The 53965-nt window shown below is 66.1% G+C and carries 55 protein-coding genes and 2 riboswitches (1 of these 57 running past the window's edge); of the genes, 32 read left to right on the top strand and 23 right to left on the bottom strand.

What is annotated here, in order from left to right:
- The first annotated feature begins 34 nt into the window (after positions 1 to 34).
- Both AC6LKD_RS03425 and AC6LKD_RS03420 read left to right on the top strand, forming a co-directional pair.
- The gene (locus AC6LKD_RS03425) at positions 35 to 1117 is read left to right on the top strand and encodes an extracellular catalytic domain type 1 short-chain-length polyhydroxyalkanoate depolymerase (RefSeq protein WP_498115086.1); all 1083 of its coding nucleotides are present in this window, start codon (positions 35 to 37) and stop codon (positions 1115 to 1117) included.
- 138 nt (positions 1118 to 1255) lie between these two features.
- Entirely contained in the window at positions 1256 to 1777 is a 522-nt protein-coding gene (locus AC6LKD_RS03420; RefSeq protein WP_498115085.1) for a DUF1993 domain-containing protein, read from the top strand.
- Here AC6LKD_RS03420 and AC6LKD_RS03415 read toward each other — a convergent pair.
- Together AC6LKD_RS03415 and AC6LKD_RS03410 are read right to left on the bottom strand one after the other, a co-directional pair.
- Complete coding sequence (locus tag AC6LKD_RS03415; protein ID WP_498115084.1) at positions 1774 to 2277, bottom strand: VOC family protein; 504 nt, start codon at positions 2275 to 2277, stop codon at positions 1774 to 1776. The genes AC6LKD_RS03420 and AC6LKD_RS03415 overlap by 4 nt on opposite strands.
- Before the next feature lie 54 nt (positions 2278 to 2331).
- On the bottom strand, positions 2332 to 2688 hold the full coding sequence (locus AC6LKD_RS03410) for a DUF1428 domain-containing protein (protein WP_013394962.1): 357 nt from the start codon (positions 2686 to 2688) through the stop codon (positions 2332 to 2334).
- Positions 2689 to 2857: 169 nt separating this feature from the next.
- On the opposite strand from AC6LKD_RS03410, the gene AC6LKD_RS03405 reads away from it, so the two are divergent.
- Positions 2858 to 3838: a GlxA family transcriptional regulator gene (locus tag AC6LKD_RS03405; RefSeq protein ID WP_041654061.1), complete on the top strand. Its 981-nt coding sequence runs from the start codon at positions 2858 to 2860 to the stop codon at positions 3836 to 3838.
- A 60-nt stretch (positions 3839 to 3898) separates the two neighbouring features.
- Here AC6LKD_RS03405 and AC6LKD_RS03400 read toward each other — a convergent pair whose 3' ends face one another.
- Positions 3899 to 4453, bottom strand: a complete 555-nt coding sequence (locus AC6LKD_RS03400) for a hypothetical protein (RefSeq protein ID WP_498115083.1) — start codon at positions 4451 to 4453, stop codon at positions 3899 to 3901.
- 350 nt (positions 4454 to 4803) lie between these two features.
- Between AC6LKD_RS03400 and AC6LKD_RS03395 the strand changes: the two genes are divergently transcribed.
- Entirely contained in the window at positions 4804 to 5283 is a 480-nt protein-coding gene (locus tag AC6LKD_RS03395; protein WP_041654058.1) for a thioesterase family protein, read from the top strand.
- Between the two features lie 15 nt (positions 5284 to 5298).
- Here AC6LKD_RS03395 and AC6LKD_RS03390 read toward each other — a convergent pair whose 3' ends face one another.
- Together AC6LKD_RS03390 and AC6LKD_RS03385 are read right to left on the bottom strand one after the other, a co-directional pair.
- On the bottom strand, positions 5299 to 6174 hold the full coding sequence (locus AC6LKD_RS03390; protein WP_498115082.1) for a TauD/TfdA dioxygenase family protein: 876 nt from the start codon (positions 6172 to 6174) through the stop codon (positions 5299 to 5301).
- Positions 6175 to 6188: 14 nt separating this feature from the next.
- Positions 6189 to 7157: a Bug family tripartite tricarboxylate transporter substrate binding protein gene (locus tag AC6LKD_RS03385; protein ID WP_013394957.1), complete on the bottom strand. Its 969-nt coding sequence runs from the start codon at positions 7155 to 7157 to the stop codon at positions 6189 to 6191.
- Positions 7158 to 7251: 94 nt separating this feature from the next.
- Between AC6LKD_RS03385 and AC6LKD_RS03380 the strand changes: the two genes are divergently transcribed.
- Positions 7252 to 7899, top strand: coding sequence for an IclR family transcriptional regulator (locus AC6LKD_RS03380; RefSeq protein ID WP_041654055.1), 648 nt, complete (start codon positions 7252 to 7254; stop codon positions 7897 to 7899).
- 84 nt (positions 7900 to 7983) lie between these two features.
- On the opposite strand, the gene AC6LKD_RS03375 is transcribed toward AC6LKD_RS03380, so the two are convergent.
- Positions 7984 to 9699, bottom strand: coding sequence for an N-acyl-D-amino-acid deacylase family protein (locus tag AC6LKD_RS03375; protein ID WP_207469292.1), 1716 nt, complete (start codon positions 9697 to 9699; stop codon positions 7984 to 7986).
- 27 nt (positions 9700 to 9726) lie between these two features.
- On the bottom strand, positions 9727 to 10737 hold the full coding sequence (locus AC6LKD_RS03370) for a Bug family tripartite tricarboxylate transporter substrate binding protein (protein WP_207469293.1): 1011 nt from the start codon (positions 10735 to 10737) through the stop codon (positions 9727 to 9729).
- A 162-nt stretch (positions 10738 to 10899) separates the two neighbouring features.
- Between AC6LKD_RS03370 and AC6LKD_RS03365 the strand changes: the two genes are divergently transcribed.
- The gene (locus AC6LKD_RS03365; protein WP_492276224.1) at positions 10900 to 11856 is read left to right on the top strand and encodes a LysR family transcriptional regulator; all 957 of its coding nucleotides are present in this window, start codon (positions 10900 to 10902) and stop codon (positions 11854 to 11856) included.
- Between the two features lie 51 nt (positions 11857 to 11907).
- On the opposite strand, the gene AC6LKD_RS03360 is transcribed toward AC6LKD_RS03365, so the two are convergent.
- Positions 11908 to 12363, bottom strand: coding sequence for a DUF1801 domain-containing protein (locus AC6LKD_RS03360; protein ID WP_498115081.1), 456 nt, complete (start codon positions 12361 to 12363; stop codon positions 11908 to 11910).
- Positions 12364 to 12537: 174 nt separating this feature from the next.
- Here AC6LKD_RS03360 and AC6LKD_RS03355 point away from each other — a divergent pair, with 174 nt between their 5' ends.
- Entirely contained in the window at positions 12538 to 13122 is a 585-nt protein-coding gene (locus tag AC6LKD_RS03355; RefSeq protein WP_013394951.1) for an SAM-dependent methyltransferase, read from the top strand.
- Positions 13123 to 13155: 33 nt separating this feature from the next.
- Here AC6LKD_RS03355 and AC6LKD_RS03350 read toward each other — a convergent pair whose 3' ends face one another.
- From AC6LKD_RS03350 to ppk2 (AC6LKD_RS03340), 3 genes are all read right to left on the bottom strand, one after another.
- The gene (locus AC6LKD_RS03350; protein WP_013394950.1) at positions 13156 to 13602 is read right to left on the bottom strand and encodes an SRPBCC family protein; all 447 of its coding nucleotides are present in this window, start codon (positions 13600 to 13602) and stop codon (positions 13156 to 13158) included.
- 135 nt (positions 13603 to 13737) lie between these two features.
- On the bottom strand, positions 13738 to 13992 hold the full coding sequence (locus tag AC6LKD_RS03345; protein ID WP_013394949.1) for a hypothetical protein: 255 nt from the start codon (positions 13990 to 13992) through the stop codon (positions 13738 to 13740).
- Between the two features lie 47 nt (positions 13993 to 14039).
- Complete coding sequence (ppk2, locus tag AC6LKD_RS03340) at positions 14040 to 14861, bottom strand: polyphosphate kinase 2 (RefSeq protein ID WP_498115080.1); 822 nt, start codon at positions 14859 to 14861, stop codon at positions 14040 to 14042.
- Positions 14862 to 15107: 246 nt separating this feature from the next.
- Between ppk2 (AC6LKD_RS03340) and AC6LKD_RS03335 the strand changes: the two genes are divergently transcribed.
- From AC6LKD_RS03335 to AC6LKD_RS03300, 8 genes are all read left to right on the top strand, one after another.
- Positions 15108 to 16655 (top strand): efflux transporter outer membrane subunit, encoded by a 1548-nt coding sequence (locus AC6LKD_RS03335; protein ID WP_498115079.1) that lies wholly within the window; start codon positions 15108 to 15110, stop codon positions 16653 to 16655.
- Positions 16648 to 17757 (top strand): HlyD family secretion protein, encoded by a 1110-nt coding sequence (locus tag AC6LKD_RS03330; protein WP_498115077.1) that lies wholly within the window; start codon positions 16648 to 16650, stop codon positions 17755 to 17757. The genes AC6LKD_RS03335 and AC6LKD_RS03330 overlap by 8 nt, the downstream gene beginning before the upstream one ends.
- On the top strand, positions 17747 to 18811 hold the full coding sequence (locus tag AC6LKD_RS03325) for a DUF2955 domain-containing protein (RefSeq protein WP_013394945.1): 1065 nt from the start codon (positions 17747 to 17749) through the stop codon (positions 18809 to 18811). The genes AC6LKD_RS03330 and AC6LKD_RS03325 overlap by 11 nt, the downstream gene beginning before the upstream one ends.
- Positions 18812 to 18825: 14 nt before the next feature.
- Positions 18826 to 19323 carry a transporter suffix domain-containing protein gene (locus tag AC6LKD_RS03320; protein ID WP_207469305.1) on the top strand — a complete coding sequence of 166 codons (498 nt, stop codon included), beginning with the start codon at positions 18826 to 18828 and terminating at the stop codon, positions 19321 to 19323.
- Positions 19324 to 19416: 93 nt separating this feature from the next.
- Complete coding sequence (locus tag AC6LKD_RS03315; protein ID WP_498115076.1) at positions 19417 to 20205, top strand: PhzF family phenazine biosynthesis protein; 789 nt, start codon at positions 19417 to 19419, stop codon at positions 20203 to 20205.
- A 146-nt stretch (positions 20206 to 20351) separates the two neighbouring features.
- Positions 20352 to 21491 (top strand): quinolinate synthase NadA, encoded by a 1140-nt coding sequence (nadA, locus tag AC6LKD_RS03310; RefSeq protein WP_498115075.1) that lies wholly within the window; start codon positions 20352 to 20354, stop codon positions 21489 to 21491.
- Positions 21492 to 21511: 20 nt separating this feature from the next.
- The gene (nadB, locus tag AC6LKD_RS03305; protein WP_498115074.1) at positions 21512 to 23068 is read left to right on the top strand and encodes an L-aspartate oxidase; all 1557 of its coding nucleotides are present in this window, start codon (positions 21512 to 21514) and stop codon (positions 23066 to 23068) included.
- Positions 23069 to 23177: 109 nt separating this feature from the next.
- Positions 23178 to 23975: an IclR family transcriptional regulator gene (locus AC6LKD_RS03300; protein ID WP_498115073.1), complete on the top strand. Its 798-nt coding sequence runs from the start codon at positions 23178 to 23180 to the stop codon at positions 23973 to 23975.
- 54 nt (positions 23976 to 24029) lie between these two features.
- Here the strand turns inward: AC6LKD_RS03300 and AC6LKD_RS03295 are convergent, their stop codons facing one another.
- A complete protein-coding gene (locus AC6LKD_RS03295; protein WP_498115071.1) occupies positions 24030 to 25457 on the bottom strand; it encodes an FAD-binding oxidoreductase in 1428 nt (475 codons plus the stop codon).
- Between the two features lie 261 nt (positions 25458 to 25718).
- Here AC6LKD_RS03295 and AC6LKD_RS03290 point away from each other — a divergent pair, with 261 nt between their 5' ends.
- From AC6LKD_RS03290 to dmpG, 5 genes are all read left to right on the top strand, one after another.
- Positions 25719 to 26741: a TRAP transporter substrate-binding protein gene (locus AC6LKD_RS03290; RefSeq protein ID WP_498115070.1), complete on the top strand. Its 1023-nt coding sequence runs from the start codon at positions 25719 to 25721 to the stop codon at positions 26739 to 26741.
- 143 nt (positions 26742 to 26884) lie between these two features.
- On the top strand, positions 26885 to 27367 hold the full coding sequence (locus AC6LKD_RS03285; protein WP_013394937.1) for a TRAP transporter small permease: 483 nt from the start codon (positions 26885 to 26887) through the stop codon (positions 27365 to 27367).
- The gene (locus AC6LKD_RS03280; protein WP_498115069.1) at positions 27364 to 28647 is read left to right on the top strand and encodes a TRAP transporter large permease; all 1284 of its coding nucleotides are present in this window, start codon (positions 27364 to 27366) and stop codon (positions 28645 to 28647) included. The genes AC6LKD_RS03285 and AC6LKD_RS03280 overlap by 4 nt, the downstream gene beginning before the upstream one ends.
- Before the next feature lie 41 nt (positions 28648 to 28688).
- Entirely contained in the window at positions 28689 to 29594 is a 906-nt protein-coding gene (locus tag AC6LKD_RS03275; RefSeq protein ID WP_013394935.1) for an acetaldehyde dehydrogenase (acetylating), read from the top strand.
- A gap of 12 nt (positions 29595 to 29606) precedes the next feature.
- On the top strand, positions 29607 to 30650 hold the full coding sequence (gene dmpG, locus AC6LKD_RS03270) for a 4-hydroxy-2-oxovalerate aldolase (protein ID WP_498115068.1): 1044 nt from the start codon (positions 29607 to 29609) through the stop codon (positions 30648 to 30650).
- A 78-nt stretch (positions 30651 to 30728) separates the two neighbouring features.
- Here the strand turns inward: dmpG and AC6LKD_RS03265 are convergent, their stop codons facing one another.
- From AC6LKD_RS03265 to AC6LKD_RS03255, 3 genes are all read right to left on the bottom strand, one after another.
- Complete coding sequence (locus AC6LKD_RS03265; protein ID WP_013394933.1) at positions 30729 to 31055, bottom strand: type II toxin-antitoxin system RelE/ParE family toxin; 327 nt, start codon at positions 31053 to 31055, stop codon at positions 30729 to 30731.
- Positions 31052 to 31333 (bottom strand): type II toxin-antitoxin system Phd/YefM family antitoxin, encoded by a 282-nt coding sequence (locus AC6LKD_RS03260; RefSeq protein WP_013394932.1) that lies wholly within the window; start codon positions 31331 to 31333, stop codon positions 31052 to 31054. The genes AC6LKD_RS03265 and AC6LKD_RS03260 overlap by 4 nt, the downstream gene beginning before the upstream one ends.
- A 71-nt stretch (positions 31334 to 31404) precedes the next feature.
- Positions 31405 to 32634 carry a D-amino acid dehydrogenase gene (locus AC6LKD_RS03255; protein WP_498115067.1) on the bottom strand — a complete coding sequence of 410 codons (1230 nt, stop codon included), beginning with the start codon at positions 32632 to 32634 and terminating at the stop codon, positions 31405 to 31407.
- 44 nt (positions 32635 to 32678) lie between these two features.
- Positions 32679 to 32767: riboswitch (glycine riboswitch) on the bottom strand.
- Position 32768: 1 nt separating this feature from the next.
- Positions 32769 to 32861, bottom strand: a riboswitch (glycine riboswitch).
- Between the two features lie 156 nt (positions 32862 to 33017).
- On the opposite strand from AC6LKD_RS03255, the gene ampC reads away from it, so the two are divergent.
- The gene (ampC, locus tag AC6LKD_RS03250) at positions 33018 to 34154 is read left to right on the top strand and encodes a class C beta-lactamase (protein ID WP_498115108.1); all 1137 of its coding nucleotides are present in this window, start codon (positions 33018 to 33020) and stop codon (positions 34152 to 34154) included.
- Positions 34155 to 34171: 17 nt separating this feature from the next.
- Here ampC and AC6LKD_RS03245 read toward each other — a convergent pair whose 3' ends face one another.
- From AC6LKD_RS03245 to AC6LKD_RS03235, 3 genes are all read right to left on the bottom strand, one after another.
- Positions 34172 to 35167, bottom strand: coding sequence for a 3-hydroxybutyryl-CoA dehydrogenase (locus tag AC6LKD_RS03245; RefSeq protein WP_498115066.1), 996 nt, complete (start codon positions 35165 to 35167; stop codon positions 34172 to 34174).
- 16 nt (positions 35168 to 35183) lie between these two features.
- Positions 35184 to 36281, bottom strand: coding sequence for an NAD/NADP octopine/nopaline dehydrogenase family protein (locus tag AC6LKD_RS03240; protein ID WP_498115065.1), 1098 nt, complete (start codon positions 36279 to 36281; stop codon positions 35184 to 35186).
- A gap of 116 nt (positions 36282 to 36397) precedes the next feature.
- Entirely contained in the window at positions 36398 to 37408 is a 1011-nt protein-coding gene (locus tag AC6LKD_RS03235; protein WP_498115064.1) for an AraC-like ligand-binding domain-containing protein, read from the bottom strand.
- Between the two features lie 124 nt (positions 37409 to 37532).
- Between AC6LKD_RS03235 and AC6LKD_RS03230 the strand changes: the two genes are divergently transcribed.
- The 7 genes from AC6LKD_RS03230 to AC6LKD_RS03200 all read left to right on the top strand — a co-directional run bounded on the left by AC6LKD_RS03230 (position 37533) and on the right by AC6LKD_RS03200 (position 44482).
- Positions 37533 to 38909, top strand: a complete 1377-nt coding sequence (locus AC6LKD_RS03230; protein WP_498115063.1) for a spinster family MFS transporter — start codon at positions 37533 to 37535, stop codon at positions 38907 to 38909.
- A gap of 212 nt (positions 38910 to 39121) precedes the next feature.
- The gene (locus AC6LKD_RS03225; RefSeq protein ID WP_498115061.1) at positions 39122 to 39988 is read left to right on the top strand and encodes a DUF2242 domain-containing protein; all 867 of its coding nucleotides are present in this window, start codon (positions 39122 to 39124) and stop codon (positions 39986 to 39988) included.
- A gap of 93 nt (positions 39989 to 40081) precedes the next feature.
- Entirely contained in the window at positions 40082 to 40507 is a 426-nt protein-coding gene (locus tag AC6LKD_RS03220) for a CopD family protein (protein ID WP_237709922.1), read from the top strand.
- Between the two features lie 155 nt (positions 40508 to 40662).
- Positions 40663 to 41478, top strand: coding sequence for a MetQ/NlpA family ABC transporter substrate-binding protein (locus AC6LKD_RS03215; protein WP_498115060.1), 816 nt, complete (start codon positions 40663 to 40665; stop codon positions 41476 to 41478).
- A gap of 15 nt (positions 41479 to 41493) precedes the next feature.
- The gene (locus AC6LKD_RS03210) at positions 41494 to 42600 is read left to right on the top strand and encodes a methionine ABC transporter ATP-binding protein (RefSeq protein WP_013394922.1); all 1107 of its coding nucleotides are present in this window, start codon (positions 41494 to 41496) and stop codon (positions 42598 to 42600) included.
- Positions 42581 to 43237 carry a methionine ABC transporter permease gene (locus tag AC6LKD_RS03205; RefSeq protein ID WP_498115058.1) on the top strand — a complete coding sequence of 219 codons (657 nt, stop codon included), beginning with the start codon at positions 42581 to 42583 and terminating at the stop codon, positions 43235 to 43237. The genes AC6LKD_RS03210 and AC6LKD_RS03205 overlap by 20 nt, the downstream gene beginning before the upstream one ends.
- 54 nt (positions 43238 to 43291) lie before the next feature.
- Positions 43292 to 44482, top strand: coding sequence for a trans-sulfuration enzyme family protein (locus tag AC6LKD_RS03200; protein WP_498115056.1), 1191 nt, complete (start codon positions 43292 to 43294; stop codon positions 44480 to 44482).
- Here AC6LKD_RS03200 and AC6LKD_RS03195 read toward each other — a convergent pair.
- Complete coding sequence (locus AC6LKD_RS03195) at positions 44457 to 44936, bottom strand: hypothetical protein (protein WP_498115055.1); 480 nt, start codon at positions 44934 to 44936, stop codon at positions 44457 to 44459. The two genes, AC6LKD_RS03200 and AC6LKD_RS03195, sit on opposite strands and share 26 nt — an antisense overlap.
- A gap of 188 nt (positions 44937 to 45124) precedes the next feature.
- On the opposite strand from AC6LKD_RS03195, the gene ppk2 (AC6LKD_RS03190) reads away from it, so the two are divergent.
- Positions 45125 to 46345 carry a polyphosphate kinase 2 gene (gene ppk2 / locus AC6LKD_RS03190; protein WP_498115054.1) on the top strand — a complete coding sequence of 407 codons (1221 nt, stop codon included), beginning with the start codon at positions 45125 to 45127 and terminating at the stop codon, positions 46343 to 46345.
- Between the two features lie 4 nt (positions 46346 to 46349).
- Here the strand turns inward: ppk2 (AC6LKD_RS03190) and AC6LKD_RS03185 are convergent, their stop codons facing one another.
- From AC6LKD_RS03185 to AC6LKD_RS03175, 3 genes are read right to left on the bottom strand one after another with little or no spacing between them, the layout of a single operon-like run.
- Positions 46350 to 46703: a DOPA 4,5-dioxygenase family protein gene (locus AC6LKD_RS03185; RefSeq protein WP_013394917.1), complete on the bottom strand. Its 354-nt coding sequence runs from the start codon at positions 46701 to 46703 to the stop codon at positions 46350 to 46352.
- 19 nt (positions 46704 to 46722) lie between these two features.
- Complete coding sequence (locus AC6LKD_RS03180; protein WP_498115052.1) at positions 46723 to 47085, bottom strand: translation initiation factor Sui1; 363 nt, start codon at positions 47083 to 47085, stop codon at positions 46723 to 46725.
- 55 nt (positions 47086 to 47140) lie between these two features.
- Complete coding sequence (locus AC6LKD_RS03175) at positions 47141 to 49837, bottom strand: winged helix-turn-helix domain-containing protein (RefSeq protein WP_498115050.1); 2697 nt, start codon at positions 49835 to 49837, stop codon at positions 47141 to 47143.
- A 180-nt stretch (positions 49838 to 50017) separates the two neighbouring features.
- Between AC6LKD_RS03175 and AC6LKD_RS03170 the strand changes: the two genes are divergently transcribed.
- From AC6LKD_RS03170 to AC6LKD_RS03160, 3 genes are read left to right on the top strand one after another with little or no spacing between them, the layout of a single operon-like run.
- Positions 50018 to 51241 carry an ABC transporter substrate-binding protein gene (locus tag AC6LKD_RS03170; protein WP_498115049.1) on the top strand — a complete coding sequence of 408 codons (1224 nt, stop codon included), beginning with the start codon at positions 50018 to 50020 and terminating at the stop codon, positions 51239 to 51241.
- Positions 51238 to 52314 carry an alcohol dehydrogenase gene (locus AC6LKD_RS03165; RefSeq protein WP_498115048.1) on the top strand — a complete coding sequence of 359 codons (1077 nt, stop codon included), beginning with the start codon at positions 51238 to 51240 and terminating at the stop codon, positions 52312 to 52314. Before AC6LKD_RS03170 ends, AC6LKD_RS03165 begins: the two co-directional genes overlap by 4 nt.
- Positions 52315 to 52319: 5 nt before the next feature.
- Positions 52320 to 53753, top strand: coding sequence for an aldehyde dehydrogenase family protein (locus AC6LKD_RS03160; protein WP_498115047.1), 1434 nt, complete (start codon positions 52320 to 52322; stop codon positions 53751 to 53753).
- Between the two features lie 66 nt (positions 53754 to 53819).
- Here the strand turns inward: AC6LKD_RS03160 and AC6LKD_RS03155 are convergent, their stop codons facing one another.
- Positions 53820 to 53965 carry the 3' end of an RNA-binding S4 domain-containing protein gene (locus tag AC6LKD_RS03155; protein ID WP_013394915.1) on the bottom strand. Its footprint extends 235 nt past the window's final position, so only the last 146 of its 381 coding nucleotides appear in the window; the start codon falls outside the window, past its right edge; it ends in the stop codon at positions 53820 to 53822.

Below are 53965 nucleotides of genomic sequence, written 5' to 3'. Positions count from 1 at the left end.
AAGCAAACGCAGGTTTACTGGCCGAGGCCTCGCAATGGCGCGCAGTTTTACCAATCTGTTTTTCAAGGCCGCGAAGAAGATCGGCAAATTGCAGCGCGCCGCCATGCGCATGGCCGTTCCCAAGACCGCCAAGAAGCGCGGCGCGCCCAAGCGCAAGGCGGCCAAGCCGGCGGCGGCCTCTGCCTCGCGCAGCGCCGCCGCGCCTTCGTTGGGGGCGGGCCGCTGGGAAGCCTCCCGGCAATTCTCGGACGGGCAAGGCCGCCGTCTCACCTTCGCGCGCTACACGCCCGCTGCCGCGCCGCGCGCCGGCATGCCGCTGGTGGTGATGCTGCACGGCTGCAGGCAGACCTCGCTCTCGTTCGCCCGCGGCTCGCGCATGAATCAATGGGCCGACGCGGGTGGCTTCATGGTGCTGTATCCGCAGCAGTCCATGGCTCGTCAGGTGCAGCGCTGCTGGCGCTGGTTCCAGCCGGACGACGCGCACGGCGGGGCGGAAGCCGATCTGATCGCCGCGCTGATCCGCGCGGAGTGCGCCAAGTATGCCTTGGACCCCGAACGCATCTACATCGCAGGCCTGTCGGCGGGCGCAGGCATGGCCGCGCTGGTAGCCTTGCGGCATCCGCGCCTGATCGCTGCGGTGGCCATGCATTCCGGGCCGGTGGCCGGCGACGCCCACAGCGCCACCGGCGGCATCGGCACCATGCGGCGCGGCGCGCTCAAGCCGCTGTTGCCCTTGCTGGAAAAGGTCGCGGATCCGGCCGTGTTCCGGCTTGGCATGCCCGCCATGATTCTGCAAGGACAACTGGACCCGACGGTGGCGCCGCGCAACGCCAGGCAACTGTTTGAACAGTTCCGTGCCGTGAACGACCTGCCGCCGGAAAGCGTGCCGGTCGAGCGCGTGCTGGGCCTGGGTACCGACAAATCCTACCGCCGCGTGGACATGCTGCGCGGCAGCCGGACAGTGCTTCGGCTATGCGAAATCACGCTGGTGGAGCATGCCTGGAGCGGCGGCGATGCCTCGGTGAGGTATCACGCGCGCAGCGGGCCGGACGCCTCGGCGTTGATCTGGCGCTTCTTTCAGGGGCAGCGCCGCGTGGCCCCCGGCCAGGCGGAATAGGCCAGGGTCCGGGCGCCGCGTTTTCGAACGCATAAGGGGCCGGAGCCCGGCCTCGGGCGCGGCGGTAAGATCAGCGTATTCCCCGGCGCGCCGACGCGTCCCGCGCGGGCCGCCCAGTTCTTGTCCGGAGTCCCCATCATGTCTCTTTCCATGTACCAGGCCAGCGTGCCTGCCTTCGTCCGCGGTCTCAACGTCCTGGCCGCGCTGCTGCAAAAGGCCGCCGATCATGCCGCGGCCGCCGGCATGGATCCGGCCGAGCTCATCAATGCTCGCCTGGCCCCGGACATGTATCCGCTGAGCGGCCAGATTCAGCGCGCCAGCGATGCGTCCAAGTTCGCCGTGCAGCGCCTGTCGCGGGTGGAAGCGCCCAAATTCCCCGACGAGGAAACCACTTTCGAGCAATTGCAGCAGCGCATCGCCGCCACCATTGCGTACTTGCAGGAGGTGGCGGCGGATAGGCTGGATGGAGCCGAAGGCCGCAAGGTTTCGCTGGCGTTCGGCGACTTCAAGCAGGAATTCCGCGGCGACGACTATCTGCTGACGTTCGCGCTGCCGAACTTCTACTTCCACGTGACGACGGCGTACGCCATCCTGCGCCAGGCGGGAGTGAAGATCGGCAAGCTGGATTTCCTGGGACCGTATCCGCAGCCGGCCGCTTAACCCTGTTTCTTTGACGGATCGCCGCAGCCTTCCATCGGACCCATCTTCGCCATGTTCTCCTGCACCTCTTGCGGCGTCAGGTCGAACTTGTGCGTGGCGATGGACCAGCGATGGCCGCAAGGGTCCACCACCTGCCCATAGCGGTCGCCCCAGAACATGTCCGCCACGGGCATGGTCACCTGGGCCCCGGCCGCCACCGCCTGCTTCATGGCGGCGTCCACGTCATTGACGTAGAGATGCAGCGTAACGGGCGTGCCCTTGAGCGCCTTCGGACCCAGGCTGCCCCATTCGGGGAAGTCGTCCATCAGCATCATGACGGAATCGCCGATGCGTATGGCGGCATGCATGATCTTGCCGTTGGGGCCGGGCAGCCGCGCCAGCTCCTCGGCGTTGAAAGCCTTTTTGTAGAAGTCGATGGCATCCGCCGCGCCTTCGCACACGATGTGCGCGGTGAGCGTGTGCATGCCTTCGGGGATGGGTTTGCTTGCAGGATTTGCCATGGGGGGTCTCCAGAATGTTCAGTTTGAAAGGGCGGGGAAGGATTTCCGATCGCCTCAGTTTCCTACCAGCGTGGTGAAGCCGCCCCAGCACATGCGCTTGAAATCGAACACGCCTTCGCAGCAATTTTCCCCAAGGCGGGGGTCAGCCATGACCTTGGCATTGATCTCGTCGCGATCCGCCTTGCTGGCGTAGGTGATCCACGCGAACACCACCGTCTCCCCCTCGCGCGCGCCGGCGGCGGCGCTGAACGAGCCAGCGCCTTCCTTGTCGATATCTTCCGCGACGCATTCGCGGTAATCCAGCGCGCCATACTCCAGCCAGACTGTCTGCGCCTGTTGGGCCATCTTCCGGTAGGTTTCGAGGTTGGCCTTGGGCACCGGCAGCAGGAAACCGTCTACATACTTTTCCATTAGTAACTCCTTGGATCCACGTTGTTCTGTTCCGCGCCAGGACGCCCGCAAGCCGCCTCTGCGCAGCCCGGATCTCATTCCGGTAAGTGTCACTGTATCGAGATCGGCAGCGATTTCCGATAGGCAATTGCGACAATCTTGAGGGTGGATTGCGACAGCCGGCGGGGGTATGCTTTGCAGGATGAAAAACGTCGCTTTCCTGCTGCCCCTGGGGGCGAACATTGCCTCGCTGGAAACCGCCAGGCATGGCTTTCTGGTCGCCAACGAATACTTGGCCGCGCATGGGCGCGAACCCCGGTTCACGGTGCGCACCCTGGCCCTGACCCGCGAAGTCCGCCTGGACCAGGGCCGCATCACGGTGCAGGCCGACATGGTCCTGGCCGATGCCCATGACATCGACATCTGCATCGCGCCGCCGTTGCTGGGATCGGTGTCCGACGCGGTGCTGTCCAACCGCGAACTGATCGAATGGCTGTCGCGCCATCACCGCGAGGGCGGCGAAGTCGCCAGCCTGTGCATGGGCGCCGCGCTGCTGGCCGCGGGCGGCGTGCTGGACGGCCAGCAGGCGGTGGTGCACTGGGTGGCGCAGAACCTCTATGCCAGCCTGTTTCCCAGCGTGCAATGGGTCAGCGACCGCATCGTCATGGCCGATAACGGCATCTACACCAGCGGCGGCGCGTTCTCCGCCGCGCATCTGGTGCTGCACCTGATCGAAAAGTACACCGATCGCGATACCGCCATCTGGTGCGCCAAGTATTTCCAGCTGGACTGGAGCCGCCAGAGCCAGCTGCCGTTTACGGTGTTCATGGGGCAGAAGTCCCACGCCGACGAGGTCGTGCGCGCGGTGCAGGACTACATCGAAGGCCGCTACACAGAAAAGATCACCGTCGAGGAACTGGCCGACCGCCACGCCATGGGCCGCCGCACGCTGGAGCGGCGCTTTCGCCAGGCCACGGGCAACAGCATCGTGGAATATGTGCAGCGGGTGCGCGTGGAAGCCGCCAAGAAGCGGCTGGAAACCTCGCGCAAGAGCGTGGCCGAAGTCATGTACGAAGTCGGCTACAACGACACCAAGGCCTTCCGCGATATTTTCAACAAGTACTGCGGCATGTCGCCGGTGGGCTACCGCGAACGCTACCACTTCCAGTAGCTGCTGCAGCGCCGATACCGCTACGCCCGCGTATCGCGCGGCCCGCCGATTCGAGGCGGCCTACCTCAGCGTTGTCGCCGACACCCGGTCCGGATACCAGGCGGTGAATTTCATCGCGCCGGCCAGCGCCGCCACCGTCACGGCGATCGCGATGGCCTGCGGCAGTTGCGGCCTGTACAGCAGCAGCACGTCCGCCGCCACCATGGTCGCGAAGGCCAGCGCCCAAGCCATTGCGACGGCATAGTTCATGCGGGCGTAGCGGCGGTTCTTCCAGACATACTCCGGTTCTTTTTCCCGCGCGTACTCCAGGGTGAATGGCCGGCGCAGCGCCAGGGTCAGCAGCACCAGGACCAGCATCCCGGCGTCGACCCGCAGGCGCGCCTGCGCGATCGTCCAGGAATCGCCGTCCACCATCGGGGCATACAGGGTCAGTCCCATGAACAGCAGCAGCGTGCCGGTTTCCAGGATCTTGATGCGCCGTTCGGGGCTGAGCCAGTCGCGCAGCACCAGCCCGGCGGATACGAAGGTGCCGGCCGCCAGTCCTTCCAGTACGCCGACGGTTCTTTCTATGATGACAAACACGATGAATGGCGTGAACGCCAACAGGATATTCATCTTGGTTCCCCGACCTTGAGCGCGCGCCTCTGCGCGTTTGCAGCGTCGCCTTGAGAATCAAGACGCGAACTTGTCTACTTACGCCTGTCCGCCAGGGTGCGGTATATGACGCCGTTCGCCTATCGTCTGGATGGCGGGGCGCGGATGGACCATTTTCCCGGCGGCCTGGCGTTCCATCCGCCATCTGGCCGGCGCCGGCCAGACGGGAGGAACTAGTGCGAGGACGGCGTGCAGTCCGTGGGGCTTACGACCTACGGCTTCCTCCCCGGTACGAAGCCGCCGGCGTTGATCCGCCGGCCGGCCTCGGCTAATGTCATGCGTTGAGCGAAAACCCTGTCCCCGAGGAAGCCATGACATCAGCCCTCCCGTCCACGACCCTGAGCGTGGATCCCGCCTGGATCGACGAGTACGGCCACATGAACGCGGCCCATTACGTGGGCATCTTCGACCGCGTCGGCTTCCAGCTGCTGCGCGAGGTCGGGGTAGGGTTGGACTACACCGAGGCCACGCGCTGCGGCATCTACACGATGAACGTGCACGTGGCCTATCTGCGCGAAGTGCTGGCGGGCGATCCGCTGGCACTGCGTATCCGCCTGCTGGAAGCGGATGACAAGCGCCTGCTGTGCCTGATGGAGTTGATGCAGACGCGCGACGGCTACGTCGCGGCCACGATGGAGCAGTTGTCGCTGCACGTGGACCTGGAAACGCGGCGCGCCAAGCCGTTCCCGCCGGAGTTGGCGCAGCGGCTGGCGCGCACGGTCGCAGAGCACGCCGCCCAGCCGCTGCCGGCAGGCTATCGGCGGCTCTTGCCGCTGAAGCCGCCGCGCTGAGCCATTCCGGATAGCCTAGCGCGCGACCGCGATCGGCCGGTCGCCCGAGATCGTGGTGCGGTGCATCTCGCGGTCGAAGCCGTCGTAGTCGTTCATCGCCAGGTGCTGGGTGCAGCGGTTGTCCCACAGCGCCAGCGAACCCGGCGTCCAGCGGAAGCGGCAGGTGAATTCCGGCCGCGCCGCGTGGCGGTACAGGAATTGCAGCAGGGGTTCGCTTTCTTCCTGGGTCATGCCGTCAAAGCGCAGCGTGTACGTGCCGTTCACATACAGCGCCTTCTTGCCCGTGGCCGGGTGCACGCGCACCACGGGATGGACCACCTCGCTGACGGCGCGGTCGTCGGTGCGCACGTCCATCTTGTGGGCTGGGTCGCCGTTGTTCACCACCGCGCCGCCCGCGCCATAGGAGCGCACCGCGCTGTGCACCGCGCCCAGCCCGTCCAGGATCTGCTTCAGCTTGTCCGACAGGGCGTCGTAGGCGCGGTACATATTGGCCCACATGGTGTCGCCGCCATAGGGCGGTATGACGCGGCCGTATAGCGCCGAGCCCAGCGGCGGCTCCTCGGCGTAGCTCATGTCCGTGTGCCACAGGCCGCCGAACAGGCGCCGGGTGGTTTCCGACTTGCCTTTCATCACGGGCAGGATGGTCGGGTGTCCGTCCAGCGCCCGCACGAACGGCACTTCCAGCAGCTCGCCGAAGCGCGAACTGAAATCGATGTGCTGCTGCGGCGTCAGCTGCTGGTCGCGGAAGAACACCACCAGATGCTCGTGCAGCGCGGCGCGCACGTCGTCGAATTGATCGTCCGACAAGGGCCGCGACAGATCGATGCCGCGGATCTCGGCGCCCAGTGCGCCAGCTATCGGTTGGGTTTCCAGATGGCGATACGTGCTCATGCTTGTCTCCTTGCTTATTGAAGCTTGATCTGCGCCTTGCTGACCAACGCGCCCCACTTATCGGTTTCCGCCGCGATGTAGCGGCCGAAGTCTGCTGGTCCCTCGGCTGAAATGATGCCGCCCATGGCGTCTATCTGTTCGCGCACGTCGGGCATGGCCAGCACCGCCAGCAGTTCCTTGTTCAAGCGCTCGATGATGGGCTTGGGCGTGGCGGCCGGCGCCAGCACGCCGAACCAGCCGGCGATCTCATAGCCCGGCAGGCCGGCCTCGGCCATGGTCGGCACGTCGGGCAGCTGCGGCGAGCGCGCCGTGCTGGTGATCGCCAGCGCCCGCAGCTTGCCGGCCTTCACCAGTTGCAGCGCCGAGGGCATGTTGTCGAACATCATGGGCACGTGGCCCGCCACCGTGTCGTTCAGGCCCGGCGCGCTGCCGCGGTAGGGCACGTGGGTCAGGCGCACGCCCGCGGACGAGGCGAACAGTTCGCCCGCCAGGTGCAGCGAGGTGCCCGCGCCGGGCGTGGCGTAGTCCAGCGGCGCTTTCGACTTTTTGGCGTAGGCGATCAGTTCCTGCACCGAGCGCACCGGTACCGAGGGATTGACCACCAGCAGGTTGGGCACGCTCATCAGCATCGTGACGGGTGCCAAGTCCCGCTGCGGCTTGTACGGCAGGTCCGGATAAAGCGCGGGGTTGATCGAGATGGGGCCGATATTGCCCATCACGATGGTGTAGCCGTCGGCCGGCTGTTTGACGGCGAAATCGGTGCCTATGTTGCCGCCAGCCCCGGCCTTGTTCTCGACGATGACGGGCTGGCCCAGCCGCTCACCGAGCTTGTGGCTGACCAGCCGGGCCAGCATGTCCGTCGATCCGCCCGGCGGATAGGGCACGATCCATTTGACCGGCTGCGCAGGCCACGTTGCTTGCGCCGCGGCGGATCCCGTACAGAACACGAGACCCGCCGCCAAGGCGAGTGCGATGCGTTTCATTGATATGTCTCCTTCCCTGGCTCGCCGGTCTTGCCGGGAGCGTCGTTTATGTGTATTGTTCACCTAGTGATCAATACGTTTATCAGGTGAACGATTGAAGAATAATAGATCGATCCAGCGGTGTCTATCCATCATGCGGGCCTTCCGCGGCAACGGCCGGCCCACGCTGGCCGAGCTGGCGCGCGCCGTCGAACTGCCGCACGCGACCGTGCTGCGCTTCCTGCAGACGCTGGAAGAAGAGGGCTACGCCGCGCGCGAAGACAGCCGCTGGCGCCTCACGCCGCAGGTCTTCGAACTGGGGTTCGCGGCCATGGAAAGCCTGGGCGTCACGGATGCCGTGCAGGAGATCCTGCAGAATCTGGCAGATGCCTATTCAGGAACTTCCAATCTGGGCGAGGCCAATCCCGAGGGGGTGATCATCATCGGCCGCGCCATGGCGCCGGCCGAGCGCCGCCGTCTGGTGGTGATGAATCTGCGCGTGGGCAGCGTGCTGCCGCCGGCCAGCGCGCTGGCCGGCGGTTTGCGCCTGGCGCCGGGGCAGTGGACGCGGTTCGACTATCCGGATAGCAACCAGGTGTCGGTGGCCGTGCCCGTGCCGCAAGCGGGCTCGCGCCTGCTGTCGGTGGGGATATCGGTGGCCGCGCCGGAAGTGGAAGGCGACCGGCTGGAGGCCGACATGGTGCCCGCCTTGCAGCAGGCGGCCCAGACCATCGCCGGGGTGATCCGGGTCGGCGTGGTGTAGGCGTGGCGGGACCGCGGACTCAGTCCTCGAGGACTGGCGCCCGGCTGGCACATAGGGTCGGCCGGAAAGCCTGCCCCATGTGCTTCATGCCTGCTGGCTGCGCGCCCCGCGCAGCAGCTTGCCCGGCAGCGCGCCCGTGGCCGCGCCGCCCTCGAAGATGGGCACGCCGTTGACCAGCGTGGCCACATAGCCGTCGGCGCGCTGGATCAGGCGGCGGCCGCCGCCCGGCAGGTCGAACACCATTTCCGGACAATGCACGCGCACGGCAGCGGGATCGATGATGTTGACGTCGGCCTTGTAGCCGGGCTGCAGCAGACCGCGGTCCAGCAGTCCGTACACGCTGGCGGTATCGCGCGTCTGGCGCTTGACCACGTGTTCCAGCTCCAGCAGCGGGCCGCGGCGGCGGTCGCGGGTCCAGTGGCTGAGCATGAAGGTGGGCATACTCACGTCGCAGATGTAGCCGCAATGCGCGCCGCCGTCGGACAGGCTGTTGACGGTGTTGGGGTGCTGCATGAGCTGGTGCAGATGATCCAGGTTCTCGTACGAATAGTTGAAGGACGGGTAGTACAGGATGGCTTGGCCGTCGTTCTCCAGCATCAGGTCGTACACGATTTCCAGCGGTGCGCGGCCGTCGCGCTGCGCCATGGCGGCCACGCTTTCCTCGGGCAGCGGCTCGTAGTCGGGATTGCTGCCCAGGCGGTAGATCTTGTGGAAGCTGCTGAACAGCGTTTCGGCGCGGCGGTCCAAGAGGCCGCGCTGTTCATTCATGATGCGGCTGCGCGTGGCCGGGTCGCGCAGATGGGCCAGTTTCTCCGCCAGCGGCAGGGCATGCAGCGGCTGGTAGCTGGGATGCGCGATGAACGGGTGCAGCGTGCTCTGCCAGGAAAACAGTATGCCCAGCGGGCGTCCGCTGATGCCCGCCAGCAGCGGCACGCCTTCGCGGTGCGCGCGCTCCAGGCTGGCGGCGATCTGCTTCCAGACGTCGGGCGCGCCGTCGGTCTGCTGCAGGTTGAACAGCACGGGCAGGCGGTTGTGGCGCGCCAGCTGCTCCAGCCAGGGCATTTCGCCTTCCATGGCGGGATGGTTGGCGGTCATCTGGAATACGCCATGGCCGACTTCTCCCATGACCGAGCCCAGGGCGGTGATCTCTTCGCCGGTGGCGAAGGTGCCGGGCGGATACTTGCGCTCGTCGTACTTGTGCAGAAAGGTGCGTGAGGTGGAGAACCCGACCGCGCCCGCGGCCAGCGCTTCGCGCACGACTTCCCGCATGGCGATCAGGTCGGCGGGCGAGGCTTCGTCGTGGTGGATGGCGCGCTCGCCCATGACATAGGCGCGCACCGCGCTGTGCGGGATCTGCGCGCCCACGTCCAGCGCCTTGGGGCGGCGGTCCAGCGCATCCAGGTATTCGGGAAAGGTCTCCCAATCCCACTGGATGCCTTCGGACAGCACCGAGCCGGGGATGTCCTCCACGCCCTCCATGACCTTGATGAGCCACTCGCGCCGCTCCGGCTTGACGGGAGCGAAGCCTACGCCGCAATTGCCCATGATGGCGGTGGTGACGCCATGCCAGGTGGAAGGGCTGAGGTACGGGTCCCAGGTGGCCTGGCCGTCGTAGTGGGTGTGGATGTCGACCCAGCCCGGCGCCACCAGGCAGCCGTCGGCGCGGATCTCGCGGCGCGCGGCGCCGGCCCTGCCTTCGGCCTGGACCACGCGTCCGTCTTCTATGGCCAGGTCCGCCTGGTAGCGGGGCTGGCCCGAGCCATCGACGATCGTGCCGCCGCGTATGACCAGATCATGCATTGCGCTCTCCTTTCGATACGCGCGGAGTTACTGGAGGACCAGGCCGATGCGCTTGATCACGGCGCCCCAGCGCACGCTGTCCTGCTGGACGATCTGCGCGAATTCCTTGGGGCCCGCGCCGCTGACTTCATTGCCCTGCGACACGATGCTCTGAGTCACCTCGGGCGTGTCCAGCGCTTCGCGGAACACCTGGGCCACGCGCTCGGCCAATGCCGGCGGCATGTCGCCAGGGCCGAAGATGCCCTGCCAGCCGACGATGTCCAGCCCGGGTATGCCTTGCTCCTTCAGGGTGGGCAGGTCCGGCAGCACGCTCAGGCGGCGGTCGGTGGCCGGGCCCAGCAGCTTGACCTTGCCGGCGCGCGCGTTCTCCACGGCGGTGGCCGTGCCGTCGAAGTAGACCTGGACCTCGCCCGCCAGCAGCGCGCGGCTGGCGTCGGCGGTGCCCTTGTAGGGCACGTGCACGATGTCGATGCCGGTCTGCTGTTTCAGGATTTCGCCGTTCAGATGCGAGGTGGACCCCGGGCTGTAGGAAGCGAAGTTCAACTTGCCGGGATTGGCCCGGGCGTAGTCGATCATCTGCGCCGTGGTCGAGAACGGCGCGTCCTTGTTGGCGACCAGCACGGTGGCCGAGCGCACCACCTGGATAACCGGAGTGAAGTCCTTCACCGGATCGTAGGGCAGCTTCTTGTAGAGGTGCGGATTCTGCGTGTGGGTGACGACGATGGTGTAGAGCAGGGTGTAGCCGTCGGGGTTGGCGCGGGCCACTTCCTGCGCGCCTATCATGGTGCCGGCGCCAGGCTTGTTGTCGACGATGACCGGCGCGCCGGTGCGCTGCGTGACCTTCATTGCCAGCATGCGCGCCAGCGCGTCCGACCCGGATCCGGCCGGAAACGGCACCACCAGGCGGATGGGCTTGCCGCCGCCCGGCCAGGGCGGCGCCTGGGTGACGGGGGCGGCAGCCGCCGAAAGACAGGCCAGGGCGCCCAGCATCGCAGCCCCGCCGCTACCCAACAGTTTCAAAAACGACTTGCGGTTCATGTTGTCTCCTCCTGGGGGTAGGCAATGTCTTGCATTGCTCTGGAATGAGGTTCACCACAGGGCGGCCGGTGCTGCATTTTCTCCGTCGCGGCAAGTCGTTTGTAGTCTTGCGTTTGCGCGCAATCAAATGCATATTTAGCCCAATATTGATGAGAAAAATACATGAGCCTCACAATACGGTCGCTCCAGCACTACGCCGTGCTCGCCGAGGAAAAGCACTACTCCCGGGCGGCGCAGCGGCTGCATTTGACGCAGTCCGCGCTGACGCGCAGCATCCAGTCGCTGGAAGACTCGCTGGGGCTGGTGCTGGTGGACCGGGCGTCCACGGGCGTGACGCCGACGCAGGCTGGCCGCATGGTGCTGGAGCGCGCGCAGCGCATCCTGGGAGAAACCCGCGACCTGCGGCGCGAAGCCGAACTGATACGCGGCCACGACACGGGCCGCGTGAACCTGGGCGTGGGGGCGTTTCCGGCGGCCGGCTTCCTGTCGCCGCTGCTGGTGCGCATCGCACGCGAACATCCCGGCCTGAGCGTGCACGTCGAGATCGAAAGCTGGCAGCGCCTGCTGGACAAGCTGCAGCAGGACAAGCTGGATCTGGCCGTGGCGGTGACGCACAGCCTGCCGCCGCCCGGCGATTTCACCGTGCGGCCCTTGCCGCCGCAGCACGGCGGCCTGTTCACCCGCGCCGGCCATCCGCTGCAGGGCCTGGGCAAGCCGCGCCTGCGCGCCGCGCTGGCGCAGTACCGCCTGGCCGCCACCGACCTGCCGCTGCGGGCGCGCGAGTACCTGGCCCGGCTGTACCAGGTGGCGCGGCCGGAAGACCTGCCCATCGCCTTCGAATGCGACAGCGTCGCCACGCTGCGCGACGTGGCGCTGGGCAGCGACGTGGTGCTGTTCTGCACGCGCGAGGCCATCGCGGCCGAACTGGCGCAGGGCGTGCTGGAACCGCTGCCGCTGGCCTATCCCGCCGCCGGCCCGCTGACCTACAGCGTCATCCATCGCGCGCGCCGCACGCTTTCCCCAACCGCGGAGCGGGTCATAGAACTGGTGCAGGACCTGCTGTCGGACGCGGCAACGCCCCGCGCCGCGGCGGGGAAGAAGCGCCAGGTCCGGCGTTAGCGTCCCGCCCCGCGGCAACGGCCGTGGCGGACAGCGCCCTGGCCGCCGCCTTCACATCTGCTCGCCGGGCAGCGCGCTAGCCTGCTTCACCCAGGCCATGAACTGCGCTTCGTCGAGCTCGTCGTCCTCGCGGATGTCAAGATAGCGCGTGTCCTGGCTTTTGGACGGTCCAGGCGGCACGGGCCGCAGCTTTGCGCCGCGGAAGAACGCCACCTTCACGTACTTGGTAAAGCAGTGAACGCTCAGGAACCAGCCTTGGCCTTCCATGCCATACAGCGGCGAGTTCCACTTGACGGCTTTCTGCACGCCGGGCGCGGCGCGCTCGATCAGTGCGTCCAGGCGGCGCCCGAGGTCGCTCTTCCAGCCCGGCATGGCCGCGATGTACGCCTGCACCGGCGCGTCGCCGTAGCCCTTGGCGATCTGCGGATTGCCGCCGGACAACAGGACAGGCTGCGAGCTGGTTTTCTTGACGGCTTTCGTTGCTTTGGCAAGAGGCTTTTCTGCCATGCATGGTCTCCTTCGATGGGGGGGCGATAGACCCGCAATTGGGCGAAATCCGGCCGCGTGATCTGCTTGACCTCAAGTCGACTTGAAGTGCAAGACTGGCTGCTTTCTGGCGCGGACCGGACGGGAACCCTTCCTGGCGGCGGGCCATGACGAGCATTCAGGGAGTGCAAGCATATGTGGGACGAACGCTACGCCGTTGACGAGTACGTGTATGGGACCGAGCCGAACGCCTTTCTGGCTGAGCACGCGGGCCTGCTTTCCGGGCCGGTGCTCAGCGTGGCCGAAGGGGAGGGACGCAACGCCGTTTTCCTGGCCTCGCTGGGCCTGGACGTGCTTGGCGTGGACGGTTCCGCCGTCGGGCTGGCCAAGGCGCGCAGGCTGGCGGCCGCAAAGGGCGTGTCGATCCGCACCGAAACGGCGGACTTCGCCGGGTACGAGCCGCCGCCAGCATCCTTCGGCGCCGTCGTGTCGATCTTCGCCCACATGCCCAGCGGCTTGCGCAAGAGAGTGCACCGCCTGGCCGAACTTTCGCTCAAGCCGGGCGGCATCCTCCTGCTAGAGGCATACCGGAAGGCGCAGCTGGGCCGCGGCACGGGCGGCCCTCCGGACGCGGACATGCTCATGGCGCTCGCGGACCTGGAGCAGGACTTCCCGAATTGCCAGGTGCTGCTTGCGCGCGAGATCGAGCGCGATGTGGTCGAGGGCATATTCCACACGGGGCCGGCATGCGTGGTGCAGTTCATTGCAAGAAAGAAGTGAAGCCGGGCCAGCCGGTTCGCGGCACGCTGACGCTCACTCGGGAATCTCGGGTTCGACCAGTCGCATCAGTTGCGCCAGAGACTCCTGCCAGCCCAGGTAGCACATCTCCGGCGGGATCGCGGCGGGTATGCCCTCCTGCACGATGTTTACCTCCGTGCCGCAGGCGACCTCGCGTAGGGTGACGGTGGTCTGCATGCGGCCGGGCAAGTTCGGGTCGTCGAACTGGTCGGAGTAGCGGATCTTCTGGCTTGGCACCAGCTCCAGGTACTCGCCGCCGAAGTTGTGGCTGTGGCCGGTGCCGAAGTTGCGGAACGACATCTTGTGCATGCCGCCGACCTTGGCGTCCAGTTGGTGGACCAGGCAGGTGTAGCCGTAAGGAGGAAGCCAGCGCGCGATCGCGTCGGGTTCCAGGAAGGCCCGATAGATGCGTTCGGCCGGCGCGCGCATGACGCGATGCAGGGTTACGGTTCCGGTAGTCATGGTAAGTCCGCCTTTGAAAAAAGTTGTGCGTACTGACACGACGTACGAGTTGACCGGAAATCGACACCTGCAATCCTGGGGGAAACCCTTAAAAAGCACATCTGGTCACGATTAGGACCGGCGCGATGCGGCCCTTTATTCAATGGGCTCCCGCATGACCAGCACCGCGATCGTGTGATTCTTCCAGAACACCTGGTGTATGCGGGGCGCCAGCACGCGCAGGTCTTCGGGGCCGGTGCCGTCGAACGTCACCAGGACGGCCGGCCGCTCCCCCTCGCTCGGTACGCGCTGGATGCGGTCGAAGGACGGAAAACCGTACTTCATGAGAAAGCTCCGGATGTCTTCGTCGGAGGTGCTTTCTTCCACGTGGTTGATCAGCAGGGCAGCCAAGATCGTTCTCCTTGGGTGTTGACGGGCGGGAGAGGGCAGCGCGCCGCTCAGAATTTGGCGGGAACCATCCGCAAGGGATGCCCCGGATCGCGGTAGCCGCCGGCTTTCTGCCGCTTGGGCAGCTTCACCTTGGGCCGCGGCATGCGCTTGTACGGGATGTGGGCGAGCAGGTGGCTGATGATATTCAGGCGTACTTTTTTCTTGTCGTCCGACTGCGCGACGTACCAGGGCGATACGCTGGTGTCGGTGGCCGCGAACATGTCGTCGCGGGCGCGCGAGTAGTCGTACCAGCGGCTGTACGAATCGAGGTCCATCCTGGTCAGCTTCCAGATCTTGCGCTCGTCCGTGATGCGGGCCTGCAGCCGGCGGGTCTGTTCTTCTTCGCTGACTTCCAGCCAGTACTTGAGCAGGATGATGCCCGAGCCGACGATGGCCCGTTCGACCAGCGGCACGCCTTTCAGGAAGATCTTGACGTCATCCTTGGTGCAGAAGCCCATGACCCGTTCGACGCCGGCCCGGTTGTACCAGCTGCGGTCGAAGATCACGACCTCGCCCGCCGCCGGCAGGTAGGGCAGGTAGCGCTGCATGTACATCTGGGTTTTTTCGCGGTCCGAGGGGGCGGGCAGGGCGATCACCCGGAAGACGCGCGGACTGACGCGCTCGGTGATCGCCTTGATCGTTCCGCCTTTGCCGGCGCCGTCGCGTCCTTCGAAAATGATGCAGACCTTGGCGCCAGTCTGGCTGACCCATTCCTGGAGCTTGACCAGCTCCACGTGCAGCCGGGCCAGTTCCTCGGCGTACTGCTTTCCCGAAAGCTTGGCTTGCGCCGGCGGCTTGTCCTCTGCTGCTGCCTTCTTCTGAGCGTTCATGATGGCACTCCAGAATATGCTGCGGGGAAACGGGCGGAACGTTGGAATTTTTCACTGTAGCGCCGACCGTCGCCCTTTGTACACAAGCAGGCGGCAGCAGTGCTTTTTGTCTAGTTCTTGCTTCGACATGCGCCTCTGGCGAGAAGCGGAAAAGGCCAATAGAATCAATTCGCACACCGCGCTCCGGCAAGGCTAGAGTTGCGTCGTGGACCATGGCGGTTAGGCTCTACACGGACCCGATACCCGATGTCGCCGCTGACCTGTTCGAATCGGCTGTTGCTGATCGGTACTTTGTGCCTGGGCGGCTGCATGCGTGTCGGGCCGGATTTCGAGCCCCAGCGCACCAGTTGGGCCTCGGACTGGAGCACTCCCGCGCTGCAACAGGCCAGCCTCCAGCAGCTGCAGCCCGACGCCCGGCAGTGGTGGCAGGTCTTCGGCGATCCGGTCCTCGAATACCTGATCGCGCAGGCCGACGCGAACAACGCCGGCCTGCGCATCGCGGGTCTGCGGATCATGGAAGCCCGCGCGCAGCTCGGCATCGCCCAGAGCGGCCGCTACCCGCAATCGCAGGTGGTCGGGGCCAACGCCCTGTATCAGCACCGGTCATCGCGCTCGGCCGAAGGAAATCCGCGTCCCAGCAGCTTCTGGCAATACAGCGCCGGCTTCGACATAGGCTGGGAATTGGATTTCTGGGGCCGGTTCAGCCGCGCCATCGAGTCGGCCGACGCCCTGTACTTCGAGGCCCAGGCCAATCGCGACGACGTGCTGGTGCTGCTGCACGCCCAGGTGGCCGAAAGCTACTACGCGCTGCGCACCGCCGAGGCGCGGCTGCGGATCGCCCGCGACAACGCCGGCATCCAGAAGCGCAGCTACGAGATCACGCAAAAACTGTTCCGCAGCGGCGAGACCGATGAGCTGGATTTGCAGCAGGCCAGGACGCAGTACCTGAGTACCCTGGGCACCATCCCCGAATTCGAAAGCCAGATCTTGCGGACCCGCAACGCCCTGGCGGTCCTGGTCGGCCGCCCGCCCGGCCCGATGCCGGAACTGGATGACAAGACGGCGGTCGTGCCGCTGATCGGCCGGGCGGTGTTGCAGGACGTGCCCGCCAACCTGCTGCTGCGCCGTCCCGACATCCGCGCCGCGGAACTGCGCATCGCCGCGCAGTCGGCGCAAGTGGGCGTGGCCGCGGCGGATCTCTATCCTTCGCTGACCCTGCTGGGCAGCATTGCCTGGTCCGCCACGTCGCTGGCCGGCACGGCGGGCGGCATGGCGCTGCTGGCAGGTCCCGCCCTCAGCTGGAACGTGTTCGACCATGGCCGCCTGCAGAACAATGTGCGCGTTCAAGACGCGCGGCTGCAGCAACTGATCGTGGCCTACCAGGATGACGTCCGGCAGGCGGCGCGCGAGGCCGACGACGCGGCCAGCGGCCTGATCAAGGCCCTGGAGCGCGACGGCATCCTGCAGCAGTCGGCGCAGGCCGCGGGGCGCTCGCTCACCCTGGCCAACGCGCTCTATCGCGAGGGCTATACCGATTTCCAGCGCGTGCTGGACGCGCAGCAGGCGCTGGCGGTCCAGCAGGACGCCTACGTCGTGAACCGGGGCGGCGCGGTAAGTGACCTCATCGCCCTGTACAAGGCGATGGGCGGGGGCTGGTACAGCGCGGAGCCGGTGCTCGACCCCGCGACCCGCGAACAGATGCGGCAGCGCACCGATTGGGGCGATCTGCTGTCCGAACCGGCGCCTGCCCCGGCCGCCGCCGTGTCCGCGCAAAAGGTGCGACCCGATGAGTGACTCGCCATCCAAGCCAGCCGCCGCGCCCGCGCCGGACCCCGCGAAAAAGGGCGTTCGATGGGCAGTCCTGTTCATCGTCCTGAGCCTAGCCTGGTATCTGCTGGCCGACCGCTACACCCCATACACCCAGCAGGCGCGGGTGCAGGCTTTTGTCGTGCCGGTGGCGTCGGAGGTTTCGGGGCGCGTGACCCGGGTGCACGTGCGCAACAACCAGGACGTCGACGCCGGCGCGGTGCTGTTCGACGTCGACCCCGAGCACTACCGCATCGCCGTCGACCGCGCCCGCGCCGACCTGGAATCCACGCGCAGGCAGATCGGCGCCAGCACCGCGGGCATCGATTCGGCGCAGGCCTCCTTGCGCGCCGCGCAGGCCAACGAACTGAAGGCGCGCCAGGACAGCACCCGGCTCGAACGCCTGTATCGCGAGGATCAGGGCACCGTTTCGCTGCGGCGGCTGGAAATCGCGCGGGCGAATTTGGCGCAAGCCATCAGCCAGGTCGCCGCGGCGCGGGCCGAAGTGCAGCGCGCGCGCGAACAGGAAGGCGGCAGCGAGGAAGACAACGCCAAGCTGCGCAGCGCCGCGGCCGCGCTGGAAAAGGCCGAGCTGGATCTGGCCAATACGCAGGTGCGGGCGCGTTCGGCGGGACTGATCACCGACCTGCGCACCGATGCCGGACAGTTCGCCGCCGCTGGCAACCCGGTCATGACGCTGATCGCCATCCATGACGTCTGGATCAGCGCGGAAATGACGGAGAACAACCTGGGCCATGTGGAGCCCGGCACGCCGGTGGCGATCATCCTGGACGCATTGCCCGGACAGATCTTCAAGGGCCGCGTGCGCAGCGTCGGCTATGGCGTCAACGTGGGGCCGGGCACGCCGCCGGGCTCCCTGCCCACGGTGCAGAACAGCCGCGACTGGCTGCGGCCGGCACAGCGCTTTCCCGTTATCGTGGAATTCGATCCAGGCGATCTGCCGGCCCTGAGCGGCGTGCGCGTGGGCGGGCAAGCCGAGGTCATGGCCTTTCCCAGTTCCGGCAATCCGCTCAACCTGCTGGGCCGCGCGTACATGCGGCTGATGAGCTGGCTCTCCTATGCGTACTGATCCCGATCCCCGCGGCCGGCGCGCACTGCGTGTGGGCGTGGGCACCGCTTTCTGCACGGCCGTCAGCTTCGGCCTGGACCTGCCCATTCCCATGGTCGCGCCGGTGCTGGGCGTGTTGTTGCTGGCTTCGATGAACCGGCCCCTGTCGTTCAAGAGCGGGCTGGGCCTGATGCTGATGGCGCTGCTCACGACCGCGATCGGCCTGCTGCTGAGCCCCTTGCTGCGCTACTACCCCTTGAGCGGGGTGCTGCTCATCGCCTTGTGCCTCTATTACGCCTTCCTCTATGGGTTGCGCGGCGGCAACAACCTGCTGTCGACTTTCCTCATCATCGGCCTGACCATGATTTCCGCCGCCGGCACGGTCGACTTCGCGCTGGCCGCGCTGGTGATCGAGGCGCTCGGCAAAGGGCTGCTGGTCGCGGTCCTGGCGTTGGGCGGCTGCCACCTGCTGTTCCCCGAGCCGTCGGCCGCGCCCGCGCCGCCCGCGGCTCCGATCCTGCCGCCGGACGAGGCCAGCCGCAAGGCCCTGCGCGCTTCGCTCGTGGTGATGCCGGCTTTCCTGCTGGCCTTGACCGACCCGCTGGGCTACATGCCCATCATCCTGAAGTCGGTCAGCCTGGGGCGGCAAAGCTGCGTCACGGCGGCGCAGGGCGCGGCGCGCGAACTGCTGGGCTCGACCCTGCTGGGCGGCGCGTTGGCGGTCGCTTTCTGGTGCGCCCTGAGCCTGTTCGTGAACCTGTGGATGTTCTTTCTCTGGATGCTGCTGTTCGGCCTCGTGGCCGCGCGCAAGCTCTATCGGCTGAGTCCGACCCCGCATCCGCCCAGCTTCTGGCTGAACACGCTGGTGACGCTGATCATCCTGCTGGGCCAATCGGTGCAGGACAGCGCCGCGGGCAAGGACGTCTACACCGCGTTCGCGGTGCGCATGGGCCTGTTCATCGGCGTCACGCTCTACGCCTGCCTGATGCTGCGCCTGCTCGAACCCCGGGCCCGTACGCCAGGCAGTCAGCCACCTGTACAGAATCCTTCAACCGCAGTCCCTCAAGACGTTTGAACCAGGAGGCAGCCATGTCATTGCCAGACGAACCAGCCCAACCCGCGCCCGCGGCGGGATGGCGCTTCAAATGCGGGATAGGACTGTTCATCATCGCCTTTTCCCTGTGGTTTCTGATCCCGGTGGCGGGTTACATGGACGTGCCGGGTTCGCGCATCGCGGCGCTCACCGGCACCGTGTTCATCGCCAACAAGGTGCTGCTGCTGAGCTGTATTGCCGTCATGGGCAAGGAGGGTTTTCAGCGGCTGAAGTCCATCGTGTTCGGCCACGCCAAGAAACTCGCTCCCGTGCAGAAGGTCGGCCGCGTGCGCCATGCCATCGGCCTGGTCATGTTCTTCCTGCCGATCCTGACCTCGGTGCTGGAACCCTACATCGACGAAATGTGGCCGGGCTTGCGGCCCAACCTGTGGCAGGCCCAACTGGCCGGAGACCTCATGCTGATCGCCAGCTTCTTCGTGCTGGGGGGGGATTTCTGGAGCAAGCTGCGGGCGTTGTTCGTGCGCACGGTGTAGCGGCCACGGCTTGAGCATGCGCGCCGGCATTTTCATAGGAAAATGCCGGCTTGCGTTCCAACGCGCAATCTCAGCCATCAACCAGGACCCGCCATGCCGCAACTCGATATCTATCAGGTAGACGCTTTCACCGCCGCTCCCTTCGGCGGCAACCCCGCCGCGGTGGTGCCGCTGCAGGCGTGGCTGCCGGACGCAACGCTGCAGCGCATCGCCGAAGAAAACAATCTGTCGGAAACCGCCTACTTCGTGCGCAAGGGCGATGTCTACGAGCTGCGCTGGTTCACCCCCGCGGTGGAGGTGGACTTGTGCGGCCATGCCACGCTGGCGTCGGCGTGGGTGCTGTTCGAGCAACTGGGCGCAACCGAGGATGTGCTGCGCTTCGCCACGCGCAGCGGCGAATTGCAGGTGCGCCGCGCCGGCGGCCGGCTGGCGATGGATTTCCCGGCCAAGCGGCCCGAAGCGCAGGAAATTCCGCCAGGCCTGTTGCAGGCCCTGGGACTGCCGGGCGCGCAGGCGTTCTGCAAGACGGACGACTATCTGGTGGTGATAGATGATGAAGCGCTGATCGATGCCTTGAAGCCGGACTTCGCCGCGCTGGCGGCCTTCGACACGCGCGGCGTGGCGGTGACGGCGCCGTCGGCGCAATTCGATTTCGTGACGCGCTGGTTCGGGCCGCGCGTGGGCGTGAACGAGGATCCGGTGACCGGATCGGCGCATACCTCGCTGGCGCCGTACTGGGCCCAGCGCCTGGGCAAGCGCAGCCTGAGTGCGCAGCAGGGCGGGGCGCGCAAGGGCCAACTGCAATGCGAGGTGCTGGACAACGGCCGCGTGATCATCAGCGGCCAGGCGGCGCTGTATATGCGCGGCTCGATCTTTATCTGAGCGGGGCCGGGCCGCTGCCAGGGCGCGCAGCGGCGCTGAAAAAAGAGATTGACACTATTTATGCTCAACACTAGCATAAATAGTGCTCTTTTTTTGATCATTAAATGCTCAGATTGAGCATAAAAATTCCGCGAGGAGACAAGCCCATGGATACCCCCAACCGCCGGTACGTCGAATTCGATCTGCCTGCCACGCCCAGCTGCCCCAGCGCCGTCGGCCAGGCCTGGGCGCGCGTGCCCGAACCCTTGCCGGCCGCCGGGCGCGCAGCCTGCGTGGCGCGCATACGTGAACTGCTGGCGCGGGAGCGCGCTGTCCTGGTGGCCCACTATTACGTCGATGCGGAACTGCAGGAACTGGCCGACCAGACCGGCGGCTGCGTCGGCGATTCGCTGGAGATGGCGCGCTTCGGGCGCGATCACGAGGCCCGCACGCTGGTGGTGGCTGGCGTGCGCTTCATGGGCGAGACGGCCAAGATCCTGAGCCCGGACAAGCGCATCCTGATGCCGGACCTGGACGCCACGTGTTCGCTGGATCTGGGCTGTCCCGCCGCCGATTTCGCGGCCTGGTGCGATGCCCATCCGGACCGGACGGTGGTGGTCTACGCCAACACCAGCGCCGAAGTGAAGGCGCGCGCGGACTGGGTCGTCACCTCGTCCATCGCGCTGGACGTGATCGCGGACCTGCATGCGCGCGGCGAGAAAATCCTGTGGGCGCCGGACCGGCATCTGGGCGACTATGTGCAGCGCCAGACCGGCGCCGACATGCTGCTGTGGCAGGGGTCGTGCCTGGTGCACGACGAGTTCAAGGGCGTCGAACTGGAGCTGCTGCGCGCCGAACATCCGCAGGCCAAGGTGCTGGCGCATCCGGAGTCGCCCGCGGCGGTGCTGGCGCAGGCGGACGTGGTGGGCTCGACCACCCAGCTGATCGAGGCCGCGCGCAAGTTCGACGCCGGCCTGCTGATCGTGGCGACCGACCAGGGCATCCTGCACAAGATGCGGGCGCTGGCGCCCGGCAAGACCTTCCTGGCCGCGCCCACGGCGGGCGACAGCGCCAGCTGCAAGAGCTGCGCGCAATGTCCCTGGATGGCCATGAATGCCTTGACCAATCTGGCCGAGACGCTGGAGCACGGCCGCAACGAAATCAGGTTGGATCCGGCGCTGGGCCTGCGCGCCAAGGCGCCGATCGACCGCATGCTGGACTTCGCGGAACGGCGCAAGCGCCGGGTGCAGGCCAGCGGCGACCTGGCGCAAGACACGCCGCTGTACGCCAGCGTCGGGCCGGCATAAGGACTACGGGAGGTCCGCTCATGGAATTCGACGTCATCATCATCGGCAGCGGGCTGGCCGGCATGGCCGCCGCGCTGGAACTGGCTCCGCGGCGGCGGGTCGCGCTGATATCCAAGGGTGAATTGCGCGACAGCGCCAGCAACCGGGCCCAGGGCGGCATCGCCGCGCCGCTGGCGGCGGACGACAGCGTGGAGGCGCACGTGCGCGACACCCTGATCGCGGGCGCCGGCCTGTGCGATCTGCCCGCCACGCAGGGCATCATTGCCCGCGCATGCGGCGCGATCGCGTGGCTGCAACAGCAGGGCGTGGCGTTCACAGCGGAGCTGGATGGACTGCACCTGACGCGCGAGGGGGGGCACGGCCTGCGCCGCATCGCGCACGCGGCGGACGCGACCGGCAGCGCCATCATCGCAGCGCTGGAAGAGCGTGCGCGGCGGCATCCGCGCATCACGCTGCTGGAAGCGCATTGCGCAGTGGACCTGATCCTGGACGACGCCGCGAGCGCCGCGGAAGCGCGCTGCGTGGGCGTGCGACTGCTGGACCTGCGCAGCGGACGGATTTTCGACGCCGCCGCCAGCCACGTGGTGCTGGCCAGCGGCGGTGCAGGGCAGGCGTACCAGACGACGACCGCGCCGGCCGCGGCCACCGGCGACTGCATCGCCATGGCCTGGCGCGCGGGCTGCCGCGTCGCCAACATGGAATTCACGCAGTTCCATCCCACCGGCCTGCACCACCCGCAGGCGGGCGGCTTCCTGATTTCCGAGGCCGTGCGCGGCGAGGGCGGCGTGCTGCGCCTGCCGGATGGCGCCCGCTTCATGCCGGCGCACGACCCGCGCGCCGAACTGGCGCCGCGCGACATCGTCGCCCGCGCCATCCAGAGCGAGATCGAACGCCATGGGTTGGAATGCGTGCACCTCGATATCAGCCACCAGCCGCCGGCGTTTCTGCGGGAGCACTTTCCCACCATCCATGCGCGCTGCCTGGCGCTGGGCCTGGACATCACGAAAGATCCCATTCCAGTGGCACCCTCCGCGCATTACACCTGCGGCGGCATCGTCGCGGACATGGCGGGGCGCAGCGATCTGCCTGGCCTGTATGCGGTAGGCGAGGCGGCCTGCACCGGACTGCATGGCGCCAACCGCCTGGCCAGCAACTCGCTGCTGGAGTGCGTGGTCATGGGCAGGGCTGCCGCGCAGGACATCCTGGGGCAGGCCCTCTTGCCAGCGGTAAGCCGCTTGCAGGCCGCCGACGAAAGGACCAGTCCGGCGTCCGCGGACCTGGCGACGCTGCGGCGGAACCTGCGCCAGCTGATGAGCCGGGACGTGGGCGTGCTGCGCAGCGACGCGTCGCTCACGCGCGCGGCCGCCTTCATTGGACCGCTGCGCGTGGAGATGGAAGCGCGGCTGTTGCGTGAGGGCGTGAGTCTGGAGTTGCTGGAGCTGCGCAACCTGGCCCTGGTTGCGGATCTGATCGTGCGTGCGGCCAGCGCGCGCGATGAAAGCCGGGGCGCGCATTTCAACAGGGACAGGCCGATCCGCGCCGAAACGCAGGCGCTTGCGCCATACGCAATACCGTAGAATACCGTCGGCGGGACTCAGGCATCATCGGATCAAGAGTCTTGGGCGAACTGGATGCGCGGCACGCAATGCACGCGGCGGTATGGTGAAACAGGTGAAGCAAGCAGAGATGTCCTCCAAGACGGCCAAGACCAAGGAAAAGGACAAGGCCGCGCGCCCCGAACCGGCCGCCAGCCAGACGCTGCTGCGCGGCCTGGACATCATCGAATCGGTGGCCGCGGGCGTCAGCGATCTGGGAGATATCGCGCAGCACACCGGCATGACCTACAGCACGGTGCATCGCATGGTACTGGCGCTGGCGCGGCGCAATTATCTGAAGCGCGATCCGCAGCGCGGCTACATGCTGGGCAGGAAATTGCTGGAGCTGGGCTTCCACGCCTATTCGGAAGTGGAATTGACGCAGATTGCGCGCCCCATCCTGCAAGGCCTCGCGGACCAGACATCCGATACCGTGCACCTGGCGACCATGGATCATGGGCTGGTCATCTATCTGGACAAGATCGCCAGCCGCCGCGCGATCGAAATCAGTTCGCGCATCGGCGGCAGCAAGCCGCTGATCTCCACCGGGGTAGGCAAGGCCTTGCTGCTCGACGCCGGCGAGCAGGAGTGGGAAGCCATCTACGAGAATCAGCGCCATCTGCTGCGCCTGCCTGTATCGAAAGCCGCATGGCTGAAGCTGATGCGCAACTACGCGCAGGCCGGCTACGCCTATGACACGGGCGAGGACGAACCGTCCATCCGCTGCGTGGCGGCGCCCATCCGCGACGGCCGCCACAAGACGGTCGCGGCCGTCAGCGTCTCCAGCACCCTGGAATACATGGATGAAAAGCGCATGGCCGCGCTGGTGCCGGTGGTATGCGAAGCGGCGCGCAGGATCAGCGCGGAACTTGGCAGCAGCCAGGGCTGAGCAGCAGGCGCCGCTTCAGGCGCCTGCCGGCAAGATCGGGTAAGGGGAACAGGTCTAGGCCAGGATCTTGCCAGGGTTCATGATGCCTAGCGGATCCAAGGCCTGCTTGAGCTGGCGGACCAGCGCCAGCTCCGCCTCGCTGCGGCTGTAATGCAGCCATGGGCGCTTGTGCAACCCGATGCCGTGTTCGGCCGAGACCGAGCCCTCCAGGCTGCGCACGATGCCGTAGAACGCGGCTTCGATCTGCTTTTCCGTGCGATGCCCGTCAGCCGGCAAGGGGCCGACCACGATATGCACATTGCCGTCGCCCACATGCCCGAAATAGATCGCCTGCACCGAGGGAAAGTCCCGGGCCAGCGCCTCTCTCATGCGCCCGACGCATTCCTCGATGCGAGAAATGGGCGCGGATACGTCGAAGTTGATGGTGGGCGCATAGGTCTTCAGCATCTCCGAGATGGAGTCGCGCAATGCCCAGAATGCCTCGGCATCGGCGTGCGATTGCGCGATGGCTGCATCGGCGATCCAGCCTTCGGCAAGCGCATGCTCCAGCACGGCTTCGAACCGGGCCGCGTCTTCCTCGGGGGCTGCCGCCTGTAGGTCCAGCAACACGTATAGCGGGTGGACGGCAGGCAGCGGCGCGGCGATGCCGCCGGCGGTGGTGGCCGCCTGGTAGTAGTCCTGCCACATCACCTCGAATGCGCTGACCTGTCCGGACAGGCGTTGCTGCGCATGCCGCAGCAGCTTGATGGCCGACCCGAAGTCGGGCGCGGCCACCAGCGCCGTGTTGGCGCCCGATACGCCGGGATGCAGGCGCAACACGGCCTGCGTGACGATACCCAGCGTGCCTTCGGTGCCGATGAACAAGTGCTTCAGATCGGGGCCGGCGTTGTTCTTGACCATCTTGTTCATCATGGAAAGCACGGTGCCGTCGGCCAGCACGGCCTCCAGGCCCAGCACCAGGTCGCGCGCCATGCCATAGCGTATGACCCGGTTGCCGCCGGCGTTGGTGGAGATGTTGCCGCCGATCTGGCACGAGCCGCGCGCGCCCAGGTCCAGGGCGAAGAAGAATCCGGCTGCCTGGGCGGCCTCCTGGATGGTCTGCAGCGGCGTCCCGGCCAGCACGGTCATGGTGGCCGAGGCCGCATCGATTTCGACGACGCCGGACATGCGCTCCAACGAAACCAGCACGCAGCGCTCCACCGGCACGGCGCCGCCCGCCAGGCCGGTCAGGCCTCCTTGCGGCACCACCGGGCAACTCGCGGCGTGGCACAAGGCGAGCAGGCAGGCGACTTCGCCGGTGCTGCGCGGACGCGCCAATGCCAGCGGCGTTCCGCCTTGTTCGTCGCTCCAGTCATGCAGGTGCTTGCCGTCGATGTCGGCGCCCGTCAGCACCTCGCCGATGCCAGGTTCGCGCCGCAGCGCGGCCAGCACTTGCTCCGGGCTCCACGGAACCGATGCCGCTTCAGGCGCCGCAATCTTCATGTGCATCACTCCTTTTGACGTGTTTTTCACGCTAATGCCGTTTTTATAATCTCTCATATGTTGAGAGATGTTCTCAGGGTTTGAAAAAATTTTAGCATCAATCTAGAATGCGCCGACGGCACACACAACCGGCCCTGCGGCGTCCGTCCGAGCGCCCAAGGGCCAGGAAACCGCCGCGCGTCAGCGCAGTTGGATCCGCTGATTTTCCGCAGAAGAAAGGTCTGTTTCCCACGGGAACAGCGCATTGTTGGAGACAAAGAAATGATGATGGGTATCACTAGAAAGCTGTTCCGGTCCGCGGCGATGGCGGCGGGGTTGGGCGTGTTCGCCGCCGGCTACGCAGGCCATGCCGCCGCCGCGGAAAAGATCGTGCTCAAGGCGGGCCATGCCGCGTCCACCAGCAACACCGGGCACCTGGCCCTGGAACATCTGGCCAAGGAACTCGCGGCCAAGACCGATGGCCGTATCACGATGGAGATCTTCCCGAACTCCCAGCTGGGTAGCGAGCGCGAACTGGTGGAAAGCATCCAGTTGGGCAATGTGGACATGACCTTCGTGTCGTCCGCCGTCCTGGGCAATTTCAACAAGGAATTCTTCGCGCTGGACATCCCCTTCCTGTTCAAGGACCGGGCCAGCGTCTATCGCGTGCTGGACGGCGAGATCGGGCAAGGGCTGCTCGGCAGCCTGGACAAGGTGGGGATCAAGGGCCTGGCGTACTGGGAGAACGGCTTTCGCCAGCTGACCAATAGCAAGAAGGTCATCAAGTCGCCCGCGGACCTGGCCGGCATGAAGATGCGCACCATGGAAAACGAAGTGCACATCGCCGCATGGAAGGCCGAAGGCGCCAACCCGGCGCCGCTGGCCTTCGGCGAACTCTTCACCGCGCTCCAGCAGGGCACCTTCGACGCGCAGGAGGGTCCGATCAACCTGTTCTACGACATGAAGTTCGACGAGGTGCAGAAGTACATCACCAAGACCAACCATGTCTATTCGCCCTGGCCCCTGCTGATCAATCCGGACGTCTACGGCCGCTTCAGCGATGCCGACAGGAAGATCCTCGAACAGGCGGTCAAGGACACCACCGCGTACCAGCGCGACCTGGCGCAGAAGGCCGACGAGAAGGCCGAGGCCGCGATGACGACGGTCACCTTCACCGCCTTGACCCCCGAGGAACTGTCGGCGTTCTCCGGCAAGATGGGGCCGATCCAGGAGATGGTGAAGAAGAAGGTGGGCGGCACCATCGTCGACAGGATCGTGGCTGAAGTGAACAAGGCGGGTAGCTGAGCGCCCGCGGCGCCTAGGCCGCCTCATCCTTGCGCGCGCCGCGCCGCTGGCGGGCGCGCGTGTTCAAGCCGGTAGCCGCAAGCGCGGTGGCGCGGCCGGGCCGCTGCCCGCCGCAAGCCGGCTGTCTTCGGAACTACGACACCATGTGGAAATTTCTAGACAAGCATCTGGAAGAGATGCTGATCGTGCTCCTGCTGTCGACCATGTCGCTGCTGATCTGCGCGCAGGTCTTCATGCGCTACGTCATGGACAGCTCGCTGGCCTGGTCGGAGGAGCTGGCGCGCTATTGCTTCATCTGGGCCACTTACCTGGGCGTGAGCTACGCCGTCAAGCGCAATGCGCATATCTGCGTTGAGGCGGCGATTTCCCGCTTTCCGGGCCGCCTGAAGGCCTGCTTCGTGGTCCTGTCGCACCTGCTGTTCATCGTGTTCGCCGCGCTGGTGGTGAAGGAAGGCTACGCGCTGACGTTGAAGATCTTCAAGTTCGGGCAGACCTCTTCGTCGCTGGGATTGCCCATGGGAGTGATCTATCTGGCGCCCACCGTGGGTTTCGGGCTGGTCATCCTGCGGCTGATCCAGAGCATTTTTCTCGAGCTGGGCGCATTGCGCCAAGGGAGCCGGGCATGATCTCGCTATTGCTGTTCGGCAGTTTCCTGGCGCTCCTGATACTCAGCGTTCCCATCGCCATTTCCCTGGGCCTGGCCTCCGCGGTCGCGTTGCTTTACAGCGGCAAGGTCAGCAGCAGCTACATCGCGCAGGGCCTGGTCACCTCCATCGATTCCTTTCCCCTCATGGCGGTGCCGTTCTTCATCCTGGCCGGCGACCTGATGGGGCAGGGCGGACTGTCGCGGCGCCTGCTCAATGTGGGTAACGTGCTGTTCGGGCGCTATACCGGCGGGCTGGCCATCATCGCCATCGTCACCTGCATGTTCTTCGCCGCGATTTCCGGTTCGGGGCCCGCCACGGTCGCGGCCATCGGTGGCATCATGCTGCCCGCCATGGCCCAGCAGGGCTACGACAAGGGCTACTCCGTCGGCTTGATCGCCGCCGCAGGCAGCATCGGCATCATCATTCCGCCCAGCATCCCGATGATCATCTATGCGGTGTCGGCCAATGTGTCGATCACCAAGATGTTCCTGGCCGGCATCATCCCCGGCCTGCTGATAGGCGTGAGTCTGATGATCGTCGCCTACGTCAGCGCGCGCAAGCATGGCTACCGCGGCGTGGACCGCCGCTACAGCGGCCGCGAAATCGCGGCGGCGGTGTGGGATGCCAAGTGGGCGCTGCTGGCGCCTGTCATCATCCTGGGCGGCATCTACGGCGGCGTGTTCACGCCCACGGAGGCGGCTGCGGTCGGCGTGCTCTACGGCTTTGTCGTCGGCGCCTTCGTGCACAAGGAGCTGACGTTCAAGGGGCTGTACCAGGTGATCGCCGGGTCCGCGCTGACCTCGGCCACCGTGATCGTGATCGTCGGCACGGCCACGATCTTCGGGCGCGTGCTGGCGATCGAGCGTATTCCGTTCCTGATCGCCGACTACATCGTGCACCTGACGGACAACCCCATCGTCATCCTGCTGCTGATCAATGCGCTGCTGCTGTTCGTCGGCATGTTCATGGAGACGATAGCGGCCATCATCATCCTCACGCCCATCCTGCTGCCGGTGGTCATGGCGGTAGGCGTGGATCCGGTGCATTTCGGCATCGTGATCATCGTCAACCTGGCGATCGGCATGGTGACGCCGCCGGTGGGCGTGAATCTGTTCGTCGGCGCTCGCATCGGCGGCATTCCGTTGGAGAAAGCCGCGGCCGGCTCTCTCGCCTTCATCGCGGCCATGATCGTCACCTTGCTGGCGATCACATATGTGCCCGCGCTCTCGCTGGCGCCGTTGAGCCTGATGGGCAACTAGCGGGTCCGCGTTCTTTTTTTCTATCAAACCAGGAGTAAAGCATGTCAGGAAAACTGCGGGCCGCGATCATCGGCTCGGGCAATATCGGCACCGACCTGCTGGCCAAGCTGAAGCGCAGCGCGGTGCTGGAACCGGTCTGGATGGTGGGCATCGATCCGGAATCAGACGGGTTGCAGCGCGCCCGGGACATGGGCCTCGAGGTCACCGCCGACGGCGTGGACGGCTTGCTTCCCCACGTGGAGGAGGCTGGCATCCGCTTCGCGTTCGACGCCACCAGCGCCTATGTGCACAAGGAAAACTCGGACAAGCTCACCGCGCTGGGCGTCAAGGTGATCGACCTCACGCCGGCCGCCATCGGCCCCTACTGCGTGCCGCCGGTAAACCTCAAGGATCTGGCGGGCCGGCAGGAGAACAATGTCAACATGGTGACCTGCGGCGGCCAGGCGACCATTCCCATGGTGTATGCGGTGTCGCGCGTGCAACCGGTGGCGTATGGCGAGATCGTGGCCACGGTGTCCTCGCGCTCGGCGGGGCCGGGCACGCGCAAGAACATCGATGAGTTCACCCGCACCACGGCCGGCGCGGTGGAACGCATCGGCGGCGCCAAGCGGGGCAAGGCCATCATCATCCTCAATCCGGCGGAACCGCCGATGATCATGCGCGATACGGTCCATTGCCTGACCGAGAGCGAGCCGGACCAGGCGCGCATCACCGAGTCCGTGCACGCCATGATCGCCGAAGTGCAGAAGTACGTGCCGGGCTATCGCCTGGTCAACGGACCGGTGTTCGACGGCAACCGGGTGTCGGTCTACCTGGAGGTCGAGGGCCTGGGCGACTACCTGCCCAAGTATTCGGGGAATCTCGACATCATGACCGCGGCGGCCGTGCGCAGCGCCGAAATGTTCGCCGAGCAGATGCTGGCGTCCGCCGCCCAGGCAGCAAACTAGGAGATGAAGACCATGGAATTGAAAGGCAAGAAAGTCGTACTGCACGACATGACGCTGCGCGACGGCATGCATCCCAAGCGCCACCAGATCACGCTGGAACAGATGGTCTCGATTGCGCGCGGCCTGGACGATGCAGGCGTGCCGCTGCTGGAAGTCACCCACGGCGATGGCCTTGGGGGCGCATCGGTCAACTATGGCTTCCCTTTGCACTCGGACGAGGAGTACCTGTCGGCCGTGGTTCCGGTCATGAAACAGGCCAAGGTGTCCGCCTTGCTGTTGCCGGGCATCGGCACGGTCGAGGACCTGCGGCGCGCGCATGCGCTGGGCGTGCACACCCTGCGGGTGGCCACGCACTGCACCGAGGCGGACACGGCCGAGCAGCATATCGCCGAGGCGCGCAAGCTGGGCATGGACACGGTGGGCTTCCTGATGATGAGCCACATGAACAGTCCGGAAGGGCTGGTGCGGCAGGCCAAGCTGATGGAGGGCTACGGCGCCAATTGCATCTACATCACGGATTCGGCCGGGCATCTGTTGCCCCATACGGTCAAGTCCCGCCTGGAAGCCGTGCGCGGCGCGCTGCGGCCGGAGACGGAACTGGGGTTCCACGGCCACCATAACCTGGCCATGGGCGTGGCCAACAGCATCGCCGCCATCGAGGCCGGCGCGGGGCGCATCGATGCGGCCGCGGCCGGACTGGGCGCGGGAGCGGGCAACACGCCTCTGGAAGTGCTGGTGTCGGTGCTGGACCTGATGGGTGCGCAGACGGGCGTCGACGTGTTCAAGATCCAGGACGTGGCGGAAGACCTGGTGGTCCCCATCATGGATTTCCCGATCCGCATCGACCGCGACGCATTGACACTGGGCTATGCCGGCGTGTATGGCTCGTTCCTGCTCTTTGCCAAGCGGGCGGAACAGAAGTACGGCGTTCCGGCGCGCGAGATCCTGGTCGAGATGGGGCGCCGCGGCATGATAGGCGGGCAGGAAGACATGATCGAGGATACGGCCCTGTCCCTGCTGCGGCAAAAGCGGGCGACCGCCGCCAGCGCCGCCTGAGGCGGGTTGCCGGCCGGCGTCGGGTTCACGGTACGCCGGTCAGCAGGTGCTGCGCCGCGCCAGCCAAGCGCTTTGCCTTTACGGCCTGAGCATTCGCACAGGCCGTCTGCTCAATTTCGTCTTGAAGTCCTGGCGGGCATCACAAATGATGTGGATATAGACCCGGTCTCCAATGACTTCGTAGATCACGCGATTCTTCACGGCGACGATTTCCATAAAATGCGTGACCGGAAGCTCCGGCAGCGCATGTCCCGCATTCGGGAATTGCTCAAGTTTCAGGATCGCCTTCTTGATTTTGGAATAGGCGTTCAGCCACGTCGTTTGCGTGAAGTGCTTGCGGATGTACCGCCGGATTTCATGAAGGTCGTCTACTGCGGTTTGAAGAAAGACAACCTTGTGGCTCATTCTTCATCATCCTTGTCCATCGCTTCGATCTGGGCAAAGACATCTGCGGCAGGCGTGATCCGGCCTTCCTCTATCTCCTTGCGGCCATGCGCGAGCAACTGGAGCAAGGCCATGGCCTGTTCCTGTTCTTCATAGCTTTCAACATCCATGACAACCAGCTTGGCCTCGCCGTTCTGCGTGATGAGCATGGGCTCGCGAGTTTGCGAGAGAGTTGTGACGATTTCCGCCGCATGGCTTTTGAGATAGGAAATCGGTTTGACTTGAGTCGAGTATTTCATGGGGGACTGATCTCCGAGTGGATATGTCAGTAAGACCGATTATAGTCTGAATTCAGTCCCCCTCCATCAGATCAAGCCTCGCCCAGTCGCATCCTCACGCTCGCCGCCAGCATCTGCGCCGTTGCCGCCGACAGCGTCCAGCCCAGATGCCCATGCCCCGTGTTGTAGAACACGCCCGGCCGCTTGCCGGGGCCGACGCGGGGCATCATGCTGGGCGTCATCGGGCGCAATCCGCACCAGGGCACCACGCGCGAGGTGCGGATGCCGGGGAAGTGCTTGCGGGTCCAGTCCACCAGCGGCTGCACGCGTTCGGCGCGGATGTCCATGTTGAAGCCGTTGAACTCCGCCGTACCGGCCACGCGGAAGCGGTCGCCGAGGCGGCTGGTGACGATCTTGGCGGCTTCGTCCAGCAGGCTGACCTGCGGCGCGGCGGCCTGGCTGGCGGCGTCGTCCAGGTGCACGCTGATGGAGTAGCCCTTGACCGGATAGATGTTGAGCCTGTCGCCCAGCTGCCTGGCGAACTGACGGCTGACGGCGCCGGCGCAGACGACGATGGCGTCGGCTTCATGCTGTTCGCGCCGCGCGCCGCCTTCGCGCGCGACGTCGAGCACGTAGGGCGCGCCGTCCAGGCTGATATTGCGGATGTCGGCATCCTGCGCGAAGCGCACGCCGCGGCGCTCGCAGGCGCGGGCCAGGCCGCTTGTGAACTTGTGGATGTCGCCGGTGGCATCCGAGGGCGTGTAGAAGCCGCCGTAGCAGGAGGTTTGCAACTTGGGTTCGATGTCGCGCGCTTCCTGGGGCGACACCGCGTAGCGCTCCAGCCCGCCTTCCTGCAGCAGGGCATTGGCGTGGCGCGCGGTCTCGAAGCTGGCGGCGTCGTGGTAGATGTGCAGGATGCCGCGGCGCTCCAGGTCGAAATCTATCCCTTCCTCTTCAGCCATGGCGTACAGATGCTGGCGCGCGGCGATGGCGAGGCGGGTGGTCTCGATGGTGTTCTTGCGGTAGTTGCGGATCTGCCCGATGAACTGCGCCAGCCAGGAATACTTGTGCCAGCTGAAGCGGGGATTGAGCAGCAGCGGGGCGTTGTGGCGTCCGAGCCAGCGCAGGCCCTTGATGATGGTCGCGGTACTGTTCCAGACCTCGGCGTTGCTGGCCGACAACTGGCCGCCGTTGGCGTAGGAAGTTTCCATGGCGGGGTAGCGCTGGCGGTCGTAGACGGTGACGTCGTATCCCAGTTTGCTCAGGGCATAGGCGGACGTGACGCCGGTGATACCGGCGCCAATGATGGCGATGCGGGGCATGATGGCTCCAGATTGGGTGGCCGCGGCCATCCGGCCGCAGCACCCCATCTGTCTCTGTACCTGAGAGCTTCACCCGCGGCGCAGGCGGCGGGTTCCCCTTCGGTGGGCGCGCTTGGCGCCTCTCTCCAGATTGTCTAGACCGCGCAGTCCTGTTTGCCTGAGAGTTTCCGGGGCGGTTGCTCCGTCGGCGCCTGCCGCGGGGGGCAGGTCTCTTCTGCGGGGTTTTGGATCGACGAGGCGAGGATAGCCAAAATCCACAGGAATGAGACCAAGGGTTAATACCAATGAATCGTCCCGTCGCGTTACGATGCATGCGCGCCGCCAGCCTAAGGTGCGGCGGAAATTCAACACCACATGGGATGACGAGAATGCGCTTGAACGGAATGTTGCGCACGGGATTGTTTGCGCTTGTGGCCGGCGGCTGCGCCGTGGCGCATGCCGGCCAGGCCAAGGTGGACCGCAAGGTCGACGAAGCGGCGCAGGCCGTCATGCGTGAACACGGCATCGCCGGCCTGTCGATCGCTATTACCCAGAACGGGACGCAGCGCTTCTACAACTACGGCGTGGCGTCCAAGGAAACGGGCAAGCCGGCCGGCAGCGATACGCTTTACGAAGTCGGGTCCATCAGCAAGACCTACACGGCGACCTTGGCCGGCTACGCGCAGGCGCGCGGCCGTCTCGCCTTGAGCGACAGCCCGGCCAAATACCTGCCCGAGCTGGCCGGCAGCAACTTCGCCAAGCTCAGCCTGATCAACCTGGGGACGCACACCACGGGCGGTTTTCCCCTGCAGGTGCCCGGCACGGTGCGGGACCAGGCGCAGTTGATGGCCTATCTCAAGGCCTGGAAGCCCGAGCATGCCGCCGGCACGTATCGCACCTACGCCAATCCCAGCATCGGCATGCTGGGCGTGATCGCCGCCAAGAGCCTGAACCGGCCGTTCAAGACGGCCATGGAGCGGGACCTGTTTCCCAAGCTGGGCCTGACCAGCACCTATATCGACGTGCCGCGCGCGAGGCTGGCGGACTACGCGCAGGGCTACAACAAGCAGGACGCTCCTGTGCGGGTGAATCCTGGCGTGCTGGCGGACGAAGCCTACGGCGTGAAGACCAGCGCGCGCGACCTGATCCGCTTCGTCGACGCGAACTTGGGCCTGAATGTGGCCGATGCCGAACTCCGCAACGCGATCGCGCAGACGCACGTCGGCTATTACCAGCTGGGCGACATGACCCAGGATCTGGTCTGGGAGCAGTTGCGCTATCCCGTGGCGCTGGACGCGTTATTGACGGCCAATGCCGGCAACTACAACAGCCAGAGCCAGGCCGTGACCGCGCTGAACCCGCCGCTGCCGCCGCAGGATGCCGTGTGGATCAACAAGACGGGTTCGACCAACGGCTTCGGCGGCTACGTGGCGTTTGTGCCGTCGAAGCAGCTGGGCATCGTGATACTGGCCAACCGGAACTATCCGAACGAGGCCCGGGTGCGGCTGGCCTACAAGATCCTGGGCGAACTGGATAAGTAGGCGCGCCGGCCTATGGACTAGCGCACGGGTGGCTGCCGCGCCGCGTCGAAGCGGGGCAGCATATCCATCACCTCCAGCCGCTTGCACAGCTGCGCCAGCCGCTCCATCTTGTAGGCGTTCACGTCCATGCCGGCATAGTCATAGAAGCCCTGGCCGTCGCGTAGTCCGTTGCGCCCTTGCTCCATGTTGCGGGCGATGACGGCGGGCGAGGCGAAGCGCGGATCGATGGCATCGGACAGGTAGCGCGAGGCGTAGTAGAGGATATCGCCGCCGCCCCAATCGATGAATTCCAGCAGGCCCAGCACCGAAAAGCGCAGGCCGAAGCCCAGGCGCACGGCGGTGTCGATGTCTTCGGCGCTGGCCACCCCTTCCTCCACCATGCGGGCGGCTTCATTCATGGCCAGGGCCTGGATGCGGGGCACGATGTAGCCGGCGGCGGGCGCGCATTGCACCGGCTTCTTGCCTGCCAGGCGCAGCACTTGCAGCAGGCCCTGCGTCGCGGCCTCGCTGGTTTGGGGGCCGCGGCTGACTTCCACCAGCGGTATCAGGTACGCGGGATTGAGCCAGTGTGCGTTCAGGAAGCGCTGCGGACTTTCCACCAGTTCCGCCAGTTCGGTGACGAGAAAAGTGGACGTGGTGGAAGCGATGACGCTGTCCGGCGCGCAGGCAGCGCCCAGCCAGAGAAAAGCATCGCGCTTGGCGTCCAGGCGTTCGGGTACGGCTTCGAACACCACGCGCGCTTGCCGCAAGTCTTCTGCCGAGTCCTGGCGCGTGCGCAGGCGGACGCGCGCCAGCGCGATGTCCGCTTGCGACGCATCCAGCAAGCCCAGCTGCGCCAGGATGCCCAGTTCGCGGCGCAGCTCATCCCGCACTCGGGAAAAGTATGCGGATTGCTCCGCGGGCGTGCGCGGCTTGATGTCTATCAGCGTGACGTCCAGCCCCGCGTGTATGTATGACAGCGTGATGCCCACGCCCATGCGGCCGGCGCCGGCCACGCACAGTTTCTCGTTCATGGCATGCATCCTCGTCTTAGCAGCCTTCGGTCAACAGCTTGCGCATCTCGTCGCGCGACAGGCGGTCCAGGCCCAGGCGCTCCAGCGTGCGCCCTTCGGCGTAGAGGTCGCGGCCGGTCACCGCGCTGGCCAGGCTCAGCAGGCCTTGGGCCACCGGCGTGGGCACGCCCGCCCAGCGGCCGGCGGACACCAGGAACGACAGACCGAGCCGCGTGTCCTCGAGCATGTAGCGGTGGGTGTGCAGGTCTATGTCCTCGCGCCAGTCGCCGCTGTCGGTGAGCCTGCCGTGGGCGCCACGGCCGTACATCCATTCGTCGCCTGTGGCAGCGTAGTGGTCGGCCAGCGGAAAGTGCGGCGCGGCATAGCCCAAGGCCACGCGGATGGCGATGCGTTCCGCGTCCAGCGCGTCGGTCACGCGCCGTATTGCAGGCTGCGTGCCTTCATTGTGGATGTCCCATTTGTCGAAGTGTTCCAGCGGACCCGCGTTCATCATGATGAGCGGCGGGTGGATGACGGGACCGGCATTCATCAGCGCGCCGGAGAGCCCGTCCTCTATCGGTTCGATGCTGGCGTAGGCGCGCTGGACCACGGCCAGCGCGTGCTCGGACAGGCGGCGCGGAAAGACGCCGGTGGGCAGGCGGGTGGCGTAGCCGCTGATCACGACCTTTTCGCCGTGCTTGCGCGCCAGGTAGGGCAGGGTGCCGGTCTCGGCAAAGGCGGTATCCGCCGGATTGCCGGCGTCTTTCATGGCGCGGGCGAAGACGTAGCTGCCGAAGGTGCCAGGCGGCAGGAACACGACCTGGCCGTCGCGCAGCAGGGGAGCCATTTCCTGCGCCAGGGCTTCGTGCGTGGTCGACGGCAGGGGAATGACCAGCAGTTCCGCATCGCCCACGGCCGCGGCCAGGTCGCGCACCAGCTGCAATTGTTGGGGGCCATCGCCCAGCGGGATCTGGCGGCTGCCGCGATAGTCGGTGACGGTCAGCGCGCCTGCGTCCCGCAATCCCTGGAATGCAGCCCAGTCCCGGCGCCACCAGCGCACCTGATGGCCTTTTTCAAACAGGTCGGCCGCTGCCGCGTAGCAGCCGTGGCCGCCGCCTATGACGCTGATTCTCATGGACAAGCTCCGTCTGATGGAGTCTCGATCCTAGCGGCGGCTTGCGGGCGGGGCTGCGCCGAACGCGCAAGCGGCGTTCCGATCCGGCAAGCGAATCCAGCGCCGCCGGGCGGCGCCTAGTGCCTATTGCGGCGCAGGGTATCCGATGGCAGGCAGCCGTAGCGCTTGCGGTAATGCGTGGCGAAATGCCCGAAGCTGGCGATGCCGTGCCGCAGCAGGATGTCGGTGACGCTGTCGCCTTCGCTGGCTTGCTCCAGCGCGGCATGCACCAAGACCAGCCGTTGGTTGCGCACGTAGTCGCTGGGGCTTTGCTTCAGGAACTGCGCGAAGCCGTTTTGCAGCGTGCGCACGGATACGCCGCAGTGCGCCGCCAGGTCCGATAGCGAAAGAGGTTCGTCCGGATGGCTTTCTATGTAGTCGCGCGCCCGGCGCACGTGCAGGGGCAGCGGCTGGCGGCGATCCGCCTGCAAGGTTGTGGAATAGTTATGCGGCAGCTGGGTCAGCAGCAGCGTCAGCAGGTAGTCCGAGAAACCGGCGGCCAGGGTCTGCGTGACGCCTTCGATGGCGGGATGGCGGTACAGCCGGCATAGATAGTCCAGCGTTTCACGCACCGCCACCGGCCCGGGCGCGTCGGCTTCAATTTGCAGGTCGAACACCAGCGCCTGTTTGAGGGGGCGCTCGAGCAGCCGTTGCAGCTGGCGCTCCAGCGCCTCGCGTTCGATGCGCAGGATCAGGTTGCGGCAGTCGCGGCCGATGCGGATCACGCTGCGTTCGGACGGCGAGGAGATGGTCAGGCTGCCCGCGTTCATGGAGGCGCTGCGCTTGCCCAGCGTGATCAGTCCGGACCCTTGCAGCGTGATGCGGATCAGGTAGTAGCTGGCGATGTCGCCGGCGTCGATCTCGACCTCGGCGCCGTAATGCAGATCGAACAGCGCGGCGTTGCCGAAGAACACGCCATACAGCCGCGACTGCAGGGGTTTTCCCGGGGGCACGCACATGCGGTGCGACCATAGGTGCTGGCTGACCTGATCCTTGATCTCGGCGATGTTGCCCGAGTCCAGCAAGCAATGGCGGTCCAGCGGATTGGTGTCGTTGAACATGCTTTCCTGCGCGGCGGGAACAGTCATTGCGTCAGGCGTACAGAGGCTGGCCGCGCAAAGACCTACAAAAGATGGGCCTGCAAGCAAGTGAGGCGCAACCTCGCCCGTTGGGCGATGGGCAGATCTCACCACCATACAAGGGAAACAAACCATGACTGACGGCAGCCCGCGGCACGGATCAAAACCCAGCTACGCCTACGAGTGGTACGTCGTGGTGATATGCATGCTAGCGTACATATTTTCCTTCGTCGACAGGCAGATCCTGGCGCTGATGATCGAGCCCATCAAGCACGATCTGCAACTGTCCGATACGCAATTCAGCTTGCTGCACGGGCTGGCGTTCTCGCTGTTCTATGCCTTCATGGGCATCCCCATCGCGCTGCTGGCGGATCGCTATTCGCGCCCCAAGATCATCGCCATTGGCGTCGCGTTCTGGAGCCTGGCGACGGCGGTTTGTGGCCTGTCGCGCAATTTCGCGCAGATGTTCCTCGCGCGCATCGGCGTGGGCGTGGGGGAGGCGGCGCTGTCGCCCGCCACGTACTCCATGCTCAGCGACATGTTTCCGCGTGAAAAACTGGGGCGTGCCGTCGGGGTCTATTCGATCGGCTCGTTCATCGGCGGCGGCATGGCTTTTCTGATCGGCGGCTACGTCATCGATCTGCTCAAGAGCGTGGACACGGTCACCTTGCCCTGGGTAGGCGCGATGCGCCCGTGGCAGGTGACCTTCTTCATCGTGGGGCTGCCGGGCCTGCTGATCGCGCTGCTGATTCTGCTGACGGTACGCGATCCGCAGCGGTTGGGCCTGCGGCGCAATGCATCGGGGCAGGCCCAGAAGCCCGCCATGAAGGACACTTTTCGCTTCCTCGGCCGCCACCGCCGCACCTTTTTCTGCCACTACCTGGGCTTCTCGTTCTATGCGATGGCGCTGTTTGCGCTGCTGGGCTGGACGCCGGCGTTCTACATGCGCAAGTTCGGCATGTCGCCGGTGGATGCCGGCTACATGCTGGGCGTGGTGGTGCTGGTCGCCAATACCGCAGGCGTGTTCTGCGGCGGCTGGCTGATGGACTGGCTGGCCCGGCGGGGCTACAGCGATGCACCGCTGCGCGCCGGGGTGATCGGCGCGGCGGGCATGGCGGTGCCGGCGGTGATCTTCACCCAGGTGGATTCCCTGTGGCTGTCGGTGGGGCTGTTGCTGCCCGCCATGTTCTTTGCGTCGTTTCCCATGCCGACCTCGACGGCCGCGATGCAGATACTGCCGCCCAATCAACTGCGCGCGCAGGTGTCGGCGCTGTTCCTGCTGATCTCGAACCTGATCGGGCTGGGGCTGGGTACTACTGCCGTAGCCATGTTGACCGACCGGCTGTTCAAGAACCCGGCGGCGGTTGGGCAATCCATGTCCGTCCTGGTCGGCGTGGCGACGGTGCTGTGCATCGCCTTGCTGGCGGCGGGCTGCAAGCATTACCGGCGCAGCCTGAACCTGGAAACGCAGGAGCTCCGGCCGCTGGAGCCCGCGCGCGTGTCGTCCTGAAAGGGGCGCCCAGGGGCTGCCGGGGCCACGATGCGGCCCTTTTTTGAATCCTGTTACCTCTGCGTTGAACTACACATCCCTGGTAAAAGAATTGGTGCCGGGGATGCGCTATAACGAACGCTTTACGCATCACTGTTCCGTGCCTGGCGCAGTGGGCGGGCCGCCATGCTGGCTGGCCGCGCCCCACGCCGTCCCATGCCGGACCCCAATTCATGCTCCCTGTTTACCGCCGTCCATTGCTGGTCCCCTTGCTTGTCCTGACGGGCGTCCTGGCAGGGTGCTCATCCCCCAAGCCAGAGTTCGAAAAAGAAGATTTCACCCAGAACAACACCTACTCGCGCACCGTCGCCGCGAGTAACGTCGCGGCCTGCGATGCCGGCCGCCGCGCCTTGTTGAGCCAGGGCTACAACATCGACAAGTTCGAGGGCTCGCGGGTCACGGGACACAAGAATTTCCAGGACGAAAGCGGACAGCACACGCAGATCGCCTTCAATATCGAATGCGCCTCCGACGGCGGCGCGAACGAGCGCGCCACGGTGTTCGCCAACGCGGTGCAGGACCGCTACTCGATCAAGCGCACCAACAGCTCGGCCAGCGTGGGCGTAAGCGTGTTGGGCCAGGTGTCCATGCCGTTCGGCTCGAGCGACGACTCGCTGGTGAAGACGGGCAGCCAGACGGTTGCGCGGCCCAAGTTCTATGAAGGGTTTTTCCAGCTATTGCAGCGTTTCCTGCCGGATGCGCAGGCTGCCGCCGCGCCGCCCGCGCCCGCGGCCGGCCGGGCAAAGCCGCAGCCCAAGATCGCGCCGGCCGAGCCGGCGGAATCGCCCGACAAACCGGCTGACACGCTGAATCCGGCGGCGGCCAATGGCGCCGGTGAATCTCCGAACGCGCCAGCGGCGGGCGGCGCCAGTTCGCCGGCCGCGCCCGTGTCCGCTACGCCTGCGAGCGCTGCGCCTGCGTCGACGACGGCTCCGTCCGCCGCGCCTGCGCCCGCATCTGCCGCGCCTGCGTCCAACGCGCCCGCAGCAACACCAACGCCCGCGCCCACGGCTCCGGCCAGCCCGGAGGCGGTCAAGTAGGGCCGCGCCGCCGCGCCGGCTTGCCGTAGCGCAAACAGATGCGCCGCGCCGATACACGGCGCGGTCCGCAATCCGGCGATAATGCCGGGCATCATGACCTATCAACTCCTGAAAATGCTCCACGTCGCGGCCGTGGTCGCCTGGCTGGGCGGATCGCTGTTCGTGTCGCTCTTCCTGCTGTCCTCGCAACCGCAGGACAGTGAAGAAGCGCCGAAAGAACGCAAGATGCTGGGCGCCTTGCGCCGCTGGACGCTGTACGTGACCACGCCGGCCATGGTGTTGACCTGGCTGGTCGGCCTGCACCTGGCCATGACCTTCGGCTGGTTTGCCATGACCTGGATCTGGGTCAAGGTGGCCTTCGCGCTGGCGCTGTCGGCGCTGCTCGGCATCCAGAGCGCGGCGTTGCGTCGCATGGCCAACGGCAGCGCCAAGCGCCCGCCGCTGGTGGACCTGTACGCGCCGTTCACCGTCATTGCTTCCGCGGTCATCGTGACGCTGGTGGTCGTCAAGCCTTTCTGATCCGCGCGGCCGGACATGTGCCGGGACCATATGCCCAGCCGCCATAACCAAACGCCCCTGTAATAAGGACTCAACGAACTATTCGTTCGCGCGGTCCGTCCCCCTCCCTAGAATCGTTTCTCTCATAACCGCATAGCCTGAGAGGCGATTCCAATATGACTTCCCGTTTCTTCAAGCGCCTGCTGGGCGCGGTGCTGGCTTCGGCGGCAATGTTCCATGGCCCGGCGTTTTCGGCCGATCCCAAGCCCCTCAAGGTGGGAGTGCGCGGCGGCGTCGACGAGCAGATCTGGGAGGTGGTGGCGCAGGTCGCCAAGAAGAATGGCCTGGCGGTGGAGCCCGTCATCATCACCGGCACCGCCAGCCCCAACGAGGCGCTCAACAACGGCGACCTCAATGCCAACGCCTTCCAGCACATTCCTTTCCTGAACGACCAGATCAAGCAGCGGGGCTACAAGCTCGTGTCCGTGGCCAACACGCTGATCTCGCCCATCGCGTTCTACTCCAAGAAGTACAAGTCGCTGAAGGACCTGCCCGAGGGCGCCCGCGTCGGCATCCCCAATGATCCCAGCAACCAGACGCGCGCGCTGGTCATCCTGCGCGACCAGGGCTTGATCACGCTGAAGGACGGATTCGATCCTGCCACTGGCACGGTGACGTTGGCAGACGTGACCTCCAATCCCAGGAAGCTCAACTTCGTGGAAAGCGCCTCCGTGGTGCTGGCGCGCTCGCTGCCGGACGTGGACACCGCGGCCATCGTCAACAGCTTCGCCTATCAGGCCGGGCTGATCGCCACGCGCGATGGCATCGCGGTGGAAAAGAAGGAAAACAATCCCTACGTGAACATCATTGCGGTGCGCGAACAGGACAAGAACGCGCCCTGGGTGCCCGAACTGGTCAAGGCCTACCACTCCGAAGAGGTGCGCCAGTTCATTCTGAGCAAGTACGAAGGTTCGGTCATTCCGGTTTTCTGAGACTGGAAGCGGGCAATGATGCAATACGAATTTTCCGTGAGCGGGCTGGCCGACGCCGCGCCGCAAACGCCGTCGGTTGACGCGCACATCGTCTTCGAAGGCTTGCAGAAGCGCTACGAGGGCGCGCAGGGGCCGGTGGCCGCTTTGTCCGACGTGTCGTTCTCCATCGCCCGCGGCGAGGTGTTCGGCATCATCGGACGCAGCGGCGCGGGCAAGTCCACGCTGCTGCGTTCCATCAACATGCTGGAGCGGCCCAGCGCCGGCCGCGTGCTGGTGGACGGCGTCAATGTGGGCGGCCTGGATGAGCATGCGCTGGTGGGCCTGCGCCGCCGCATCGGCATGATCTTCCAGCACTTCAACCTGCTGTCGGCCAAGACGGTGGCCGAGAACGTGGCCTTGCCCTTGCGCGTGGCAGGCGTGAAGCCCGCGGCCGCGCGGGCGCGGGTGGAAGAACTGCTGGAGCTGGTGGGGCTGCGCGACAAGGCCGACGCCTATCCGGCAAAGCTGTCCGGCGGCCAGAAGCAGCGCGTCGGCATCGCACGCGCGCTGGTGCATCAGCCGGAGATCCTGCTGTGCGACGAAGCCACGTCGGCGCTGGACCCCGAGACCACGCAGTCGATCCTGGCCTTGCTGCTGGACATCAACCGCAAACTGGGCCTGACGGTGGTGCTGATCACGCACGACATGGCGGTGATCCGCGAGGTCTGCCACAAGGTGCTGGTGCTGGACGGCGGCCGCAAGGTCGAGGAAGGCGAGGTCTGGCGCGTGTTCGGCAACCCCCAGGCCGCTGCCACGCGGGCCTTGCTGCGGCCTTTGCAGCACGACCTGCCGGCCGACCTGGCGGGCAGGCTGGTGCCCGACCTGCAAGGCCGGGCGGGCGTGGCGGTGCTGCGGCTGCGCTTTACAGGGCAGGGGCGCCCGCAGGGCGTGTCCTTGCAGGCGCTGGCGGCGCTCGGCCCCGGCGCGACGCTGCTGCATGGCGGCCTGGACCGTCTGCGCGGCCACGCCCAAGGCAGTCTGCTGGTTTCCGTGCCCGCGGGCGCATTACAGGAAGAGGCCACGCGCGCCGCGCTGGTGGCCGATCAGATCAAGGTGCTGGGTTATGTCGCTGCCGATGCTTGATAAATACCTGCAGGCCTTTCTGCAGACCCTGGCCATGGTGGGCGTATCCGCTGTCATCGCCATCGTTCTGGGCCTGGCGCTGGCCGTGGTGCTGACCGTCACCGCGCCCGGCAACCTGTATCCCAGGCCGCGCTTCAACAAGGTCCTGTCGGTGACGGTGAATACCTTCCGCGCCATCCCCTTCATCATCCTGCTGGTGGCGATGCTGCCGTTCACGCGCTTCCTGGTGGGCACCACGCTGGGCACCTGGGCCGCCATCGTGCCGCTGTCGGCCAATCTGGTGCCGTTCTTCGCGCGCATTGCCCAGGTCAGCCTGAACGACGTGGACCACGGCCTGGTGGAGGCAGCGCGCGCCATGGGCTGCCGCCGCTGGCACATCGTGCGCCACGTGCTGTTGTCGGAAGCCCTGCCGGGCATCATCGGCGGCATGACGGTCAGCGTCATTGCCATGATCAACGCTTCGGCCATGGCCGGCGCGGTCGGCGCCGGCGGCCTGGGCGACTTGGCGATCCGCTACGGCTACGAACGTTACGAGACCCGCGTCATGTTCGAGGTGATCGTGATCCTGATCGCGCTGGTTTCCATTGTGCAATTCACCGGCGAATGGCTGTCGCGCCGTGCCGACCACAAACGCTGACTCTGTGCCGCAGCCCGATGCTCCGGCCATATTTGAAAACACAGGAACACTGACATGACCGAGTCCACGCAACACGGCTTCGCCACGCGCGCCATCCACCTGGGCTACGACCCGCTGGACGAGCAGGGCGCGCTGGCGCCGCCTCTCTACCTGACCTCCACCTACACCCAGGACAGCATCGAGACCTTCGACCAGATCCGCCTGGGCGAGAAGCAGGGCTACGTCTACGGCCGCACCCGCAATCCGACGCAGGCGTTGCTGGAAGAGCGGCTGGCGTCGCTGGAGGGCGCCGAAGCGGGCGTTGTGACCGCTTCCGGCATGGCGGCGATTTCGGCCACCCTGTTCTCGCTCCTGCAAAGCGGCGACGAGATCGTGGTGGACCAGATCGTGTACGGCACGGCCTTCACCCTGTTCACGCAGGGCCTGGCGCGGTTTGGCGTGCGCGCGGTGTTCGCCGACTTCACCCGTCCCGAGACCGTGGCCGCGGCCCTCGGCCCCAAGACGCGTGCCGTCTACTTTGAAACGCCCGCCAATCCGAATCTGCGTCTGGTGGATATCGCGGCGGTGTCCGCCATCGCCCGCGGCAAGGGTGTGCTGACCATCGTCGACAACACCTTCGCCACGCCGGTGCTGCAGCGGCCGCTGGAGCATGGTGCGGACATCGTGCTGCATTCGGCCACCAAGTACCTGGGCGGCCACGGGGACCTGCTGGCCGGCGCGGTGCTGGGCCGCAAGGAGCACATTGACGCGATCCGGTTGCAGGGGTTGCGCTACTTCACCGGCGCCACCTTGTCGCCTTTCACGGCTTTCCTGGTGCTGCGCGGCATCAAGACGCTGGAATTGCGCGTGGCGCGCCATAGCGAATCCGCCTTGCGGGTGGCCAAGCTGCTGCGCGAGCATGCGGCGGTGGCGGACGTGTTCTATCCCGGCTTGGCCGATACCGCGGGGGCCGAGATCGCGCGCCGCCAGCAATCGGCGGGCGGCGGCCTGGTCGCGTTCGAGTTGAAGGGCGGATTGACCGCTGGCCGCAAGCTGCTCAATAGTCTGAAGCTGGCGCGCATCGCAGTCAGCCTGGGCGATCCTGAAACCCTGATCCAGCATCCCGCGTCGATGACGCACGCCAGTTACACGGCCGAGGACCGCGAACGCTATGGATTGTCCGAGGGCTTGCTGCGCCTGTCGGTGGGCCTGGAGACGCCTGAAGACATTCTGTCCGATCTCAGGCAGGGCCTGGACCGGCTGTAGCGGCCGCGGGGGACGTGGTTGTGCCGCGCCGCCAGGCTACCCATTCTCCCGCGCACTCGAAGTTGCGCGGTCCGCGCGCGGCGGCTGCCAGCCCCGCGCGCAGCGCGCCCATGTCCAGTCCGGGCATGTTGTGCAGCAGGGCGGGAGGCAGGCGTTCGACGTCCAGCGTTGCCTCGTCGAGCTCCATGGCCATCAGCCCGCCGCCGTCGCTGGGCACGCGCAGGAACCACAGGCCCTCCATGTAGTCGCCCGACCAGGGATCGGGGTAGATGGCCTGCGTGTAGCGGAATCCGAATTCCTGGATGTCGCTCCAGGGCCAGAACTCCTGCTGGCCCAGGGCGCGCGCCAGCTCACTGCTGCGCGTGAAGCCGGCTTCGTCGAAGCATACGGTCTCGCTCAGGGGATTTTCGGGCGGTGTCGGACCGGCAAGCAGCCGTTTGATGAATGACCACATGGCGCGGGAAGCGGATGAAGGTGGGCCAGTGTAGCGGCCTTCTTCGCTGCAAAAGTGTTACAACCTTTGATCGAGGTCAAGTCCGCAGGGCAGGGCTCGGGGTAGCGTTTGCGCTTTTCCCGACCAAGGCCGCAGGCGCAAGCCCGGCAGCCGCGGACAGGACGATCAGCGTAGCGAGGACAGGATCGATGACAGACAAGACCACCCCAGCCACCGGACAAGCCATCGCCGAGGCGCCGCGCAAGCGCGCCGCCAGGCGCACTGCCGGCGCGTCCACCAAACCGGTCGCCAAGACGGTGGTCAAGACGGTGGTCACGCCTGTGACCACCAGCCGTAAACCGCGCGCGGCCAAGGCCCCCGCGGTTGTTGATCCCATATCCGCGGCAGCCGCCGCCGAGCCGGCTCTCAATGTGCGCAAGCGTGTCGTCGCCCGTCAGAATGCGGCGCGCCAGGAGACCGTGGCGGTCCTGGCCGATATTGCCCGCCGCTACAACGTCAGCGCGCCGGCCCATTCCCGAGAGGCGCTGCGCTCGGTCATCGAGGAGCTGTCGCCGGACGATGCGCAGGCCGTGCACCGCGCGCTGGTGGAAGCCAATTCGGCGGCGCCGCGCGTGCGCCGCAACCCCGACGACGAGCTGGCCGCGGACTGGCGCGAAGGCGTCTATCCCTATCGCCACCGCATGCTGCGCCGTAACTACGAAAAGCAGAAATACAGCCTGCAGGTCGAACTGCTGAAGCTGCAGGCCTGGGTCAAGGCCACCGGCCAGCGCGTCGTGATCCTGTTCGAAGGCCGCGACGCCGCGGGCAAGGGCGGCACCATCAAGCGCATGATGGAACACCTGAATCCGCGCGGCGCGCGCGTGGTCGCCCTGGAGAAGCCGTCCGACACGGAAAAGGGCCAGTGGTACTTCCAGCGCTACGTGCAGCACCTGCCCACCGCGGGCGAGATCGTCATGTTCGACCGCTCCTGGTACAACCGCGCCGGCGTGGAACGCGTGATGGGTTTCTGCACCCAGAACGAATACCTGGACTTCCTGCGCCAGGTGCCGGATTTTGAGCGCCATCTGGTCAGCAGCGGCATCCACCTGATCAAGTTCTGGTTCTCGGTCAGCCAGGAAGAACAGCGCCGCCGCTTCCTGCAGCGCAAGGTGCATCCGCTCAAGCAATGGAAGCTCAGCCCCGTGGACCTGGCCTCGCTGGACAAGTGGGACGACTACACCCGCGCCAAGGAAGCCATGTTCGCGCACACCGACACGGCCGACGCGCCCTGGGTGGTGGTCAAGTCCGATTGCAAGAAGCGCGCGCGGATCAACGCGATGCGCTATGTGCTCAGCCGCCTGCCGTATGAAGGCAAGAGCGGCGATCCCATGATGGCGCTGGATTCGCTGATCGTGGGCCGCGCGCTGTAGCCGTTCAGGCGCCCAGCGCCTGCAGATTCAGCGTGTAGCTGCGGCCGATCCAGACGGCGCAGTCGCGGTGGTCGCGGATCGAGTCGCCGGTGTTGGGGTGCATGAAGACATCCAGCGCCCCGTGATGCAGGGTCAGCCAGGTGGCGATCTCCGCGAAATGCTCCGGCGTGAAGGCGATCTGGTAACTCCATTGGGGATGCGGGCCGACGGGGCGCTCATGGAAACGCCCCATTTCCATCTTGCCGGCAAAGCGCGCGGTGATCCGTTCGCGCAGCGCATGCGCCGCGTCGCGGCTGGCGGCGTCGAAATACACATGGGCGTGCCAACTGGCGACATCGCTGGTTTGCAGATCGGTCATTGCTAGTACTCCGTCGATGTCAGCCGCCCGCGCGCTTGGCGCGGATGCCTTGTTTTTGCAGGGTTTCCATGACGCGCTCGCAGTGGTCACCCTGGATTTCGATCACGCCGTCCTTCACCGTTCCGCCCGAGCCGCAGGCGTTGCGCAACTGCTTGCCCAGCGCGTTCAACGCCGCGCCATCCAGCGCCACGCCCTTGACCACGGTGACGCTCTTGCCGCCGCGGCCCTTGGTTTCGCGCGATACGCGCGCCACGCCATCGCCGGCGGGAACCGCCTGGGCGGCCTGCTTGCACAGGCACTGCGGCAGCGGCTTGCGGCATTCGGGACACATGCGGCCGCCGTCGGTGGAATAGACCAGGCCGCCTGTAGAACTGCTTTTCATGATGGGCACGCGCAAAAGGCTGTATTTTAATCGCGGCGCGTTGCGGGGGCGGACGTCACAATAGGCCGGCCTCGCGCGCCAGGGCCACGGCATGGGTCCGGCTGTCGGCGCATAGCTTCACGTTCAGATTGCGCAGATGGGTACGGACTGTGCTTTCGGATACGAACAGGCGTTGGGCGATGGCGTTGTTGGAATGGCCATTCGCGACCAGGCGCAGCACGTTCAGTTCCTTGGCTGTCAAGGCTTCGGCCGGTCCGCGCTCAGTGGCTTGAGCCGCTGGGCCGCAGTCGCTGGTCATCCCGGCATGGCGCTGGAAATGGCTGAACCATGCTTGGGCCGACGCGCTGCCATCCAGCCATGCGCCGCCGGCCGCCGTGGCGAGAAAGCGCTGCACCAGGGAGAGGAAAACGATGCCCTCGTCAGCCAGCACGCGGCATAGGCCCTCGGCCTGCGCCGTGTCCAACAGTGTTGCAAGTTGCCGGTGGGCCTGCGCTTCCTCGCCCGCGCGGGCTAGGGCAACCGCGCGGAAAATCCGCAACTTGTAGGCGCGTCGGACACGGCGAGCGGATTCGGCGCGCGCGATGTCCGCATCCAGTAGGCGCAGCGCATCCTGCGGCACGCCCGTATAGGCCTCCACGCGCAGCATTCCCAGGCGCGGATACAGCAAGTCGTTGGAAGGTAAGCGCAGCGCCTCGACGCGGGTCCATAGTTCCGCATCTTCGGCGCGTCTCAGTTCGTCGCGCGCGGCCTGTGTATGTCCTTGCAGCACCAGCACGCGTGCGCGTTCCACGCGGGCGCTGCCGGCGATCCGGGGCAGGCGCCGCTGGTGCCCGAGGTATTCCAGCTCGCCGAGCAGATAAAAGGTCTGCTCGATATCCCCTGCCAGGAAGGCGATGCGCGCCAGCATCACGTAGCCTAGTATCAGGTGGTCCGGATGTCCGGTATCGCGTCCCAGCGGCACGTAGACGCGCAGTAGCCGGGCGGCTTGCTCCAGGTCGCCGGTTTCGTAGACCCAGGCGGCGTACAGCACGCCAGCCCAGGCATTGCCGTTGGCCTGGCCGTACGCGCCCTTGCGGGTGGCGTGGACGGCCATGCGGAAGCGCGCGCCGGCTTGGCGCATGCGGCCCTCCTGCAGGTCGATGATGCCTTCCACCGCTTCGGAGTACATCTGGTTGAAGGTACTGGCGGCCAGGCTTTGCGCGCGGCGGGCGGCATCCAGCAGCAGTTGCGCCTCGTGGTAGCGGCCAAGCACGGCGGCGACGTTGGCCAGGGCGTTGGCCAGGGCAGTCGCCGCAAAGGTTGAGGCGTTCGCAGCCACGGAGATGCCGGGCATGCCCAAGGTGTACGCCTCTTCGTGGCGGTCGGTCATGGATAGCAGCAAGGGCCGCAGGGCCTGCACGTGGGCGCGAACGTCGGGATCGGAGCTGCCGGCCAGCCTCAGTTCCTCCATCTGCAGAGAAGCTTCGCTGGCGCCGCGGGTGAAACAGGTGGCCCACACTTGCACTGCCTGCAATGCCGGGCGGCGGGCCAGGACGGTCGGTGGCAATTGGGCGAACCAGCGAGAGAGCAGCCGCATGCGACCTTCGGCCAGCAGCGTCTCCGCATGCGCGAGCAACAAGGTCAGGGCATGTTCGAAATCGCCGCCTTCGATTGCATGGTCGATGGCGGGAACGGGACGTCCCTGTCCGGCGTACCAGCGGGACGCCGCCAGATGCAGCGCGGGAATGAACGTTGGATCCTGTTGGCGCAGCCGGGATTGCAGAAAGCCTGCAAAGAGGCTGTGGTAACGATACTGCGCCGTGTCCGCGGAGGAGCGCGACAGCAGGATCTGCCCATCTTCGAGTTCACGCAGGATGCTGCCGCTATCCAGGTCCGGCAACAGTGCCTGGCATAGCGGCGCACTCAACTGCTTCAGGATGCTGGTGTGCAGCAGGAAGCGCTGCAACTCGGGCGTCTGTCCCGCGAGCACATCCTGCGCCAGATAGTCCGCGACGGACTGGTCGCTGCCTGAGAAGCGTTCGATGAATGCAGCGGGGGAGTCCTGCCGGGCCAGGGAGGCTGAAGCCAGCCACAGCGCGGCGATCCAGCCTTCGGTCTTGTGATGAAGCTGGCCGATTTCCGCGGGCGTGACCGTGGGGTTGCGCCGTGCGAAAAAACGCGAGGTCTCGTCCAGCGAGAAGCAGAGTTGCGCGGCGTCGATCTCGAGCAGTTGGCCCTCGGCGCGCAGGCGGCCGAGTTCCAGGCCGGTGGCGTGGCGCGACCCGATCAGCAATCGGCCCTGTGGCGGCAGGCGGTTGATCAGGTCCTGGACGAAGTCCAGCACGCCTGGCGCGATGATGGCCTCGAATTCGTCCAGCACTAGCGCGAAGGGGCCTGCTTGGGTAGCGACTGCCTCGATGAGGGCGAGCGCCAGCGCATCGTCGGCCTCCATGTTCGCCAACGTTCCGGGCTGCGTGGCCAGAGGCTCCAGCGCGCCGGTCAGGCATTGCAGGAAGCGCGGCAGATCGTTATCGCTCCGGTCCAGCGTCAGCCAGGCGCCACGCACCGACTGCATGCTCAAGCGCGCCTGGCACTGGGTCAGGAAAGTGGTCTTGCCATAGCCCGCGGGGGCGCGCGCAAGAACGACCTTGGGACTGCCGGGCGCGCAGACTTGCGCGCACAGCGCTTCACGAAGGATATGGTCGGCATGGGCGGCGGGGACGCCAAGCTTGCCGCTGGCCAGCGCGCGTCCGGGCGAAAACATAGGGCGCATGATCTGCCTGTTGGGTGAGGAACGACTGCGCACCGTCTCGGGAGAAACCCGCAAGCAACATGAAAAATCGTCGCTTTGGACGAAGCTGAAAAGGGCGTGCCTACGATACAAAAGGACGCGTGCCGGAGCAATAGGCCAGTCGCCGCGTAGACGGCGTTCACCCATAACGGAGACATATCGATGGCAATCGTGAAAATGGCGTGCGCGTTGGCAGGCGCTGCTATCGCCGCGGCAGGCGCGCAGGCGCAGACAGCCGGCGGCCCTGTGAAGATCGGCGTCATGGCGGACATGAGTTCGGCCTATTCCGACATAGGCGGCAAGGGCCTGGTGGAGGCCGCCCGCATGGCCGTGCAGGATTTTGGCGGCAGCGTGTTGGGCAAGCCGGTCGAACTGGTGTTTACCGACGGCCAGAACAAGGTAGACGTGGCCAGCGCGGCGGCACGGCGCTGGTTCGATCAGGATGGCGTGGACATGGTCACGGACCTGCCGACATCGGCGTTGGCCTTGGCCATCAGCGAACTGGGCCGCGAAAAGAAGAAGATCGTCATGGTTACGAGCGCGTCGACTTCCGAATTGACCGCCAAGGCATGCTCGCCCTACACGGTCCACTGGACCTACGACACCTATGCGCTGGCCAACGGCACGGGCGCTGCGGTTTCGGCACAGGGCGGCAAGGAATGGTACTTCATGACCGCGGATTACTCCTTCGGCTATGCGCTGAAGGCCGACGCCTCCGCCGTTATCGAGAAAAGCGGAGGCAAGGTGCTGGGCGCTGTCCGATCGCCGCTGAATACGCCGGACTTCAGCTCCTATCTGCTGCAAGCGCAGAGTTCCAAGGCGGGCATCATCGGCCTGGCGCTGGGCGGCAACGATGTGATCAGCGCGATCAAGCAGGCGGCGGACTTCGGCATCGGCCGTCCGGGGGGCCAGCAGAAGCTGGTGGCGCTGCTGGCGTTCCTGTCGGATGTAAAGTCCATCGGGCTGCCCCTGGGCCAGGGGCTTTTGTTGACCGAGGCTTTCTACTGGGATCAGAACGATGCCACGCGCGCCTGGTCGCAGCGTTTCCAGGACAAGGTGGGGCGCAAGCCCACCATGACCCAGGCCGGTACCTACGGCGCGGTGCTGCACTACCTGAATGCCGTCAAGGCAGTCGGCACCAAGGACCCCGACGCCGTCATGGCCAAGATGCGGGAGACGCCCATCAACGATTTCATGACACGCAACGGCAGGCTGCGCGCGGATGGGAGGGTGGTGCGCGACATGTACCTGTTCGAGGTGAAGAAGCCGGAGGAATCCCGCAGCGAGTGGGACCTGTACAAGCAGGTGGCGGTCATCCCGGGCGATGTTGCGTTCCGGCCTGAAGACCGGGGCGGCTGCCCGTTGATCAAGCAGGCGGCGCGATGATCAGTTACTGCGTAACTGAATTCGGTCAGCCCCTGGTCCCGACTGAGCGGGCGGCGCCCGTGCCGCAGGGCGCGGAAGTGCTGCTGAAGGTGCTCGCCGCCGGCGTTTGCCACACCGACCTGCATACGTGGGAAGGCTATTACGACCTGGGCGGCGACAAGCGTCTGCGCATGGGGCAGCGCGGCGTCGCGCTGCCCCTGACACTGGGGCACGAGACGGTGGGAGCGGTGGTTGCCGCCGGGCCGATCGCCAATGGGGTGGCCGTGGGGCAGCGCTTTCTGGTGTACCCGTGGATCGGTTGCGGCGATTGCAAGGTCTGCCGGCGCGGACGCGAGAACCTGTGCGCTTCACCGCGCTTTCTGGGAATCTTCCGGCCAGGCGGCTACAGCGACCACATTCTGGTGCCGGATGCGCGCTACCTCATCGGGATCGGCGACCTGCTACCCGAGCAGGCCGCGCCCTACGCATGCTCGGGCCTGACGTCCTATAGCGCCATCCGCAAGATCGCGCCGGAGGTGCTGGAGACGGAGCCGGTCGTCGTGATCGGCGCAGGGGGGCTGGGCCTCATGTGCGTCACCCTGCTGCGCGCGTTGGGGAGCCCGCAGGTAATCGTGCTGGAACCCGACGGCACGCGCCGAGACGCCGTGCTGGCCGCCGGCGCCAGCCTTGCCGTCGATGCGCGCGCCGAGAACGCCATGGACGAGGTTCGACGTGCTGCGGGCGAGGTCTGGGCGGTGATCGATTGCGTAGGAGCGGCGAGCACGGTGAAACAGGGCATGGATCTGTTGGCCAAGGGCGGGCAACTGATCCTGATCGGACTATTCGGCGGTGAATTGCCGCTGTCGCCGGCCCTGGTGCCCATGCGTGCCATCAGCATCGAAGGTTCCTACATCGGCAATCTGGACGAACTGAAGGAACTCATGGCGTTGGTGCGGGAGCGCAAGCCCCGTGCCATCCCGATAAGTTGTCGCTGCCTGCGGGAGGCTCAGGCCGCGCTCGTCGATCTGGCGGCCGGCCTTGTGGTGGGCCGCCAGATCCTCCGTCCCGATCAATCCAACGCGAAACAGGCATAGAACCCATGCAGCTGAATCTGGAGTCCGGCTATTCCATGACGGTGGACGGCCGTGCGGAAACTTCCGCGCAAACCTTCGACGTGCTCAATCCCGCGACAGAGGAATGCATCACCGCCGTGCCCGATGCATCGCTGGCGCAGTTGAATCAAGCCATCGCCGCCGCCAGGCGCGCGTTTGCGCACTGGAGCCAGACGCCCATGGCACGGCGCCAGTCAGCGCTGCTTGCCATGGCCGACAGACTGGAGGAACAAGCAGAGGGCTTCATGCGCCTGCTCACGCGGGAGCAGGGCAAGCCCCACGCTGACGCCCGCGCCGAAGTCGGACGCGGCGTGGCCTGGTTGCGCGCGACCGCCGCGCGCGATCTGCCGGTCGGGCGCGTTGACGATGGGGCGGGGCATGTGTTCGAAACCCGCCACGTGCCCATCGGCGTGGTGGCGGCGATAGCGCCATGGAACTTTCCGATGACGCTGGCCATCTGGAAGATTGCGCCGGCCTTGCTGGCGGGCAATACGGTCGTGTTGAAGCCCTCGCCATTCACGCCGCTGACCTCGCTCAAGATGGGCGAACTGTTCCGTGACCTGTTGCCGCCAGGCGTGCTGAACGTGGTCTGCGGCGGCGACCGCCTGGGGCCTTGGCTGACTGAGCATCCGGATATCGACAAGATCGCTTTCACTGGTTCGACTGCGACAGGCAGGCGCGTCATGCAGAGCGCGTCCGCAAGGCTCAAGCGCATTACGCTGGAACTGGGTGGCAATGACGCCGCGATCGTGCTGCCGGACGTCGACGTGCGAGAGACGGCCGCCAAGCTGTTCTGGGGCGCGTTCCACAATTCTTCGCAGTACTGCCTGGCGACTAAACGGCTGTATGTGCATGAGTCCATCTATGACGAATTCGGTTCCGCCCTGACGGAATACGCGCGCGGCGTCGTCGTGGGCGATGGCGCGCTGCCGGGGACCGGACTGGGGCCGATCCAGAATCGCCCGCAATACGAGCGGGTCAAGGATCTCATCGCCGATGCGCACCGCAACGGCGTGCGCTTTCTGGCTGGCGGCGACATCCCGCAGGGCAAGGGCTATTTCATACCTGTAGCTATCCTGGACAACCCGCCCGACGACGCGCGCAGCGTGGTAGAGGAGGCCTTCGGTCCGGTGCTGCCCTTGATGAAATATCGAGACATAGACGAGGTCGTCCGCCGCGCCAACGACACCGACTACGGCCTGGGCGGGTCGGTGTGGTCGAAGGACTTGTCGCTGGCGCGTTCCATCGCCCAGCGGCTGGAAACAGGCACGGTGTGGATCAACCATATTCACGCCATGTCGCCGGACGTGCCGTTTGGCGGCCGTAAGCAGTCCGGCCTGGGCGTGGAGAACGGGATGGAGGGCTTGCTGGAGTACACCAATGTGCAGACGGTGGCGGTGTTGGAGGACGGCGTCGCTTGAGCGGCGCGGAACTCAAACCGGGAATGCGGCCGCGCCCCGCCGGCCGCGGGTCCTGCGTCAGCCGGATTACTTGCCGCGCATCTGGTCTATCAGCCGCCGGTCGCGCTTGGTCGGCCGGCCGGCCTCTATGCCCAGCGCGGGCTCGGGCGCCAGGCGGCGCATTTCCGCTGCGCGCTCCCGCGCCGCCACGCTTTCGGGCGTTTCCTCGTAGA

The organism is Achromobacter sp. D7-1, from assembly GCF_059760445.1.
This window is presented reverse-complemented; position numbering and strand designations above follow the sequence as displayed.

Coding starts and splice junctions, on each gene's coding strand:
- AC6LKD_RS03325 (WP_013394945.1), top strand. CDS start 17,747: ATGCGTACTGATCCCGATCCCCGCGGCCGGCGCGCACTGCGTGTGGGC.
- AC6LKD_RS03280 (WP_498115069.1), top strand. CDS start 27,364: ATGATCTCGCTATTGCTGTTCGGCAGTTTCCTGGCGCTCCTGATACTC.
- AC6LKD_RS03405 (WP_041654061.1), top strand. CDS start 2,858: ATGCTTTGCAGGATGAAAAACGTCGCTTTCCTGCTGCCCCTGGGGGCG.
- AC6LKD_RS03225 (WP_498115061.1), top strand. CDS start 39,122: ATGCTCCCTGTTTACCGCCGTCCATTGCTGGTCCCCTTGCTTGTCCTG.
- ampC (WP_498115108.1), top strand. CDS start 33,018: ATGTTGCGCACGGGATTGTTTGCGCTTGTGGCCGGCGGCTGCGCCGTG.
- AC6LKD_RS03175 (WP_498115050.1), bottom strand. CDS start 49,837: ATGCGCCCTATGTTTTCGCCCGGACGCGCGCTGGCCAGCGGCAAGCTT.
- AC6LKD_RS03395 (WP_041654058.1), top strand. CDS start 4,804: ATGACATCAGCCCTCCCGTCCACGACCCTGAGCGTGGATCCCGCCTGG.
- AC6LKD_RS03265 (WP_013394933.1), bottom strand. CDS start 31,055: ATGAGCCACAAGGTTGTCTTTCTTCAAACCGCAGTAGACGACCTTCAT.
- AC6LKD_RS03235 (WP_498115064.1), bottom strand. CDS start 37,408: ATGACTGTTCCCGCCGCGCAGGAAAGCATGTTCAACGACACCAATCCG.
- AC6LKD_RS03240 (WP_498115065.1), bottom strand. CDS start 36,281: ATGAGAATCAGCGTCATAGGCGGCGGCCACGGCTGCTACGCGGCAGCG.
- AC6LKD_RS03300 (WP_498115073.1), top strand. CDS start 23,178: ATGTCCTCCAAGACGGCCAAGACCAAGGAAAAGGACAAGGCCGCGCGC.
- AC6LKD_RS03230 (WP_498115063.1), top strand. CDS start 37,533: ATGACTGACGGCAGCCCGCGGCACGGATCAAAACCCAGCTACGCCTAC.
- AC6LKD_RS03210 (WP_013394922.1), top strand. CDS start 41,494: ATGATGCAATACGAATTTTCCGTGAGCGGGCTGGCCGACGCCGCGCCG.
- AC6LKD_RS03355 (WP_013394951.1), top strand. CDS start 12,538: ATGTGGGACGAACGCTACGCCGTTGACGAGTACGTGTATGGGACCGAG.
- AC6LKD_RS03180 (WP_498115052.1), bottom strand. CDS start 47,085: ATGAAAAGCAGTTCTACAGGCGGCCTGGTCTATTCCACCGACGGCGGC.
- nadB (WP_498115074.1), top strand. CDS start 21,512: ATGGAATTCGACGTCATCATCATCGGCAGCGGGCTGGCCGGCATGGCC.
- AC6LKD_RS03160 (WP_498115047.1), top strand. CDS start 52,320: ATGCAGCTGAATCTGGAGTCCGGCTATTCCATGACGGTGGACGGCCGT.
- AC6LKD_RS03350 (WP_013394950.1), bottom strand. CDS start 13,602: ATGACTACCGGAACCGTAACCCTGCATCGCGTCATGCGCGCGCCGGCC.
- AC6LKD_RS03400 (WP_498115083.1), bottom strand. CDS start 4,453: ATGAATATCCTGTTGGCGTTCACGCCATTCATCGTGTTTGTCATCATA.
- AC6LKD_RS03195 (WP_498115055.1), bottom strand. CDS start 44,936: ATGTGGTCATTCATCAAACGGCTGCTTGCCGGTCCGACACCGCCCGAA.
- AC6LKD_RS03315 (WP_498115076.1), top strand. CDS start 19,417: ATGCCGCAACTCGATATCTATCAGGTAGACGCTTTCACCGCCGCTCCC.
- AC6LKD_RS03285 (WP_013394937.1), top strand. CDS start 26,885: ATGTGGAAATTTCTAGACAAGCATCTGGAAGAGATGCTGATCGTGCTC.
- AC6LKD_RS03165 (WP_498115048.1), top strand. CDS start 51,238: ATGATCAGTTACTGCGTAACTGAATTCGGTCAGCCCCTGGTCCCGACT.
- AC6LKD_RS03260 (WP_013394932.1), bottom strand. CDS start 31,333: ATGAAATACTCGACTCAAGTCAAACCGATTTCCTATCTCAAAAGCCAT.
- AC6LKD_RS03295 (WP_498115071.1), bottom strand. CDS start 25,457: ATGAAGATTGCGGCGCCTGAAGCGGCATCGGTTCCGTGGAGCCCGGAG.
- AC6LKD_RS03215 (WP_498115060.1), top strand. CDS start 40,663: ATGACTTCCCGTTTCTTCAAGCGCCTGCTGGGCGCGGTGCTGGCTTCG.
- AC6LKD_RS03200 (WP_498115056.1), top strand. CDS start 43,292: ATGACCGAGTCCACGCAACACGGCTTCGCCACGCGCGCCATCCACCTG.
- AC6LKD_RS03320 (WP_207469305.1), top strand. CDS start 18,826: ATGTCATTGCCAGACGAACCAGCCCAACCCGCGCCCGCGGCGGGATGG.
- AC6LKD_RS03170 (WP_498115049.1), top strand. CDS start 50,018: ATGGCAATCGTGAAAATGGCGTGCGCGTTGGCAGGCGCTGCTATCGCC.
- AC6LKD_RS03335 (WP_498115079.1), top strand. CDS start 15,108: ATGTCGCCGCTGACCTGTTCGAATCGGCTGTTGCTGATCGGTACTTTG.
- AC6LKD_RS03290 (WP_498115070.1), top strand. CDS start 25,719: ATGATGATGGGTATCACTAGAAAGCTGTTCCGGTCCGCGGCGATGGCG.
- ppk2 (WP_498115080.1), bottom strand. CDS start 14,861: ATGAACGCTCAGAAGAAGGCAGCAGCAGAGGACAAGCCGCCGGCGCAA.
- AC6LKD_RS03360 (WP_498115081.1), bottom strand. CDS start 12,363: ATGGCAGAAAAGCCTCTTGCCAAAGCAACGAAAGCCGTCAAGAAAACC.
- nadA (WP_498115075.1), top strand. CDS start 20,352: ATGGATACCCCCAACCGCCGGTACGTCGAATTCGATCTGCCTGCCACG.
- dmpG (WP_498115068.1), top strand. CDS start 29,607: ATGGAATTGAAAGGCAAGAAAGTCGTACTGCACGACATGACGCTGCGC.
- AC6LKD_RS03375 (WP_207469292.1), bottom strand. CDS start 9,699: ATGCATGATCTGGTCATACGCGGCGGCACGATCGTCGATGGCTCGGGC.
- AC6LKD_RS03275 (WP_013394935.1), top strand. CDS start 28,689: ATGTCAGGAAAACTGCGGGCCGCGATCATCGGCTCGGGCAATATCGGC.
- AC6LKD_RS03415 (WP_498115084.1), bottom strand. CDS start 2,277: ATGGCAAATCCTGCAAGCAAACCCATCCCCGAAGGCATGCACACGCTC.
- AC6LKD_RS03205 (WP_498115058.1), top strand. CDS start 42,581: ATGTCGCTGCCGATGCTTGATAAATACCTGCAGGCCTTTCTGCAGACC.
- AC6LKD_RS03425 (WP_498115086.1), top strand. CDS start 35: ATGGCGCGCAGTTTTACCAATCTGTTTTTCAAGGCCGCGAAGAAGATC.
- AC6LKD_RS03390 (WP_498115082.1), bottom strand. CDS start 6,174: ATGAGCACGTATCGCCATCTGGAAACCCAACCGATAGCTGGCGCACTG.
- AC6LKD_RS03410 (WP_013394962.1), bottom strand. CDS start 2,688: ATGGAAAAGTATGTAGACGGTTTCCTGCTGCCGGTGCCCAAGGCCAAC.
- AC6LKD_RS03255 (WP_498115067.1), bottom strand. CDS start 32,634: ATGCCCCGCATCGCCATCATTGGCGCCGGTATCACCGGCGTCACGTCC.
- AC6LKD_RS03220 (WP_237709922.1), top strand. CDS start 40,082: ATGACCTATCAACTCCTGAAAATGCTCCACGTCGCGGCCGTGGTCGCC.
- AC6LKD_RS03330 (WP_498115077.1), top strand. CDS start 16,648: ATGAGTGACTCGCCATCCAAGCCAGCCGCCGCGCCCGCGCCGGACCCC.
- AC6LKD_RS03420 (WP_498115085.1), top strand. CDS start 1,256: ATGTCTCTTTCCATGTACCAGGCCAGCGTGCCTGCCTTCGTCCGCGGT.
- AC6LKD_RS03245 (WP_498115066.1), bottom strand. CDS start 35,167: ATGAACGAGAAACTGTGCGTGGCCGGCGCCGGCCGCATGGGCGTGGGC.
- AC6LKD_RS03185 (WP_013394917.1), bottom strand. CDS start 46,703: ATGACCGATCTGCAAACCAGCGATGTCGCCAGTTGGCACGCCCATGTG.
- ppk2 (WP_498115054.1), top strand. CDS start 45,125: ATGACAGACAAGACCACCCCAGCCACCGGACAAGCCATCGCCGAGGCG.
- AC6LKD_RS03370 (WP_207469293.1), bottom strand. CDS start 10,737: ATGAACCGCAAGTCGTTTTTGAAACTGTTGGGTAGCGGCGGGGCTGCG.
- AC6LKD_RS03365 (WP_492276224.1), top strand. CDS start 10,900: ATGAGCCTCACAATACGGTCGCTCCAGCACTACGCCGTGCTCGCCGAG.
- AC6LKD_RS03385 (WP_013394957.1), bottom strand. CDS start 7,157: ATGAAACGCATCGCACTCGCCTTGGCGGCGGGTCTCGTGTTCTGTACG.